At 69.8% G+C, this 54,106-nt stretch carries 53 protein-coding genes, 1 other RNA gene, 4 pseudogenes and 1 riboswitch (2 of these 59 running past the window's edge); of the genes and pseudogenes, 28 read left to right on the top strand and 30 right to left on the bottom strand.

What is annotated here, in order from left to right; genetic code table 11:
- From ACYQ0J_RS06130 to ACYQ0J_RS06115, 4 genes are all read left to right on the top strand, one after another.
- Positions 1–1,468, top strand: the 3' portion of a protein-coding gene (locus ACYQ0J_RS06130; RefSeq protein ID WP_460171288.1) for an ATP-binding protein. The gene continues 1,400 nt to the left of window position 1, outside the view; 1,468 of the gene's 2,868 nt are visible here — the last part of the coding sequence; its start codon lies beyond the left edge, outside the window; the stop codon is at positions 1,466–1,468.
- A gap of 62 nt (positions 1,469–1,530) precedes the next feature.
- The gene (locus tag ACYQ0J_RS06125) at positions 1,531–1,974 is read left to right on the top strand and encodes a hypothetical protein (protein WP_460171287.1); all 444 of its coding nucleotides are present in this window, start codon (positions 1,531–1,533) and stop codon (positions 1,972–1,974) included.
- A gap of 9 nt (positions 1,975–1,983) precedes the next feature.
- Entirely contained in the window at positions 1,984–2,433 is a 450-nt protein-coding gene (locus ACYQ0J_RS06120) for a cupin domain-containing protein (RefSeq protein WP_460171286.1), read from the top strand.
- 257 nt (positions 2,434–2,690) lie between these two features.
- Positions 2,691–5,273: a hypothetical protein gene (locus tag ACYQ0J_RS06115; RefSeq protein WP_460171285.1), complete on the top strand. Its 2,583-nt coding sequence runs from the start codon at positions 2,691–2,693 to the stop codon at positions 5,271–5,273.
- Positions 5,274–5,344: 71 nt separating this feature from the next.
- Here ACYQ0J_RS06115 and secD read toward each other — a convergent pair whose 3' ends face one another.
- The 6 genes from secD to rimP all read right to left on the bottom strand — a co-directional run bounded on the left by secD (position 5,345) and on the right by rimP (position 11,517).
- Complete coding sequence (gene secD / locus ACYQ0J_RS06110; RefSeq protein ID WP_460171284.1) at positions 5,345–7,552, bottom strand: protein translocase subunit SecD; 2,208 nt, start codon at positions 7,550–7,552, stop codon at positions 5,345–5,347.
- A 105-nt stretch (positions 7,553–7,657) separates the two neighbouring features.
- Complete coding sequence (locus ACYQ0J_RS06105; protein ID WP_460171283.1) at positions 7,658–7,948, bottom strand: hypothetical protein; 291 nt, start codon at positions 7,946–7,948, stop codon at positions 7,658–7,660.
- Between the two features lie 7 nt (positions 7,949–7,955).
- Positions 7,956–9,671, bottom strand: a complete 1,716-nt coding sequence (gene infB, locus ACYQ0J_RS06100) for a translation initiation factor IF-2 (protein WP_460171282.1) — start codon at positions 9,669–9,671, stop codon at positions 7,956–7,958.
- Positions 9,640–9,915, bottom strand: a complete 276-nt coding sequence (locus tag ACYQ0J_RS06095; protein ID WP_460171281.1) for a YlxR family protein — start codon at positions 9,913–9,915, stop codon at positions 9,640–9,642. The genes infB and ACYQ0J_RS06095 overlap by 32 nt, the downstream gene beginning before the upstream one ends.
- Positions 9,915–11,075: a transcription termination factor NusA gene (gene nusA / locus ACYQ0J_RS06090; RefSeq protein WP_460171280.1), complete on the bottom strand. Its 1,161-nt coding sequence runs from the start codon at positions 11,073–11,075 to the stop codon at positions 9,915–9,917. The genes ACYQ0J_RS06095 and nusA overlap by 1 nt, the downstream gene beginning before the upstream one ends.
- A 16-nt stretch (positions 11,076–11,091) precedes the next feature.
- Entirely contained in the window at positions 11,092–11,517 is a 426-nt protein-coding gene (gene rimP / locus ACYQ0J_RS06085) for a ribosome maturation factor RimP (protein WP_460171498.1), read from the bottom strand.
- Positions 11,518–11,681: 164 nt separating this feature from the next.
- Between rimP and ssrA the strand changes: the two genes are divergently transcribed.
- The 11 genes from ssrA to ACYQ0J_RS06030 all read left to right on the top strand — a co-directional run bounded on the left by ssrA (position 11,682) and on the right by ACYQ0J_RS06030 (position 21,576).
- Positions 11,682–12,031, top strand: a transfer-messenger RNA (tmRNA) gene (gene ssrA, locus ACYQ0J_RS06080).
- Positions 12,032–12,121: 90 nt separating this feature from the next.
- A riboswitch (FMN riboswitch) is annotated at positions 12,122–12,242 on the top strand.
- A 3-nt stretch (positions 12,243–12,245) separates the two neighbouring features.
- A complete protein-coding gene (gene ribD, locus ACYQ0J_RS06075; RefSeq protein ID WP_460171279.1) occupies positions 12,246–13,379 on the top strand; it encodes a bifunctional diaminohydroxyphosphoribosylaminopyrimidine deaminase/5-amino-6-(5-phosphoribosylamino)uracil reductase RibD in 1,134 nt (377 codons plus the stop codon).
- 1 nt (position 13,380) lies between these two features.
- A complete protein-coding gene (locus ACYQ0J_RS06070; RefSeq protein WP_460171278.1) occupies positions 13,381–13,965 on the top strand; it encodes a riboflavin synthase in 585 nt (194 codons plus the stop codon).
- Positions 13,966–15,165: a bifunctional 3,4-dihydroxy-2-butanone-4-phosphate synthase/GTP cyclohydrolase II gene (locus tag ACYQ0J_RS06065; RefSeq protein WP_460171277.1), complete on the top strand. Its 1,200-nt coding sequence runs from the start codon at positions 13,966–13,968 to the stop codon at positions 15,163–15,165. It abuts the gene before it with no gap.
- 92 nt (positions 15,166–15,257) lie between these two features.
- The gene (locus tag ACYQ0J_RS06060) at positions 15,258–17,378 is read left to right on the top strand and encodes a VWA domain-containing protein (RefSeq protein ID WP_460171276.1); all 2,121 of its coding nucleotides are present in this window, start codon (positions 15,258–15,260) and stop codon (positions 17,376–17,378) included.
- A gap of 58 nt (positions 17,379–17,436) precedes the next feature.
- Positions 17,437–17,958 (top strand): YceI family protein, encoded by a 522-nt coding sequence (locus ACYQ0J_RS06055; protein ID WP_460171497.1) that lies wholly within the window; start codon positions 17,437–17,439, stop codon positions 17,956–17,958.
- Positions 17,955–18,749 carry a cytochrome c3 family protein gene (locus ACYQ0J_RS06050; RefSeq protein WP_460171275.1) on the top strand — a complete coding sequence of 265 codons (795 nt, stop codon included), beginning with the start codon at positions 17,955–17,957 and terminating at the stop codon, positions 18,747–18,749. The genes ACYQ0J_RS06055 and ACYQ0J_RS06050 overlap by 4 nt, the downstream gene beginning before the upstream one ends.
- On the top strand, positions 18,746–19,180 hold the full coding sequence (locus ACYQ0J_RS06045; RefSeq protein WP_460171274.1) for a hypothetical protein: 435 nt from the start codon (positions 18,746–18,748) through the stop codon (positions 19,178–19,180). Before ACYQ0J_RS06050 ends, ACYQ0J_RS06045 begins: the two co-directional genes overlap by 4 nt.
- Positions 19,177–19,833, top strand: a complete 657-nt coding sequence (locus ACYQ0J_RS06040) for a response regulator transcription factor (protein WP_460171273.1) — start codon at positions 19,177–19,179, stop codon at positions 19,831–19,833. The genes ACYQ0J_RS06045 and ACYQ0J_RS06040 overlap by 4 nt, the downstream gene beginning before the upstream one ends.
- Entirely contained in the window at positions 19,830–21,047 is a 1,218-nt protein-coding gene (locus ACYQ0J_RS06035) for a HAMP domain-containing sensor histidine kinase (protein ID WP_460171272.1), read from the top strand. Before ACYQ0J_RS06040 ends, ACYQ0J_RS06035 begins: the two co-directional genes overlap by 4 nt.
- Positions 21,031–21,576 (top strand): hypothetical protein, encoded by a 546-nt coding sequence (locus ACYQ0J_RS06030; protein ID WP_460171271.1) that lies wholly within the window; start codon positions 21,031–21,033, stop codon positions 21,574–21,576. Before ACYQ0J_RS06035 ends, ACYQ0J_RS06030 begins: the two co-directional genes overlap by 17 nt.
- 59 nt (positions 21,577–21,635) lie before the next feature.
- Here the strand turns inward: ACYQ0J_RS06030 and ACYQ0J_RS06025 are convergent, their stop codons facing one another.
- From ACYQ0J_RS06025 to ACYQ0J_RS05950, 16 genes and pseudogenes are all read right to left on the bottom strand, one after another.
- A complete protein-coding gene (locus ACYQ0J_RS06025; protein ID WP_460171270.1) occupies positions 21,636–22,103 on the bottom strand; it encodes a PaaI family thioesterase in 468 nt (155 codons plus the stop codon).
- The gene (locus tag ACYQ0J_RS06020; protein ID WP_460171269.1) at positions 22,100–22,528 is read right to left on the bottom strand and encodes a cobalamin B12-binding domain-containing protein; all 429 of its coding nucleotides are present in this window, start codon (positions 22,526–22,528) and stop codon (positions 22,100–22,102) included. The genes ACYQ0J_RS06025 and ACYQ0J_RS06020 overlap by 4 nt, the downstream gene beginning before the upstream one ends.
- Position 22,529: 1 nt before the next feature.
- Complete coding sequence (locus tag ACYQ0J_RS06015; protein WP_460171268.1) at positions 22,530–22,937, bottom strand: PaaI family thioesterase; 408 nt, start codon at positions 22,935–22,937, stop codon at positions 22,530–22,532.
- A gap of 17 nt (positions 22,938–22,954) precedes the next feature.
- Positions 22,955–24,610, bottom strand: coding sequence for an acyl-CoA mutase large subunit family protein (locus tag ACYQ0J_RS06010; protein ID WP_460171267.1), 1,656 nt, complete (start codon positions 24,608–24,610; stop codon positions 22,955–22,957).
- Positions 24,611–24,681: 71 nt separating this feature from the next.
- Positions 24,682–25,548, bottom strand: coding sequence for a cation diffusion facilitator family transporter (locus ACYQ0J_RS06005; RefSeq protein WP_460171266.1), 867 nt, complete (start codon positions 25,546–25,548; stop codon positions 24,682–24,684).
- On the bottom strand, positions 25,549–27,024 hold the full coding sequence (gene lysS / locus ACYQ0J_RS06000) for a lysine--tRNA ligase (RefSeq protein ID WP_460171265.1): 1,476 nt from the start codon (positions 27,022–27,024) through the stop codon (positions 25,549–25,551). It abuts the gene before it with no gap.
- The gene (locus tag ACYQ0J_RS05995) at positions 27,021–27,491 is read right to left on the bottom strand and encodes a GreA/GreB family elongation factor (RefSeq protein WP_460171264.1); all 471 of its coding nucleotides are present in this window, start codon (positions 27,489–27,491) and stop codon (positions 27,021–27,023) included. The genes lysS and ACYQ0J_RS05995 overlap by 4 nt, the downstream gene beginning before the upstream one ends.
- 63 nt (positions 27,492–27,554) lie before the next feature.
- On the bottom strand, positions 27,555–27,917 hold the full coding sequence (locus ACYQ0J_RS05990; protein ID WP_460171263.1) for a hypothetical protein: 363 nt from the start codon (positions 27,915–27,917) through the stop codon (positions 27,555–27,557).
- Positions 27,918–27,921: 4 nt separating this feature from the next.
- Complete coding sequence (locus tag ACYQ0J_RS05985; protein WP_460171262.1) at positions 27,922–28,320, bottom strand: diacylglycerol kinase family protein; 399 nt, start codon at positions 28,318–28,320, stop codon at positions 27,922–27,924.
- Positions 28,275–28,694, bottom strand: a complete 420-nt coding sequence (gene ybeY, locus ACYQ0J_RS05980; RefSeq protein ID WP_460171261.1) for an rRNA maturation RNase YbeY — start codon at positions 28,692–28,694, stop codon at positions 28,275–28,277. Before ybeY ends, ACYQ0J_RS05985 begins: the two co-directional genes overlap by 46 nt.
- Positions 28,651–28,971: pseudogene (locus ACYQ0J_RS05975) on the bottom strand (PhoH family protein); the annotation flags it as partial. The gene ybeY and the pseudogene ACYQ0J_RS05975, both read right to left, overlap by 44 nt.
- A 279-nt stretch (positions 28,972–29,250) precedes the next feature.
- Positions 29,251–29,778: pseudogene (locus ACYQ0J_RS05970) on the bottom strand (LAGLIDADG family homing endonuclease); the annotation flags it as partial.
- A 261-nt stretch (positions 29,779–30,039) separates the two neighbouring features.
- Positions 30,040–30,735 (bottom strand): annotated as a pseudogene (locus ACYQ0J_RS05965) (PhoH family protein); the annotation flags it as partial.
- Complete coding sequence (locus tag ACYQ0J_RS05960; RefSeq protein WP_460171260.1) at positions 30,699–31,103, bottom strand: hypothetical protein; 405 nt, start codon at positions 31,101–31,103, stop codon at positions 30,699–30,701. The pseudogene ACYQ0J_RS05965 and the gene ACYQ0J_RS05960, both read right to left, overlap by 37 nt.
- Positions 31,100–32,077 (bottom strand): flotillin-like protein FloA, encoded by a 978-nt coding sequence (floA, locus tag ACYQ0J_RS05955; RefSeq protein ID WP_460171259.1) that lies wholly within the window; start codon positions 32,075–32,077, stop codon positions 31,100–31,102. The genes ACYQ0J_RS05960 and floA overlap by 4 nt, the downstream gene beginning before the upstream one ends.
- 1 nt (position 32,078) lies before the next feature.
- Complete coding sequence (locus tag ACYQ0J_RS05950; protein ID WP_460171258.1) at positions 32,079–33,347, bottom strand: NfeD family protein; 1,269 nt, start codon at positions 33,345–33,347, stop codon at positions 32,079–32,081.
- A gap of 53 nt (positions 33,348–33,400) precedes the next feature.
- On the opposite strand from ACYQ0J_RS05950, the gene aroE reads away from it, so the two are divergent.
- The 9 genes from aroE (at position 33,401) to rnr (ending at position 44,750) form a co-directional block, all read left to right on the top strand.
- Positions 33,401–34,198, top strand: a complete 798-nt coding sequence (gene aroE, locus ACYQ0J_RS05945; protein WP_460171257.1) for a shikimate dehydrogenase — start codon at positions 33,401–33,403, stop codon at positions 34,196–34,198.
- On the top strand, positions 34,195–34,770 hold the full coding sequence (locus ACYQ0J_RS05940) for an IMPACT family protein (protein WP_460171256.1): 576 nt from the start codon (positions 34,195–34,197) through the stop codon (positions 34,768–34,770). The genes aroE and ACYQ0J_RS05940 overlap by 4 nt, the downstream gene beginning before the upstream one ends.
- A 1-nt stretch (position 34,771) precedes the next feature.
- The gene (gene polA / locus ACYQ0J_RS05935; protein ID WP_460171255.1) at positions 34,772–37,273 is read left to right on the top strand and encodes a DNA polymerase I; all 2,502 of its coding nucleotides are present in this window, start codon (positions 34,772–34,774) and stop codon (positions 37,271–37,273) included.
- An 80-nt stretch (positions 37,274–37,353) separates the two neighbouring features.
- Positions 37,354–38,967 (top strand): RCC1 domain-containing protein, encoded by a 1,614-nt coding sequence (locus ACYQ0J_RS05930; protein ID WP_460171254.1) that lies wholly within the window; start codon positions 37,354–37,356, stop codon positions 38,965–38,967.
- Positions 38,968–39,263: 296 nt separating this feature from the next.
- Positions 39,264–40,577, top strand: coding sequence for a phosphoglucosamine mutase (gene glmM, locus ACYQ0J_RS05925; RefSeq protein ID WP_460171253.1), 1,314 nt, complete (start codon positions 39,264–39,266; stop codon positions 40,575–40,577).
- 9 nt (positions 40,578–40,586) lie between these two features.
- Positions 40,587–40,874, top strand: a complete 288-nt coding sequence (locus ACYQ0J_RS05920) for a ribosome-binding factor A (RefSeq protein WP_460171252.1) — start codon at positions 40,587–40,589, stop codon at positions 40,872–40,874.
- Positions 40,853–41,251: an acyl-CoA thioesterase gene (locus tag ACYQ0J_RS05915; protein ID WP_460171251.1), complete on the top strand. Its 399-nt coding sequence runs from the start codon at positions 40,853–40,855 to the stop codon at positions 41,249–41,251. Before ACYQ0J_RS05920 ends, ACYQ0J_RS05915 begins: the two co-directional genes overlap by 22 nt.
- A gap of 9 nt (positions 41,252–41,260) precedes the next feature.
- Entirely contained in the window at positions 41,261–42,505 is a 1,245-nt protein-coding gene (locus ACYQ0J_RS05910; protein ID WP_460171250.1) for an aspartate aminotransferase family protein, read from the top strand.
- Between the two features lies 1 nt (position 42,506).
- On the top strand, positions 42,507–44,750 hold the full coding sequence (rnr, locus tag ACYQ0J_RS05905) for a ribonuclease R (RefSeq protein WP_460171249.1): 2,244 nt from the start codon (positions 42,507–42,509) through the stop codon (positions 44,748–44,750).
- On the opposite strand, the gene amrB is transcribed toward rnr, so the two are convergent.
- Both amrB and ACYQ0J_RS05895 read right to left on the bottom strand, forming a co-directional pair.
- Entirely contained in the window at positions 44,747–45,868 is a 1,122-nt protein-coding gene (gene amrB / locus ACYQ0J_RS05900) for an AmmeMemoRadiSam system protein B (protein WP_460171248.1), read from the bottom strand. The two genes, rnr and amrB, sit on opposite strands and share 4 nt — an antisense overlap.
- Positions 45,843–47,120 (bottom strand): HDIG domain-containing metalloprotein, encoded by a 1,278-nt coding sequence (locus ACYQ0J_RS05895; protein WP_460171496.1) that lies wholly within the window; start codon positions 47,118–47,120, stop codon positions 45,843–45,845. Before ACYQ0J_RS05895 ends, amrB begins: the two co-directional genes overlap by 26 nt.
- On the opposite strand from ACYQ0J_RS05895, the gene coaE reads away from it, so the two are divergent.
- From coaE to ACYQ0J_RS05875, 4 genes are read left to right on the top strand one after another with little or no spacing between them, the layout of a single operon-like run.
- Entirely contained in the window at positions 47,121–47,726 is a 606-nt protein-coding gene (gene coaE / locus ACYQ0J_RS05890) for a dephospho-CoA kinase (protein WP_460171247.1), read from the top strand.
- A gap of 4 nt (positions 47,727–47,730) precedes the next feature.
- Complete coding sequence (locus ACYQ0J_RS05885) at positions 47,731–48,417, top strand: SDR family oxidoreductase (protein ID WP_460171246.1); 687 nt, start codon at positions 47,731–47,733, stop codon at positions 48,415–48,417.
- A 9-nt stretch (positions 48,418–48,426) separates the two neighbouring features.
- Positions 48,427–48,834: a SufE family protein gene (locus ACYQ0J_RS05880; RefSeq protein WP_460171245.1), complete on the top strand. Its 408-nt coding sequence runs from the start codon at positions 48,427–48,429 to the stop codon at positions 48,832–48,834.
- 3 nt (positions 48,835–48,837) lie between these two features.
- Positions 48,838–49,368 carry a glycerol-3-phosphate acyltransferase gene (locus tag ACYQ0J_RS05875; RefSeq protein WP_460171244.1) on the top strand — a complete coding sequence of 177 codons (531 nt, stop codon included), beginning with the start codon at positions 48,838–48,840 and terminating at the stop codon, positions 49,366–49,368.
- 53 nt (positions 49,369–49,421) lie between these two features.
- On the opposite strand, the gene ACYQ0J_RS05870 is transcribed toward ACYQ0J_RS05875, so the two are convergent.
- The 6 genes and pseudogenes from ACYQ0J_RS05870 to ACYQ0J_RS05845 all read right to left on the bottom strand — a co-directional run.
- Positions 49,422–50,489, bottom strand: a complete 1,068-nt coding sequence (locus ACYQ0J_RS05870) for a branched-chain amino acid ABC transporter permease (protein ID WP_460171243.1) — start codon at positions 50,487–50,489, stop codon at positions 49,422–49,424.
- Between the two features lies 1 nt (position 50,490).
- Positions 50,491–52,344 carry an AMP-binding protein gene (locus ACYQ0J_RS05865; RefSeq protein WP_460171242.1) on the bottom strand — a complete coding sequence of 618 codons (1,854 nt, stop codon included), beginning with the start codon at positions 52,342–52,344 and terminating at the stop codon, positions 50,491–50,493.
- Positions 52,345–52,350: 6 nt separating this feature from the next.
- Entirely contained in the window at positions 52,351–52,578 is a 228-nt protein-coding gene (locus tag ACYQ0J_RS05860) for an ABC transporter ATP-binding protein C-terminal domain-containing protein (protein ID WP_460171495.1), read from the bottom strand.
- Positions 52,579–52,584: 6 nt separating this feature from the next.
- A pseudogene (locus ACYQ0J_RS05855) lies at positions 52,585–53,094 on the bottom strand (ATP-binding cassette domain-containing protein); the annotation flags it as partial.
- The gene (locus ACYQ0J_RS05850; RefSeq protein WP_460171241.1) at positions 53,091–53,867 is read right to left on the bottom strand and encodes an ABC transporter ATP-binding protein; all 777 of its coding nucleotides are present in this window, start codon (positions 53,865–53,867) and stop codon (positions 53,091–53,093) included. The gene ACYQ0J_RS05850 and the pseudogene ACYQ0J_RS05855, both read right to left, overlap by 4 nt.
- On the bottom strand, positions 53,867–54,106 hold the end of the coding sequence (locus ACYQ0J_RS05845) for a branched-chain amino acid ABC transporter permease (RefSeq protein ID WP_460171240.1). 636 nt of this gene lie beyond the right edge of the window; the window shows 240 of its 876 coding nt (coding positions 637–876); its start codon lies off the right edge, out of view; it ends in the stop codon at positions 53,867–53,869. Before ACYQ0J_RS05845 ends, ACYQ0J_RS05850 begins: the two co-directional genes overlap by 1 nt.

The raw sequence follows: 54,106 nt of genomic DNA, 5'->3' as shown, positions 1-54,106 counted from the left end.
GACCCTGCGCATGCTCTGGGAATTGGGGGAGCTGCCAGAAACCCCCCAGCGCCTGCCCGTTCCGCACAAGGCGAAGGAGCTGATCGCCCGCCGCATGGCCTCCCTGTCGCCAGCGGCCTCCCGCCTGGTCCAGGTGGCGGCCGTGGCCGGCGAAGACCTGAGCTTGGAGCTAGCCGCCGCCGTCTTGCAGAGTCCCCCCTTGCAACTGGCCCAACCCTGGGCCGAGCTCGAGGCCGCCCAGATCCTGCGGGAGGGGGGCTTCGCCCATGACCTCCTGCGGGAGGTGGTACTGGAGGGCATTCCTGCTCCTGTCCAGGCCCACCTGCACCGCCAGGTGGCCCGCTGGCTCGAGGAGACCCGGGCCCACCCCGTCTGCACCGCCCAGCACTGGCTCTTGGCCGGCCAGGAGGAGAAGGCCGCCCGCGCCTGGCTGGCTGCCGGTCGGGACTACCAGGCCCGCGCCCTTTACGCCGAGGCCCTGGCCGTACTGGAGCAAGCCCTTGCCCATGCCCGGGAAAAGGCCACCCGGGCCGAGGTCCAGCTCGTGATGGCCGACATCTACCGCGAGGAGCGGCGCTACAGGGAGGCCGAGGCCCTGCTGGAGGCTCTGCTGCAAAGTTCCCTTCCCCTGAGGCTCCGGGTGGAGGCCCTGCGGACCTGTACCCACCTAGCCATCGGCGACCACCTCAGGGCGGCCAGATACGCGCAAGAGGCCTACGTCTTGGCCCAGAAGTTAGGGGATGAAGAAGTCATCCACCTGACCCTCACCGCTTACGCCGCCACCCTGTGGGGCCTGGGGCGGAGCCCCGAGGCGGTGAGGCTGCTGGAGCCCGAGCTGGCTCGCGATCTCCCCGATCCCCGCCAGCGCCTCCGCCTGCTGGCCTATCTAGGGGCAGCGTATGCCCAGCAGGGCCGCTTCACCGAGGCCTACCCCCTGCTGGAGGAGGCCCATGGCCTGGCCCAGGACCAGGACCCCTACTGGCGGGTGCTGGTGGCGGCCTTCTTGGTGGGGGCCGATGTGGAGCGGGGTGAACCCCTGGCCCACCGGGAACTGGCCGAGGCCGCGCGGAGGTTGGGGCCCTTTGACGGGGGCGAGTACCTGGCGCTGGTGCTGGCCCGGGCCTACCTGGAGGCACGCGAGCCGGAGGCCGCCTTGGGGCTTTTGGCGGAGCGCCCGGGCCAATATCTGGGCCCGGCCTACGCCTGCTTGGGCCTGGCCTACACCAGCCAGGCTCGGCTGGCCTTGGGGCAGATAGGGGCGGCACGGGAGGCCTTTCGGGAAGCCCTGGCCCTGGCCGAGGGCTTGGAAGGGGCCCCCAGGGCCCTGGCTCAGGTGGCGGTGGTGGGCTCCAAGCTGGGGGAAGAGGGGGTACAGGCCCTCCTGGAGCGGATTGCTCCCGGCACCCTGGGCCCTGCCGATCGGAGGAGCCTCCGGGAGGCCGGTCTTCCCGGCCTGGACTCCCCCTGAACCTGTCATCCTCCGGTCATCTGGGTTCTTCTAACCTTTCCTAAACCGGGCAGGGAGTACCGATGCCTGGGGAGAGGAGAGTGGCGATGCACGGCAAGGCATGGCTTGCGTGGGCGGCCCTGGCGTTGGGGTGGGTGATTCTGGCTTTGGGCCAGCAACCCGACCCGGCCAGGCTACGGCAGCTTGGGCTTCCAGAAGGCACCGTCCAGATTAGCCCCTGCGTTCCCGGCATGGGCGAACACTGGGCTAACCCCAAGGACTTACCTTTCGGGCCTATCTATGGCGTGGTGGGAGACCGGGTCATCTTTGTGGAGGTCATGATTGCCCAGAGCGATCTGGTTGCGGGTAAGTCATGGACGAACCTCCTCAGCCCCTTCCGGGGTCATCGTATAGACCACGTGGACATCGAGTTCCAACCCCATGGACACGAGGGGTACGAGATCCCCCACTACGACGTCCACGCCTACTTCGTTCCTCACGCGGAGCATCTCGCCTATTGCCCCTAAGGAGAGCCTATGCAGGCCCTTTGGTTTCTCAACACCTTGGTTCGCCTATGGGTTTCAGAAAGCAAGGGCCAGGATGGCCTTTCCGTCCTGGAGCACCAGGCCCCCTACGGGGACTCCCCACCCCTTCACATTCACCACACCGAGGATGAGGTCTTCGTCGTTCTGGATGGAGAACTCCGCCTTGTCGTGGGGGATGCCACCCGGCGTCTTCGCCCCTTTGAGGAGCTTCTTGCCCCCAAGGGGGTGCCCCACACCTACCGGGTGGAGTCACCCCAGGGGGCCCGCTGGCTCACCGTCACCGCCCACCGGGACTTCGAGCGCTTTGTGCGGGCCATGAGCCGCCCGGCGGAGCGGGAGGAACTGCCCCCGCCTTCGGGTCCGCCCACGCCCGAGGACCTGGAGCGCCTGGCGAAGATGGCCCAAGTCTACGGCATCGAATTGGCCATCTCGGGGCCCTAGCCGTTTATGCGGGTCACCCGGTATGCCTACTGGCAAGGGCTGTGTGTCCGCAAGTTCCCCCGGGCTTCGCTTCTTGATTTGACCCTAGACCTCGGCCGTGTGCCTAAGCTGGGTAGTGCGCACATCCTGCATGATCCGCTAGCGGGTGGGAGTTTCGCTTTGCGCGCAGATGAGGCCTCAAGGCTCGCAGGGGCGAGGCGGAAAACCGGGGCCATACCCTGTAGCCCTGCCCCGGTCACAGGGGGCAAAATGAATCCATGCCCTACCCGGTGCCCCCCTCGAGGCTCCTCCCCCCCCGGACCGCCAAGGAGGTGCGGCGGGTCCGCCCCTTGCGCCTGGTGGAGGAGGCTTTCCTGAGGAGCCCCGGGGTGGTTTTGGCGGCGGGGGCCGGGTACGGGAAGACCAGCCTGGCCTCGGAAGTGCCCGGGGTTTATCTGGCCCTGGCGGAGGAGGCCAAAGACCCCGCCCTCCTCCTCTGGCATCTTCTCGCCGCCTACCAGGGGCGGGCGGCGCTTCAGGAGGTGGTGGGGCTCCTGGAGGCCGGGGCCTGGCCCCGGGCCCTGGAGGCGCTCCTCCAGGCCCTGGAACCCTTGGGACCTCACTACCTGGTGCTGGACGAGGCCCACCGGGCGGAAAGCCCGGGGATGCTCCGGGTGGTCCAGGGCCTGCTCCGCCTCCCCGGGTTGCGGCTTCTCCTGCTTTCGCGGAAGGCCGCCCCCTTTGCCTTCCTTACCGTGCTTTCCGAGCGGGAGCTGGCCTTCGATCCCCAGGAGGCTTGCCTCCTGGCCAAGGCCTTGGCCCCCGAGCTCCCCGCCTTTGAGGTGGAGCGGGCCCTCTCCCTGGTGAAGGGCTGGCCCCTGGGCCTGAGGGTGGTTCTCCTGGCCATGCGCCGGGGGCTTCGGCCCGAGCTGGCCTTGGAGAGCGCAGAGGGCCTGCTCGCGTACCTGGCCTATGGCCTCCCCGGCGAACTCCTGCAGGAGGCCGCCCGGCTGGCCCTGCTGGGGGAGGTGGCGGAGGAGGAGGCCAAGGACCTTCTGCCCTACGCCGAGGCCTTGCTCTTGGAGCGAAGGGAGGGGAGGTTGGTCTTCCACCCCCTGGTTCGGAGCGCCCTCAAACCCCTTCTCCCGGAGCCCGAAGCCCGGAGCGTGCTTTCCCGGGCGGCGGAGTCCGCCCTGCAACGGGGAGAGGCGGTGCGGGCCGCGGGCTTTCTCCTGGAAGCGGGAAGGTTGGGGCATGCGGCCGACCTGCTCCTGCAGGAGGGGTTTGGTTGGCTGGAGCGGGGCCTCACCTACACCGTGCTCCGCCTTCTCGCCCACCTGCCCGCGGGGATACGCCAAGGGAGGAAAGGCCTCCTCCTCTTGGAGGCCGAGGCCTTGCGCCAGGCGGGGCGCTATCAGGAGGCGGAGGCCGCTTACCAAAAGGCCTTGGCCCTGGGGGAGGAGCGGGCTTACCTGGGCCTGGTGCGGCTCTTCCTGGACACCGTGGAGCCCGCCCGGGCCCGGCCTTACCTGGAAGAGGCCCTCAGGCGGTTTCCCGAGGCGGCCAAGCCCCTTCTGGCGGAGAACCTGCTCAACGAGGGCCGGGTGGAGGCGGCGGCGGACCTCGGGCTGGCCGGGCCCAGGCTCCTCCTGCGCCAGGGGAGGCCGGTGGAGGCCCTGGCCCTGTTGCGGGGGGCCAGGGACCCCGGTCTGCACCGCCCGCCCCAGAACCACCGGGAGGGAAGCCTCCTCAGGGCCCTCCTGGAGTGTGTGGCGGGGGATGCGGAGGAGGGCCTTAGGTGGGCGGAGCGGGGCCGGTTTGAGGCGGAAGCCCTGGGGAGCCCCTTCGGCCTGAGCCTGGCCGAGGCCCGGCGGGGGCATGCTCTCCTGGCCTTGGGCCGCCTCGAGGAAGCCCGGGCCGCATACCGGGCCGCTTTGGCCCTGGCCGAGGGGGGACCCGCCCGGCTCGGGGTGGAGGCCCTGGGGGGACTGGCCGCCTTGGGGGAGGAGGGGGCCTTTGCCGAGATGGTCCGGCTTTCCCGGGCGGCGGGGGACCTGTGGGTGGAGGGGTTCATGACCCTGGTGGTGGCCCTGGCGCGCCTGCGGCAGGGGGAGGTGTTTGCCTTACCCGCCCTGGAGCTGCTGGACCCCTTTTTGCGGGAGGTGGCCAGGGCCTATCCCTTTACCGATGGTTGGGAGCCCCTCCTGGCGCGCTACCCCTTCTTGGCGGGGCGCACCCTCTTCGCCCCGCCCCTGCACCGGGTGCGCCGGGCGCTTTGGCGCCTGGGCCATCTGCCCCTCCCCTACCATCCCGGGGTGCGGCTGGAGATCCGCGCCCTGGGGGGGTTTGAGGTCCGGGTGGAGGGCCGGGCGGTGCGCTTCCGCCGGGAGAAGAGCCGTTTGCTCCTGGCCCTCTTGAGTGCGGGGGAGTGGGAAAAGGGGGACCTCCTGGAGGCCTTGGAGGTCTCCCCGGGGGAGTTTCGCGTGCTGTGGTGGGAGGTGGTGCGCGCCCTGGAGCCGGGCCGTCCCAGGGGGGTGGCCCCCTACTTCCTCCGCACCCGCCCCTACGGGCTTAACCGGGAGGCTCCCGAGCTCTACCTGGACCTGTGGGACCCCAAAGCCCCCGTGGCGCCCCCCTACCAGGGCCTGGACCACCCCCTTTTGGACGAGCGGTCCCGGGCCTGGCTGGAGGAACGGCGGCGCGCCCTCCTCCTTAGCCCCCACCCCGGGGACTGGCTCGCCGCCCTGCGCCTGGACCCCTTGGACGAGGAAGCCCTCCTCCGCCTTCAGGGCACGCCCGCCTACGAGGAGGGGCTACGCCTGCGCCAGCGGGCCTTGGCGGAGCTTGGGCTGGAAGGGTAGGCGGGGGTGCCGCCCTCGGGTAGGCAAACGCCCCGGGTCTCCCGTAGACCCGGGGCGGAAGGCCAAGCGGCTTAGGCCGCTTTTTGGCCTGGCCGCTTGCGGAGCTCTTTCCAGAAGACCACCAGGGCGCTCACCACGTAGATGGAGCTGTAGGTGCCCACGAAGATCCCCACGAAGATGGCCAGGGAGAAGTCCCGAAGGACGCTTCCTCCCAGGAAGAGCAGGGCGATGATGGGTAGCAAGGTGGTGAGGCTCGTCATCACCGTGCGGGAGAGGGTCTGGTTGATGGAGCGGTTCACGAGCTCCGGGTAGGGAACGCCCCTCAGAAGCTTCTGGTTCTCCCGGATGCGGTCGGAGACCACGATGGAGTCGTTGATGGAGTAGCCCACGATGGTGAGGAGAGCGGCGATGGTGGGGATGGAGAACTCCAGGCCTAAAAGGCTATACATCCCCGCCACGATGGATACGTCGTGGGCCACCGCGATGACGTTGGCCACCCCGAAGGTCCAGTCAAAGCGGAAGGCCACGTAGATGAGGATGAGGCCCAGGCCCACCAGCACCGCCATCAGCGCATTCCGGCGCAGCTCCGAACCGATGGCGGGGCCCACCGTCTCCGAGGTGAGCACGGAGGCCTTGAGTTCCGAGGTGAAGAGCCGTTCCAGCTCCAGGCGCCTGGCGTCGGGAAGGGGGGGTAGCTTGAGGGCAAACTCCCGGAAGTCGGCGGTGGGGGCCTGCACCTGGGTGATGACCGCCTCCTTGGCGGGGAAGCCCTTTTGCTCCAGGAAGTGCCTCAGGGTGTCCACCCCTACCTCGGGGGCGGTGCGCAGGGTGTAGGCGGTGCCCCCGGTGAAGTCTATGGAGTAGTTGAAGCCCTTGGTGAAGACCACCCCCGCGGCCGCCACCGCCAGGAGCAGGGAGGCCAGGGTCACGTAGCGGGCGGGGCCCATGAAGTTTACCCGGGGGTCCACCAGCCACATGGGCGGGCGCACCTCCCTACGCTCTCCCAGGCGCTCCAGGAGGTAGCGGCTGAAGACCAGGTTGGAGAAGACGCTGGCCACCACGCCGATGGCCAGGATCACGGCAAAGCCCCGCACCGGGCCCGTGGCGTACTGGTACAGGGCCGCGGCCGCCAGGAGGTGGGCGACGTTCACGTCCAGGATGGTGAGGGTGGAGTGCTTGAACCCCTCGGGGATGGCCTGGCGGAAGCGCTTGCCCGCCCTGAGCTCCTCCTTGATGCGCTCAAAGGAGAGGACGTTGCCGTCCACCGCCGCCCCCAGGGTGAGGACGAGCCCCGCGATGCCCGGCAGGGTCAGGGTGGCCCCGAGGCCGGAAAGGAGCCCCAGGATGAGCACCGAGGTGTAGACGAGGCCCAGGGAGGCCACCAGGCCCAGGCTCGCCCCGTAGTAGGCGAAGATGAGGAGGAAGATGGCCAAGGTGCCGATGAGGGCCGAGCGGATCCCCGCCTGGATGGCGTCCTGGCCCAGGGTGGGCCCGATGGCGCGGATCTCCGCCACCTCCAGGGAGACGGGCAAGGCCCCGGAGCGGAGGACCAGGGCGATTTCGCTGGCTTCCTCGAGGCCCGAAAGTCCCTCGATCACCGCCTGTCCCCCCGTGATGGCCTGGCGGATGACGGGGGCGGTGTAGACCTTGCCGTCCAAGACGATGGCCAGTTGTTTGCCCACGTTGGCCCGGGTGACCTCCTTAAACTTCTTGGCCCCTCCCGGGGTGAAGGTCAGGGCCACCTGGGGGCGGCCGAACTGGTCAAAGACCGCCCGGGCGTCCGCCAGGTCCGCGCCCGTGAGGAGGGGAGGGCCCAGGTCCTCGGGCTTGATGAGGTCCTTTTCCAGGTCCTCCCGCTTCAGGCGGGGGTTTTCCCGGAGGGCCTGGTTGATCTGGGCCACGGTGGTGCCCGTGGCCCCTTCCTTGAGGATGCGGAACTCCAGCACCGCCCGCTGGCCGATGAGCTTGAGGGCGCGGTCCTGGTCGGCTTGGGACAGGCCGGGAAGCTCCACCACCAGGCGCTTCTGCCCCTGCACCTGGATGAGGGGCTCGGCCACGCCCAGGGCGTTGATGCGGTTTTCCAGCACGGTGCGGGCCTTTTCCAGGTCGTCGGGGGTGGGGTTTTCCACCGCGGCCTCCAGCACGATGCGAAGACCCCCCTTCAGGTCCAGGCCCAGCTTCACCTTGGGCTCCTGGGGCGCCCAGGGCTTCCAGACGAGGAGGAGGGCCAAGAGGAAAAGGCCCAGCAGGAGAAGACCGGTCAAGGGTTTTCGGTTCATAGGGTTTCCTTTCGTGCGGTTCAGAAGTCCTTGGGCCGGGGAAGGCTGCCTCTGCCCCTCCCCCGCGCCCCCTTCCCACCCGGGCGCGGGGTGCGGGGGAGGAGGCTAGCCCCCGTCTAACTGGAGGCGCAGGTAGAGGAGGTAAAGCCCCGGCCTTGCCGGGGGGCCGGCGGGCCGGGGGGCCCTCTCCTCCCGGGGGTACCCGGGCAGGGCCCGGGGGGGCTTGGGCGGGGTCCAGAGGAGGGGGGAGGAACCCCCGCTCCCCCGGTCCTCCTTGAGGGCCAGGACCGGGCCCTTGGCCAAAAGGCCTGCCCCCTCCTCCGCCCTTGGGGCGGGTAGGGCCACGCCCTGGAGGACCAGGGCTATGGCGGCCCAGAGGGGAAGGAGGCGCCCCATGCCTGCCTCAGGCGGGGATCTCCACCATCTGGAAGGCCTCTATGATGTCGCCCTCTTGGAAGTCGTCGAAGCCCTCGAGGCCCACCCCGCACTCGTAGCCTTGGGCCACCTCCCGCACGTCCTCCTTGAAGCGCTTGAGGCTGGCCATCCTGCCCTTCCAGATCTCCTGGCCCCGGCGGAGCACCCGCACCTCCGCGTTGCGGACGATCCTTCCCTGGGTCACCATGCACCCGGCCACCTGCTTGCCCCCGGGCAGGCGGAAGATGGCCCGCACCTCGGCCCGCCCCAGGACCTCCTCCTTGTACTGGGGTTCCTTCTGCCCCTTGACCATGGCCCGCACCTCGTCGATGAGGTCGTAGATGATGCGGAAGGTCTTGAGGAGCACCCCCTTCTCCTCCGCCTTCTTCTTCACCGAGCCCGCAGGGCTCACCCCGAAGGCCAGGATGGCGGCGTTCGCCGTCTGGGCCAGGAGCACGTCGGACTCGGTGGGGGCCCCCACTTGGGCGAGGAGGACGTTGATCTTCACGTCTTCCGTGCCCTCCTTGGCCAGGATGTGCTGGATGGCTTCCAAGGAGCCCTGGGTGTCCGCCCGCAGGATGAGGTTGACCTCCTTCTTCCCCTCCTCCTGCATGGCCCGGAGGAGGTCGGCCATGGTTCTGGGCCGGCGCTCCCGCTCCGCCTCCTCCTTGGCCTTGCGCTCCTCCCTCCTTTCCTCGGCGATCTCCTTGGCGGCCTCGATGTCCGGCACCCACTCCACCACGTCCCCGGCGTGGGGAAGCTCCTGGAAGCCCAGCACCTGCACGGCGCTCCCCGGGCCCGCCTCCTTGCGCTGGTGGCCGTCCGCGTCCATCATGGCCCGGATGCGCCCGTACACCTCCCCGGCCACCACGTAGTCCCCCACGTGAAAGGTCCCCTCCTGGACCAGCATGTTGGCGATGATCCCCGCCTGCTTGTCCAGCTTGGACTCCAGGATCACCCCCTTGGGCTCGGCGTTGGGGTCCGCCCGGTAGTCCTCCAGTTCGGCCAGGAGGAGGATCATCTCCAGAAGCTCCTGCACCCCCTGGCCCGTCTTGGCGCTGATGGGCACCACGATGGCCTCCCCCCCGTACTCCTCGGGCACGAAACCCCGCTCCATGAGCTGGCGTTTGACCCGATCGGGGTCCGCCTGGGGCAGGTCCATCTTGTTGAGGGCGAAGACCACCTTGGCCCCCGCGGCCTTGGCGTGGGCGATGGCCTCGTCGGTCTGGGGCATGATGCCGTCGTCGGCGGCGATGACGATCACGGCGATGTCCGCCACCCTGGCCCCCCGCTGCCTTATGGTGGTGAAGGCCTCATGCCCCGGGGTGTCGATGAAGACCACCGCGCCCTGGGGGGTCTTCACCTCAAAGGCCCCCACGTGCTGGGTGATGCCCCCCGCCTCCTTCTCCGCGATGCGGCTCTTGCGCAGGTAGTCCAGGAGGGTGGTCTTCCCGTGGTCCACGTGGCCCATGATGACCACCACGGGCGGACGCCGGGGCAGGGCCTTCCTGCGCTCCTCCTCCGCCAGCTTTTCCTGCAACCCCCGCTGTTCCTTCACCAGCTCCCGCACCGCCTCCGCGTCCTCCTCGCTGAGGGTGGAGGCGTGGGACTTGTAGGCCACCCCCATCTGGTCCAGGAGCTCTAGAAGCTCGTCGTTTTCCATGCCCAGCTCTTTAGCCAGCTGGTAGATGCGTATTTTGGCCATCCGTACCTCCTAAGAGCGCCGCCAGGGCTTGGGCAAGGGCCCCCGAGCGGGCGCCAGCGAAGCGCCGGAGCTTTTTTTCCTGCCAGCACTCCGGGTTGTCGGGGCAGACGTAGGCGCCCCTTCCGGGAAGCTTGCCCGTGGGATCTATCTGAAACCCATCCGATGTGAGTAGGATGCGGAGGAGTTCTCCCTTGGGCCGCCTTTTGCGGCAGGCCACGCACATGCGGATGGGAACGTGCCGCATCACCCGAGATCCTTGAAGAGCTTCTCAAACTCCTCCTTGGCCCGGGAGGAGGCCTCCGACTCCTCCTGGGCCGCCTTGCGAATGGCCTCGTCCAGGTCGGAGATCTCCGCCTCCTCAAAGTGGATGTCGTAGCCCGTGAGCTTGGAGGCCAGGCGCACGTTCTGCCCCCCGGTGCCGATGGCCAGGGAGTGCTGGTCCTTGGTGACCTTGACCCGAGCCTTCTTGCCCTCCGCGTCCAGCTCAATGGAGCCCACCTGGGCGGGGGAGAGGGCGTTTCTTATGAACTCCTTGGGGTCCTTGGACCAGAGGATGATGTCCACCTTCTCCCGGCCCAGCTCGGCGGAGACCGCCTGGATGCGCTGGCCCTTGTGGCCGATGCAGGCCCCGATGGGATCCACGTTGGGGTTGTGGCTGGTGACCGCCACCTTGCTGCGCTTTCCCGGTTCCCGGGCGATGGCCTTGATCTCCACGATGCCCTCGGCGATCTCCGGCACCTCTTGCTTCAGGAGGTGCTCCAGGAGCTTCTCGTGGGCCCGGCTCACGATCAGGGAAGGCCCCTTGGCGGAACGGTCCACCTTCTTCAGGAAGACCTTGAGGCGTTGGCCGGGGTAGTAGCGTTCCGTGGGGATCTGCTCGCTCCTCGGCAGGTAGGCCTCGCCGCGGCCCAGCTCCACGAAGACGTTGCCCCGGTTGTCCACCCGGGTCACCACGCCCGTGAGCACCTGGCCTTCCTTGTCCTTGTACTCGTTGAAGATGCGGTTGCGCTCCGACTCCTTGAGGCGCTGGGTGAGGATCTGGCGCAGGTCCTGGATGGCCATGCGGGAAAGGCCCTCGGGGTCGATGGGGAACTCCATCTCGTCCCCCACCTGGACCTCGGGGTCGTACTGGAGGGCCTCGGAGAGGGCGATCTCCTTGTCGGGGTCCTCCACCTTCTCCACCACCCGGCGGACCTCCACCATCTCTATGCGGCCCGTCTGGGGGTCAATGTAGACGTCCACCTCCGGGCCCTTGCCCGCGTCCACCTCCTCCTTCTTGTACCCCTTTTGTCTTTTAATGTAGGCCTTGCGCAGGGCCTCCTTGAAGGCCTCCAGGACCTCCTCGGTGGTGACCCCCCGTTCCAGGGCCAGCTGCTGCATGGCGTCTATGAATTCCCGGTTCATGGTTCCCCTTTCCCTCCTACCTGGGCTCCTCGGGCCATTCGGCGAGGTTGGCGCGGAAGGTGCCCAGGGCCAGGCGCCTCTCCTCCGGGCCCACCTGGAACACCACCTCGTCCCCTTCCACCCGGAGGATGCGCCCCACGAACCCCCCGGGTCCCGGCACCTTGGCCAGAAGGCCTTGGAAGCGCTCAAAGTGGCGGCGGGTGAAGAGGGGGCGCTTGGGACCGGGGGACTCCACCAGGAGGCGGTAGCTTCCCGGAATGGGGTCTTCCCGGTCCAAGACGGCCTCAATGGCCCGGCTGGCCCGCTCCAGGTCGGCCACGGTGATGGGCCTTTCGTCCTTGCGTTCCAGCCGCACCAAGACCTCCCCGGGGCCTTCCTTGACCTCCAGGACCTCGAGGTCCAAAGGCCCCACCGCTTCCTCCACCAGCCGCCAAAGCTCCACGGGCACCTCCTCGCCTCCCTTCACAAAGGAAGGGTGGGCTTACACCCACCCCCCTCCCTTGGGAGCACTGGCCCTAGTCTACACCCAAGGCCCCCTTGACTACAACCCCTTTAGCCTAGTACACTCAAGGTTGCCGGTCCCATCCCGGCCCGATCCATATCCATGGGGGTGAACGGTCTCGACGGGGGTCGCCGAGGGCAGGCTGGCGCGCCGGGGTGCGGGTGGCCCCGGAAAAACCCGCAAACCCACAAAGGCCAACAAGCCTGCTTACGCCCTCGCGGCTTAATGACCGCGACCTCGCCCGGAAGCCCTGCCGGGGGCTCGTCGGCGCGGGGACACTAAACCCGGCTAGCTGTGGGCGACGCCCCGTGGTCCGCAGCGAAGCGTAACGGGGCTCGCCCCTGGCCGCCCGTCCGCGGGCCAAGCCAGGGGGACACCGAAAACGCGGACTACGCGCGTAGAAGGCCGCCGTAGGGACTCTCGGACGGGGGTTCAACTCCCCCCACCTCCACCAGAAGCGGGCGCCCCCTGGGGCGCCTTTCCTTTTGGCGCGCCCGGACATTCCTCCCCCCGGGACCTGGTAAAGTGGACTTGGTGCCTTGGGCACCTCCTTCGGGGCGGGGTGGAAGTCCCCACCGGCGGTGAAAGCCCGCGAAGCCCCTTTGGGGCCCGACCCGGTGGAACTCCGGGGCCGACGGTGAAAGTCCGGATGGGAGAAGGGGGGCCGTTTGCGAGCCTTAGACGAACGCTTTCTTCGCCGAGCCTTGCAACTGGCGGAAAGGGCCCGGGGCCACACCAGCCCCAACCCCTTGGTAGGGGCGGTATTGGTCAAGGGGGGCCGCGTCCTGGGGGAGGGGTACCACCCCAGGGCAGGGGAGCCCCACGCGGAGGTTTTGGCCCTGAGGGCGGCCGGGGAGGAGGCCCGGGGGGCCACCGCCTACGTGACCCTCGAGCCCTGCGACCACCATGGCCGCACCCCTCCCTGCTCCCTGGCCCTCCTAGAGGCGGGGGTGGCCCGGGTGGTGGTGGCGGCCCGGGACCCAAACCCCGTGGCCCAGGGCGGGCTGGAGCGGCTTAAGGCGGCGGGGGTGGCGGTGGAGGCGGGGCTTTTGGAGAAGGAGGCCCGGGAGCAGAACGAGGCCTTCTTCACCGCCTTGCGGAAGGGCCTCCCCTTCGTCCTCCTCAAGGCCGCCCTCACCCTGGACGGCAAGGTGGCGGCCGCCTCGGGGGATGCCCGCTGGGTCTCCTCGGCGGCGAGCCGCCGCCTGGCCCACGCTTACCGCCAGTGGCTTCCCGCGGTGGTGGTGGGGGTGGGCACCGTCCTTCAGGACGACCCCGCCCTCACGGTGCGGGACCCCGACTTCCGCCCCTTCCCCCTCATGCTGGAGCCCCCGCCCCTGAGGGACCCGGTGAAGGTGGTCCTGGACACGGAGGCCCGCACCCCCCCCACGGCCCGGCTCTTCCGGCCCGGCCCCCGGGGGGAGCCCGCCCGGGTCTACCTCTTGGCGGGGGAGGGGGCGCCCAAGGGGCGGCTTGCCGCCTTGGAGCGGGCGGGGGCCAGGGTGGTGGAGCTTCCCCGGGAAGGGGGGAGGGTGAGCCTGGAGGCGGCCCTGGGCTTCCTCTGGGAGGAGGGCCTGGACGGCGTGCTCCTGGAAGGGGGGCCGAGGCTTGCCGGGGCCTTCCTGGCCCGGGGGTTGGTGGACAAGGTGGCCCTCTTCCTGGCCCCAAAGCTTGCGGGGGAGGGGCGCGGGCTCTTGGAGGGCTTCGCGGTGGAGCGCATGGCGGAGGCCCTCCGCCTCCGCCTGGAGCGGAGGGAGTGGTTGGACGAGGACCTTTGGCTGGAAGGCTATTTGGAGGGCTAGGGTGTTCACGGGAATCGTGGAGGAAACCGGCGAGATCGTGAAGGTGGAGGAGGGTCCTTTCTTGCGCGTCCGCATCGCCGCCAAGGAGGTGCTGGCGGACCTCGAGGTGGGGGACTCGGTGGCCGTGGACGGGGCCTGCCTCACCGCGGTGGCGGTGGATGGGCAGGGGTTTTGGGTGGAGCTGGCCCGGGAGACCCTGGCCCGCACCGCCCCCACCTGGCGGGTGGGGCACCGGGCCAACCTGGAAAGGGCCCTGAGGGTGGGGGACCGCCTGGGGGGGCACTTCGTCACCGGGCACGTGGACGGGGTGGCGGAGCTTGTGGCCGTGGAGGAGGCCCCGGGGGCCAGGAACTACTTCTTCCGTCCGCCCCCAGGCTACGCCCGCTACATCGCCGAGAAGGGGAGCGTGGCCTTGAACGGGGTCTCCCTCACGGTGGCGGGGCTAAGGGGGGAGGTCTTCTTCGTCACCCTCATCCCCCATACCCTGAGGGTCACCAACCTGGGGAACCTGCGCCCCGGGGACGGGGTGAACCTGGAGGTGGACCTGATCGCCCGCTACCTGGAGCGGCTTCTCAAGGGGGAGTGAATGGAGGGGCTTGCCAGCGTCAAGGAACTTCTGGAGGAGCTTAGGGCGGGGCGCCCCGTGATCCTGGTGGACGACGAGGACCGGGAGAACGAGGGGGACCTCATCATGGCCGCGGAGCACGTGACCCCGGAGTGGGTGAACTTCATGCTCCGGGAGTGCCGGGGCCTCCTCTGCGTGGCCCTGCCCGAGGAGCGGGCCCAGGCCTTGGACCTCCCCCTCATGGTGGAGAGGAACCAGGACCCCCAGGGCACCCGCTTCACGGTGAGCGTGGACGCCAAGGGCACCACCACGGGGATCTCCGCCTTTGAGCGGGCGGCCACCATAAGGCTTCTCGCCGACCCCGAGGCGGGCCCAGGCGACTTCCGCCGCCCCGGGCACGTCTTCCCCCTGGTGGCCCGGCCCGGGGGGGTCTTGCGGCGGGCGGGGCACACCGAGGCCACCGTGGACCTCTTGCGCCTGGCGGGCCTCACCCCGGTGGGAAGCCTCATTGAGATCCTCAAGGAGGACGGCACCATGGCCCGCCTCCCGGACCTCCTGGCCTTCGCGGCAAGGCACGGCCTCAAGGTGGGCACCATCGCCGACCTCATCCGCTACCGCCTGGAGAAGGGGGACCTCTACGTCAGGCGGGAGGCGGAGGCCCTTCTCCCCACCCGGTACGGGGAGTTCCGCATCCTGGGCTTTCGGGATGCCCTCACGGGGGAGGAGCACGCCGCCTTGGTCATGGGGAGCTGGGACCCCGAGGAGCCCGTCTTGGTGCGCATGCACTCCGAGTGCCTCACCGGGGACGCCCTCCACTCCTTGCGGTGCGACTGCGGCTTCCAGCGGGACCTGGCCCTGCAAAAGATCGCCCAGGAGGGGAAGGGGGTCTTGGTCTACCTGAGGCAGGAGGGGCGGGGGATTGGCCTCATCAACAAGATCCGCGCCTACCACCTGCAGGACCAGGGCCTGGACACGGTGGAGGCCAACCTGGCCCTGGGCTTTCCCCCGGACCTCCGGGACTACGGGGTGGGGGCCCAGATCCTCTACGACCTGGGGGTGCGGAAGATGCGCCTTCTCACCAACAACCCCCGGAAGGTGAAGGCCCTTTCCGGCTTTGGCATAGAGATCGTGGAGCGTGTCCCCCTTAGGGCCGGGGACAACCCCCATAACGAGCGCTACCTCCAGGCCAAGAAGGAGAAGCTGGGCCACTGGATGGACTGACCCTACCCCAGCCGGCTTGCGCCGGCCTGGGGGCCCCGGCAAAAGGGCGTGAGCGCCCCCGCCGGGGCCGGAGGCCCGGGTAGCATGGGGCCATGCTCCGCCTCCTGCGGGGAGCGGTGCTCCTCCTCTTGGTCCTGGCCTTTTTGGATCCCAAGGGGTCCTTGCCGGGCCGGGTGGTCTACCTCCTGGACTTCTCCCCCTCGGCGCGGGAGGGGGTCTTCGCCCTGGCGGAGAAACTTCCCCCGGGGGCCCTTTACGTGGCCTTCGCCGAGCGGGCGGTGCGGGTGCCCTCCCCCTCGGCGCGGAGGCTGGACCTGGGGGAGGGCACGGACCTGCGGGCGGCCTTCGCCGAGGCGGCCAGGCTGAAGCCCAGCCGGGTGGTCCTGGTTTCCGACGGCCTCTTCCTTCCCCACCCTCCCCCTTTTCCCCTGGACGCGGTGTACGTGCCCCCGAGGGCCCACGTGGAGGTGCGCCTGGTGCCCCCGCCTTACCCCCTCTTCGGCGAGACCGTGGGGGTGGGGGTGGTCCTCGAGGCCCCCACCCCCACGGAGGCCCGCCTGAGGGTGGAAGGGCCTGGGGGCACCCTGGAGCGGTCCCTGCGGGTGGCCGGGAGGAAGGGCCTCACCTATACCTTTCCCCTCACCGGGGAGGCGGAGGTGCGGGCGGTGGCCGAGGGGCCTTGGGGCCGGAGCGAGGCCGGGGTGCGGCTTTTCCCCGCCGACCGGGTGAGGGCCCTGGTCTTCGGGGACCCGGCCCTGGCCCGCTACCTGGAGGCCCAGGGGTTCCAGGTGGGGGAGGGCCCCTTCCGGCTTCCCCTGGAGGCCGACCTGGTGGTGGTGGGGGTGGGGGTTTTGGACCTCCCCGAGGGGGCACCCGAGGCCCTGAGGGGCTTCCTCCGCCAAGGAGGGGGCCTCCTCTTCACCGCCACCCCCAAGGGCCTCTTCTTCGGGGGATGGGACCGGGTCTTGCCGGAGGACCTTCCCCTGAAGCCCTTGGGCCGGAAGGGAGCGGCCTTGGTCCTGCTCTTGGACGTGTCCGGGAGCATGGAGGGGGAGAAGCTGGCCATGGCGGTGGCGGGGGCCCTGGAACTGGTCCGTTCCGCCGCCCCCGAGGACTACCTGGGGGTGGTCCTCTTCTCCTCCGCCCACCGGGTGCTCTTCCCCCCCAGGCCTATGACGGCGCAGGCCAAGAAGGAGGCGGAAAGCCTCCTCCTCTCCGTGCGGGCAGGGGGTGGGACGGTGCTTTCCGGCGCCTTCCGCGAGGCGGTGCGCCTCCTTGAGGGGGTGCCCGTGGAGCGGAAGGGCGTCCTGGTCCTCACGGACGGGCTCATCGCCGACCCCCAGGAGCCCCTCCTCGCCCTGGCGGGGGCCTCGGGCCTGGAGGTGAGCGCCGTGGCCCTGGGCCCGGACGCGGACCGGGCCTTCCTGGAGGCCCTGGCCCAGAGGGGCGGGGGGCGCTTCTACCAGGCGGCAACCCCCGGGGAGCTTCCCCGCCTCTTCCTCAGGGAGGGACAGGCGGTCTTCCAGGGGGAGGCCCTGGAGGGGCGTTTCCCCGTGCGGGCGGTGGCCCACCCCCTCACCGAGGGCTTCGCCTTTCCTCCCCTCGCCGTCCTCCTCCCGGCCCAGGCCGAGCCCTGGGCGGAGGTGCTCTTAGAGAGCGGGGAGAGGGTGGTCCTGGCGGTGGGGGAGCGGGGGGAGGGGAGGGTGGCGGCCTTGGCCACGGACCTCTCCCGCTCCTGGCGGGCCTGGGAGGGGGCGGCCCCCTTTCTCGGGGGGCTTGCCCGCTACCTCGCGGGGGCCCGGCAGGGCCTGGCCCTCCACGCCTACCCCGAGGGCGAAGGGGTGCGGGCGGTGGTCCTGGGGAGGCTGGAAGGCCCCCGGGTCCTTTCCGGGGGCAAGGAGATCCTGCCGGTGCCCACGGGCCCCCTGCGGCACGAGGTCTTCCTGGAGGAGGAGGGGGTGCTCCTGGACGGGAGGCGCCGCATCCCCTTAAAGCCCCCCCTTCCCGGGGAGTGGACGCCGCGGGACGGGAGGGCGGTCCTGGAGGCCCTGGCGGGGGCGAGCGGGGGGAGGCTCCTTGCCCCGGGCGAGCTCCCCGCCGTGGCCCCCCGCCCCCTTCCCCTGCGGCCTTACCTCTTGGGGCTGGCCCTTTTCCTCTTCCTCCTGGAGCGCTTTCTGGAGGCGTGGGGAGCGAGGGGCAAGCCGGGCCCCTAGCCGCCTGGGCTTCTTACGGGGCGTTTACGGGGGCAGGGCAGCCTGGGGGCGGGAGGTGATGGCGGTGCGTGCGCGAACCCTTGCCGTGGCGGTGGCCCTGGGCTTGGCCTGGGGCGCGGGGTACCAGGTGTCGGGGGAGGTCCGGTACGAGGCCCGGGCCCCCCTGGGGGCCTTCGGGGGCACCAACCCCACCCTGAGGGGCCGGGTGGACTTCGACCCCTCCCTGGGCCGCCTCGAGGGCCGGGTGTGCCTGGACCTGGCCGCCTGGGACTCCAAGGAGCCCTTGCGGGACCGGCACACCCGGGAGATGTTCCAGGTGGAGCGGTTTCCCGAGGCCTGTTTGACGCTGAGGGGTTACGATGCCGCCAAGGGCCTGGTCCTGGGGGAACTGGAGCTTCACGGGGTGCGCCGCGCGGTGAGCGTGCCGGTCAGCTACCGGCTGGAAGGCCAGCGGCTGGCTTTCACGGGAGAGCTAGAGGTGCGCCTCGGCGACTTCGGCCTGAAGGCCCCCAGCTTCATGGGCATGCGGGTGCAGGACCGGGTGGTGGTGCGGGTGCAAGGCCAGGGGGTGGCCCCGTGAGGGGGGTGTTCTTCCTCCTCCTCCTGGCCGTGGCCCTGGCCTCGGGGGGGGAGCGCTACCTCTTCGTCCGCTACAATGCGGAAAAGGGCCAGCTCCTGCTCTCCGACGGGACCCCCCTGCCCCCCGGGCTCAGGGCGGTGCCGGGGCAGTACCTGGAGGTGGAGAGGGGGGCCCTTAAGCCCAAGGCGGCGTGGCAACCCCCCCAGGACCTGGTGCGGGCCTTTGCCCCCAGGGACGCCGGCCGGGTGGTCTTCAGCCACGAGCGGCACTTCGCCGCCCTAGGGGCCAAGGGGGCCACCTGCCAGACCTGCCACGAGGTCCTGGACGAGAACCGCACCTGGCGGAGCCTGGCCCCAAGCAAGGCCCTGGAGCCCCACGGGCCCCGTTCTTTGGGGCGGTTCTGCGCCACCTGCCACGACGGCAGGACGCGGGCCTCGGCCATCCCGGCAAGCCGCCCCCCGGTGGACGTCCCGGTCTTCAGCGCCCTGGGGCGGCCGGGGGATCCCACCTGTGCCCAGTGCCATGCCCCCCGGGACCACGGAAGGGACTTCACCCCCTTCCACGGGGAGGTGGCCGAGAGGGGGAGCAGGCGGTGCGCCCTTTGCCACCGCGGCGCCCAGTCCGTAACCCCCCAGGAGCTCGCCCAGGTGCGGGCCTTCCAGGCGGCCCAGCTCGCCCTCATCCGCAACCCGGAGGACGAGGGGGCCTTCAACCGGGTGCTTCCCAACAACTTCTGCGCCTACTGCCACGGCCTGGACGGGAAGGTCTGGGGGGAAGGGGGTGGGCGGTGAAGGCGTGGGTGCGCAGGCGGTTGCCCGACCTGGTGGGCCTCTTCGGCCTGGGAGGGCTTTTCCTCACGGGGGTGGAGCTCCTCCTCATGGGCCACACCGAGGGGGTCCAGCTCCTGGCTCCCCTTGCCGCCTTCGCCGGGGCCCTTCTGGGGGGCTTTGGTTTGGTCCTAAGGAGGTGGAGCCCGGCCTTTGCCCTGGCCCTCGCCCTTTTGTCCCCTGTGGGCCTTTTCGGGCTTCTTCAGCACCTGGAGGGGGGCCTCGAGGCCGAAGCCCCCGCGGTCTACCGCTGGGTGGACGCGGAAGAGGGATGGGAGGAGAAGGGGGCTGGGAAAGAGGGGGAAGGGGAAAAGGCCCCGCCGCCCCTCGCCCCCCTTTCCCTCTCCGGCCTGGCCCTGATGGCCGCTTTAGGCCTCTACACTAGGGAGACATGAGGGTGCTGGTGGTGGAGGACGAGCCGGGGCTTTTGGAGCCCATCCTGGCCTACCTGCGCCGGGAGCGCCTCGAGGCCGTGGGGGCCAGGAGCCTCGCCGAGGCCTACCGGCTCCTGGAGGAGGGGGAGCCGGAGGTGGTGGTGGTGGACGTGAGGCTGCCCGAGGGGGAGGATGCCGGGTTCCGCTTCGCCGAGGGGTTGCGGGGCGCGGGCTACCGGGGGGGCATCCTCTTCCTCACCGCCCGGGATGCCCTGGAGGACCGCATCCACGGCCTGGACCTGGGCGGGGACGACTACCTGGTCAAGCCCTTCCACCTGGAGGAGCTCCTGGCCCGGGTGCGGGCCCTCTTCCGGCGGGAGGCCTCCTTCAAGGGCCGGGCCTTGGAGCGGGGTCCCTTGGTAGTGGACTTCGCGGCCCGGAGGGTGTTCTTCCGGGGGCAGGAGGTGGCGCTTTCCCCCAAGGAGTTCGCCCTCCTGGAGCTTCTCGCCCTCCATCCGGAAAAGGCCTTCCCCAAGGAGGAGCTTCTGGCCCGGGTCTTCCCCGACGCGGAGTCGGAGGCGGTCTTGAGGGTGTACGTGCAACGGCTTAGGCAGAAGCTCGCCCCCTGGGTGGTGGAGCGGGTGCCCGGGGGGTACCGTCTGGGGGCCCCGTGAGCCTGCGCCGGCGGCTGGCCTTGGCCCTCCTCCTCCTGGCCTCCCTGGTGGGGGCCCTCGAGGCCCTGGCGGGGTACTGGTCCTTCCGCAACCTGGTGGAGCGGGACATCCAGGGGGACCTGGTGGAGGTGACGGAGAGGGTGCGGCGAGCCCTGGAGCTCACCCCCTCGGGCCCCCGCCTGGCCCGGGGGGATATCTTCGGGACGCACTACGTGTTTGGCTTCCGGCTCTTAGAGGGAGGGGAGGCCGTGCTGGAAGGGGGGTTTTCCCCCAGGGAAGGGGAGGCCTGGCGCACCCAGCGGACGGCCTGGCAGGGGTACACCCTGGAGGTGAGCCTCCGGGTGGAGGAGTACCGCAGGGCCCTGGCCACCTTCCTCCGGGCGGCCTTGCTTCCCCTCCTTCCCCTCCTGGGCCTGGCGGGCTTCCTGGGGCTTCTCCTGGCGGACCGCCTCACCCGTCCCCTGGCGGCCTTGGGCCAGGCCCTGGACCACCTCTCCCGCCTGCGCTTCCCCAAGCCCCTCCCCGAGCCCGGCGAGGGGGAGCTGGCCCGGGTGGTGCGGGCCTTCAACCGGATGGCGCGGTCCGTGCAGATGGCCTTGGAGCGGGAGCGGGCCTTCACCCGCCACGCCTCCCACGAACTCCGCACCCCCTTGGCGGTGCTCCAGGCCCAGGTGGAGGCCTTGCAAGGGGAACACCTTTCCCCGGCCCAGGCCCTACCGGAGATGGGGCGGGCCCTGGCCCGCATGCGGGCCACCCTCTCCGGCCTTCTGGAGCTGGCCCGGTTGGAGGGGAGCGACCTCTCCCCCGTGGAGCTAGGGGCCTTCCTCCGCGCCCGGCTTCCCGAGCAGGTGCGCCTTCTCGCCGCGGGGCCCGCCTGGGTCCTGGCCCATGAGGGCCTCCTGGAACGGGTGTTGGCGAACCTCTTGGAAAACGCCGAGCGGCACGGGAAGCCCCCCGTGGAGGTGGGCCTGGAGGTGGGGGAGAAGGAGGTGCGCCTCTCCGTGCGGGACCACGGCCCCGGAGCCCCTCCCGGCCTTCTCGCCCGGCTGGGCGAGCCCTTCGTGACGGGTCCTGCGGGGGGGACGGGGCTCGGCCTGGCCCTGGTGCGGCAGGTGGCCGCCTGGCTTGGGGGGAGGGTGGAGGTGGAAAACGCCCTCCCGGGCCTAAGGGTGGCCCTGGTGCTCCCGAGGTGGCGGGATGTGGACGCGGCGTAAGGTTCTCGCCTCCCTCCTCGGCCTCCTGGGGGCGGCCTGGGCGGACGAGGACGAGGGGAAGGGGAAAGAGAAGGAGGAGCGGAAGGGCCGGGAGGGGGAGAAGGGGAAGGCCAAGGCCCCCGTCTACGGCCTGCTGGAGGGGGTGGAGGGGAATGCCCTGTGGGTGGCGGGGCGGCGCCTCGAGGGGACCGGGGAGCTGGTGCCCTTCCTGGCCCCAGGCATGGTGGTGGGGGTGGAGGAGGGCCGGGTGCGGGTGGTGGAGCCCCGGGGCTTCGCCTACTTCCAGGGGCCGGGCGGGTGGGTGGGTCTGGCGGAAAAAGGGGTGCGCTCCTGGTGGGTGGGGGGGCGGTTGTGGAAGGCCCTGAAGGGAAGCCCGGAGGAAGCCCTGGTGGTGGCCCGCTGGGAACGGGGCCAGTGGCAGGACCTGCCCGCATCCCTGCGGCTGCCACCGGCCCCTAGGGAGGGATGGTGGCGCCTGGCCTGGGGGGGCGGAGGGTGGAGGTTTGCGGGGTTTCTGGGGGAGGAGTGAGGCGGGGAGTGGAAACGCGCCGGGAAGCTGGCCCGGCGTGGCCGCTCAGGTTAGGGGGGTTAGGGCCGGCCGAAGCCCTCGGCGATCTGGACCAGGACGGCTTCCCCCCGGACCGTGAGGGCTCCCTCGGCGTAGAGCTCGGTGTCCACCACCACCTTCTTGCCCCCCACCTCCCGCGCCCGCCCCACCAGGACCAGCTCCGGGCCCAGGGGCGTGGGCTTCAGGTAGTCCACCTTGAGGCTGGCCGTGACGAAGCGCAAAGGGGTGGTTTCCAAATCCAGCCCCTCCGCCTCCGCCTTGGCCGCGGCGGCGGTGGCGGTGGAGTGGCAGTCCACCAAGGAGGCCAAAAGCCCTCCGTAGACGAAGCCGGGGATGGCCGTGTGGTGCGGGCTTGGGGTGAAGGCGGTGCGGCTTTCCCGGCGCTCCCGGTCCCAGTAGGTTTTCAGGTGGAGGCCCATGGGGTTCAGGTAGCCGCAGCCGTAGCAGTGGGCCCACTCCGGGGGGTAATAGAGCTGGATGGCTTTCATACAAGCCCCTGGGCCCGCCACCGTTCGGGCACCGCCTTCTTCAGGAAGTCCACGATGTCCTGGGTGCTGGTTCCCGGGCCGAAGACCGCCGCCACCCCGAGCTCCTTAAGCTTGGGCACGTCCTCGTCGGGGATGATGCCCCCGCCGAAGAGGAGGATGTCGGAGGCCCCTTGCGCCTCCAGAAGCCGCTTCACCTCGCGGAAGTAGTGCATGTGGGCCCCGGAGAGGATGGAAAGCCCTATGGCGTCCACGTCCTCCTGGATGGCGGCGGAAACGATCATCTCCGGGGTCTGCCTTAGCCCCGTGTAGATGACCTCCATCCCCGCGTCCCTGAGGGCCCGGGCCACCACCTTGGCCCCTCGGTCGTGTCCGTCCAGGCCCGGCTTGGCGATGAGGACCCGTATCCGCCTGTCCACGTCTGCCATTCTACCCCTCCCTTTCCACGCTCCTCACGATGGCCAGGGTCACCGTGGCCTTGGCCACCAGGCGGTCCGTGTGCACCTCGGACTCCACCACGCTAAGGGTGCGCCCTCCCCGCAACACCTGGGCCCGGCACCGAAGGCGTTCCCCCTGGGCTGGCCGGAGCAGGTTGAGCTTGAACTCCACGGTGAGGACGGCTTCCCCCAGGGCCACCAGGGTGGTGGCCGCCGCCCCTGCGGTGTGGTCGGCCAAGGTGGCCTGCACCCCGGCGTGGACGAAGCCGTCCTGCTGCAGGTGGACCGGGCCCACGGGCATTTCCGTGAGGCACCACCCCTCTCCGGCTTCCACGAGCCTAACCCCCAGGTGGTTCACAAAAGGCGCCGTGAACACCCGTGAAAGCTCTTCCCAGTTCATGGGCGTGGTGGGGCTCCTTAGACGTAGGCCGGCTCCTGGTAGGTGCCGTAGACCTCCCGGAGGACGTCCATCATCTCCCCCAGGGTGCAGTAGGCCAGGGCGCACTCCACGAAGTGGGGCATGGTGTTCTGGCCCTCCACCGCGGCCCGCCTAAGGCCCTTTAGGGCCTCCTCCACCCGCTTGGGGTCCCGCTCCCGGCGCACCCGGGCGAGGCGCTCCGCCTGGACCCTCTCCACCTCGGGGTCCACCAGCTGAATGGGCACCTTCAAGGGAACCTCGTCGGTGAAGGCGTTCACCCCCACGATGATGCGTTCCTTCCGCTCCACCTCCTGCTGGTAGCGGTAGCTGGCCTCGGCCAGCTCCCGGAGGAAGTACCCTTCCTCAATGGCCCGCACCACGCCCCCCATGCGGCGGATCTCCTGGATGATCTCCATGGCCTGGTGCTCCATCTCGTCGGTGAGCCACTCCACGTAGTAGCTCCCCGCCAGGGGGTCTATGGTGTGGGTGACCCCGCTCTCGTAGGCGATGATCTGCTGGGTGCGTAGCGCGATGGTGGCGGACTCCTCCGTGGGCAGGGCCAGGGCCTCGTCGTAGGCGTCGGTGTGGAGGCTGTTGGTGCCGCCGAGGACCGCCGCCAGGGCCTGAATGGCCACCCGGGCGATGTTGTTGAGGGGCTGCTGGGCGGTGAGGGAAACCCCGGCGGTCTGGGCGTGGGTGCGGAGCATCCAGCTCTGCGGGTTCTTGGCCCCGTAGCGGTGGCGCATCTCCTTGGCCCAGATGCGCCTGGCCGCGCGGAACTTGGCGATCTCCTCAAAGAAGTCGTTGTGGACGTCAAAGAAGAAGCTGATCCGGGGGGCGAACTCGTCGATGTCCAGGCCCCGCTCCAGGGCGGCCTCCACGTAGGCAAACCCGTCCGCCAGGGTCCAGGCCAGCTCCTGCACCGCCGTGGAGCCCGCCTCGCGGATGTGGTAGCCCGAGACGGAGATGAAGTTCCACTTGGGCACGTTCTTGGGCCCCCACTCGAAGGTGTCGATGACCAGCTTCACGCTGGGCTCCGGGGGGAAGATGAACTCCTTTTGGGCGATGAACTCCTTGAGGATGTCGTTTTGGATGGTGCCCCCGAGCTTCTTCCAGTCGTAGCCCTTCTTCTTGGCCACCGCCAGGTACATGGCCCAGATGGCGTTGGCGGGGCTGTTGATGGTCATGGAGGTGGTGACCTCCTCCAGGTTGATGCCCTCGAAGAGGACCTCCATGTCGGCGAGGCTAGAGACGGCCACCCCGCACTTCCCCACCTCCCCCTTGCTCAGGGGGTGGTCGGAGTCGTAGCCCATGAGGGTGGGGAGGTCGAAGGCCACGGAGAGGCCGGTCTGGCCCGCCTTTAGGAGCTTCTTGAAGCGCTCGTTGGTCTGCTCTGCGGTGCCGAACCCCGCGAACATCCGCATGGTCCAGAGCTTGGACCGGTACATGGAGCCGTAGACCCCCCGGGTGTAGGGGTACTCGCCCGGGAAGCCCCGCTTCTCCTCGTACTCCGGGTCCAGGACCCCGATGTCCTCGGGGGTGTAAAGGGGTTCGGGGGCGATGTCAGAGAGGGTACGGTGGGCCACGGGCCTCTCGGGCATCTTCTCCAGGCTCTTCTGGTACGTTTCTCTGAGCCAGTCGTGCTTCTTGCGCATGCGCCCTCCCTTTGCCCCACAGTCTACGCTTTTTTGCGCCTGAGGAAAAGAGCGTTAGGCCGGGGGGCGTCTTAGCGTTGGCGCTCGCTCTCCGGCTCCACGTGGATGGTCACGGCCAGGCCGGGGAACTCCTCCATTAGCCGCTTCTCCAGCTCGTCGCAGAGGCGGTGGGCCTCCATCACGCTCATGGTGCCCGGCACCACCAGGTGAAACTCCAGGAAGGCCCGGGGGCCCGCCTTCCGGGTCTTGAGGTCGTGGACCTCGAGGGCCCGCCCCTGGAGCGCCCGGGCCAGGATGGCCTGGATCCGGGCTACCTCATGAGGCGGAAGCCCCTCGTCCATGAGCCCCCCCACGGAGTGGCGCACCACGCGGAAGCCCATGAAGAGGATGTTCCCCGCCACCACGAGGGCGAGGAGGGGGTCCAGCACCCAAAGCCCCGTACCCCAGGCCAGGCCCACCCCCAGGAGGACCCCCACCGAGGTGAGCACGTCCGAGAGCACGTGGTAGCCGTCGGCGGTGAGGGCGGGGGAGCGCAGGCGCCGCCCTTGGCGGAGGAGGTGGAAGGCCAGGAGGGCGTTGAGGAGGGAGGCCAGAAGGCTCACCAGAAGCCCTGGGCCCAGGTCCGAGAGGGGCTTGGGGCTGAGGAGGCGGGGGACGGCCTCCTTGGCGATCAGGAGGGCGGCCAGCACCACCAGGACCCCTTCCAGCACCGCGGAGAAGTACTCCGCCTTGGTGTGGCCGAAGGGGTGGGTCTCGTCCGGGGGGCGCTGGGCGAAGCGGATGGCGAGCAGGGCCATGAGGGCCCCGGCCACGTTCACCGTGGACTCCAGGGCATCGGAGAGCAGGGCCACGGACCCCGTGAGCCCGTAGGCCAGGGCCTTGAGCCCCAGGACCAGGAAGGCCACCAAGAGGCTCAGGCGGGCCGCCCGCTCGGCCACCTACACCCCTTCTTCCACGGGTTCCCGCCGGGGCTTGAGGAGGGGGAAGAGGAGGACATCCCTTAGGGAAGGCTGGTCCGTGAGGATCATGGCCAGGCGGTCCAGGCCGAGGCCAAGCCCCGCCGCCGGGGGCATGCCGTACTCCAGGGCCAGGAGGAAGTCCTCGTCGGGCTCGGGGGCCTCCTCGTCCCCCTCTTTGCGCCGCCTCGCCTGCTCCAGGAAGCGCTCCCGTTGGTCCAGGGGGTCGTTGAGTTCGGAGTAGGCGGGGGCGAGCTCCATCCCGGCGGCGTAGAGGTCCCAGCGCTCCGTGAGGCCCGGCTTTTCCCGGTGCCTTTTGGCCAAGGGGCTGATGGCCAGGGGGAAGTCGAAGACGAAGGTGGGGTCTTGCAGGTGGGGCTCCACGTAGATCCCGAAGAGCTTGTCCAGAAGCTTGTAGCTTGGCACGTGGGCGAGCTCGGGGTGGTGGGCGTCGGCCCAGAGGCGGAGCCGCTCCAGGTCCAGGGGATCAAAGGGGAGGCCCGCCTTCTCCTTCAGGGCCTCCACGAAGGAGATGCGCCGAAAAGGTGGGGTGAAGTCCAGGAGGCGCCCTTGGTAGGGCACCTGGTGGCCGCCAAAGAGGTGCAGAACCAGGCCCGAAAGGAGCTCCTCCACCAGGGAGGCCATGTCCTCGTAGTCCGCGTAGGCCCAGTAGGCCTCCAGCATGGTGAACTCGGGGTTGTGGTTGTGGTCTATCCCCTCGTTGCGGAAGTTGCGGCCGATCTCAAAGACCTTCTCAAACCCCCCCACCAGGAGGCGCTTCAGGTAAAGCTCCAGGGAGATGCGCAGGAAGAACTCGTGGTCCAGGGCGTTGTGGTAGGTCTTGAAGGGCCTGGCCTCCGCCCCACCCGTGGTGGGCTGGAGGATCGGGGTTTCCACCTCCAAAAAGCCCTTCTCCTCGAAGAAGCGGCGGACGTAGCGCACCATGGCGGTGCGCCTGCGGAAGATCTCCCGCACCTCAGGGTTGACGATGAGGTCCAGGTAGCGCTGGCGGTAGCGGACCTCCTTGTCCCGGATCCCGTGCCACTTGTCGGGCAAGGGGTGGAGGCTCTTCACCAAGGGGGTCCAGGAGAGGACCTTGACCGTGACCTCCCCCGTCTTGGTGGTGAAAGGCGTTCCCTTGACCCCCAGGATGTCCCCCACGTCCAGCTTCTTCAAAAGCTCGTAGCGGGGGGTGAGGTCCTTTTGGAAGTAGAGCTGGATCTTTCCGGTCTCGTCCAGGAGGTGGGCGAAGGTCACCTTGCCCATGCGCCGGAGGGCCACCAGGCGGCCGGCCAGGGCCACCTCCTCGGGCCACTCCGTCTCCGGGGGAGCGCCCACCCGGGCCGCCAGGACCTGGGCGGCGCTGTGGGTCTTGGGGTAGCGGTACGGGTAAGGCGCAAACCCCGCCTCCACCAGGGCTTCCAGGTTCAGCAGGCGTTGCCGGGTCTGCTCGTTCATGCGCGGACCGCCACCACCCGGAACTCCTTCTTCCCCCGGGGCGTGTCCAGGGCCAGCACGTCCCCCACCCGGTGGCCCAGGAGGGCCTTGCCCATGGGGGAGGCGTCGGAGATCTTCATGGGGGTTTCCAGGACGCTGGCCTCGGCGGGGGCGACCACCTGGACCGAGAGGCGCTCCCCGGTCACGGGGTCTTCCAGCTCCACCACCGAGCCCAGGCCGATGACCTCCGAGGTCGCCTCCTCTATGATCACCGCCCGGGAGAGCACGTCCTCGAGGCTGTCAATCCTGGCCTCGATGCGGGCCTTCTCCTGCTTGGCCGCCTCCAGCCCCGAGTCGTCGTAGTCGTCGGAGGACTCCATGAGCTCCTGCAGGATCTGGGTGGCCTGTTGCAGGCGCTCCCGCTCCTGCTCTAGTTGCTTCATGAGCCGCTCGTAGCCGGCCTTGGTTAGCTTCACCTCGCGCGCCATAGCTCACCTCGTAAGTCGCGGAGGCCGGCCAAAGCCGACCTCCTTGGCCCAAGGGCCTCCTTCTCAGGTGAGTATACCCCGAAGGAGGATTTCCCTCAAACGCTCGGGTTCCGCGTGGCTGGCGCAGGAGCCGGTGTCCAGGCAGAGCACCAGGTAGCGCAGGTGGTCCGCCCTTCCCCCCACCGGATGCCGGAAGAAACCCAAGGCGCTTCCCGAAAGGTGGCGGCGGCAGGCCTCGCACACCTGGGGGGCGGAGGTGGTGCCGGGAAGGGGCTCCAGCACCAGGCGAAGCTCAGGCGGCCCCTTCTCCAGGATCACCACCCGGCCTTCCTCATCGCGAAAGTAAAGGATTTCCCCGATGGGGAGGAGATCAGGGGAGGTGCCTGGAAAAAGCTCCAGGATCAACTCCCTTTCTTCGTAGTCCATGGCCTTAGCTTAGCCCAAGGCGGGCCAGGAGGGGGGGGAGGAAGAGGTGGAGGCCCAGGAGGAGGGCGAAGAGGCTGGCGAGGAGCACCGCGGCCGCCGCGGTGTCCTTGGCCCGCTTGGCCAGGGGGTGGTAGACGGGGCTTGCCAGGTCGGTGAGGGCCTCGAGGGCGGTGTTGATAAGCTCCAGGGAGAGGACCAGGGCGGTGAGGAGCAGGATGGGGGCCAGGTCCACCCCGAGCCACAGGGCGAGCCCCACCGCCAAAACCCCCAGGAGAACCTCTATGCGGAAGTTCCGCTGGACCCGCCAGGCGTAGAGGAGCCCCTCCCAGGCGAAGGCGAAGGAGCGCAGAACCCCCTTTAGAGGGCGAGGATCCTCTCTTGGACGCGGCGGAACCCCTCCCAATCCTCCTCCTTTTGGTGATCGTGGCCCAAAAGGTGCCAGAGGCCGTGGGCGGCCAGGACCACAACCTCCTCCTCCAGGGAGGCCCCCCGGGCCTCGGCCTGCCTCCCGGCGGTGTCCAGGCTGATCCAGATGTCCCCCAGGTGCGGGGGCACGAAGGGGTCCCCGGGTTCGTAGTGGGGGAAGGAGAGGACGTCGGTGGCCGCATCCTCCCCCCACCACTCCCGCTTGAGGGCGCGGAGGCGGCGGTCCCCGGTGAGGATCACCGTGACCGCCTTGTCCCCCACCCCGAGCTCCTCCATGAGCCCCTGGAGGGCCCGGCGGAGCCTCGGCCTAAGCCCCCTCGGGGGCCTTTTGTTGGCCACGATCTCCACCACGCTCGGCCTCCTCGTAGGCCTTGATGATGCGGGCCACCAGGGGGTGGCGCACCACGTCGGACTCCTTGAAGTAGACAAAGGCGATGCCCTCAATGCCCTTGAGGATGCGGGTGGCCTCCACGAGGCCCGACTTCTGCTGCTTGGGGAGGTCAATCTGGGTCACGTCCCCGGTGATGACCACCTTGGAGGAGAAGCCCATGCGGGTGAGGAACATCTTCATCTGCTCCGGGGTGGTGTTCTGGGCCTCGTCCAGGATGATGAAGGCGTCGTTGAGGGTGTTGTGGGTAAGGATGAAGTCCTCGGTCACGTAGAGGCCGTCGGGGCTGGCCACCGTGATGCACACCGCCTCCGCTTCCCCGGTGGGCTCAATGGCCTCCACGAACCGCATGGGACGTATTCCCCCGGCTTGGGCGTAGATCGCCGCCTTCCGTGCCGAGCGGAAAGGGGAAAGGCCTGGGGGCAGGCGGATTTCCAAGACGTGGCTGTCGGCCCGGCAGGGTGCGGTCCGGCCCCGGGCCAAGCCTGGGCGCAGGCGGCGTTGCGGCCGCACCCGGTGGTACACCACGCCGCCCAAGGAGCGGACTAGGAAGGCCACGTCCTGGGCCAGGCGGGGGGAGGAGGTGGCGAACTGGACCCGCGCCTTCCGTCCCGGCTGCGCGTGAACGCTGCCGTCGGCGTCCAAAAGTCCTTGGAGGACGGCCAGTCGCACGTCCCATGCGTTCCAAAGGTAGGCTTCCGGCACGAAGCGCTCGCGGGAGCGTGTTCCCCAGAGGCCTAGAGCCCGAAGGGCGGCGCTTACCGGGTTGCGGTTTTCCCCTCCCTCGAGGCCCAGGGTCAAGGTGGGGTCCACGCTACCCTTGGGGACCACCCTCACCCCCTGGAGCCGGGCGGCGAGGGCTTCTTGCAGCTCGGGGTCGCCGGTGGAGAGGCTCGGCGTGGCGCTGCCCGTAAGGCACCCATCCCCCAGGAGGAGTCCCAAAGCGTAGGGGTCCAAGGGAACGGGGCGCCGGGGAAACTCCGCGGGGGCCTGGAGTAGGGGGATCTCGTAGCGGTGCTGGTGGTGCAGGCGGAGGCTATCCCGCATCTCCTCGGTGGTAACCAGGCGGGGAGGGCGCTTTCGCTTCCGGTCCCAGGGGGTGAGGACGGCCCAAAGGTGGTCGGCCGTGGCCCGGGTTTCCACGCCGTCCTTAAAGCGGACCCGGTAGATGGGCTTGACTCCTTGGGGGTGGACGGCCACCACCATCACCGGTACGCCGTAGGCGCCCACCACCCAGTCCCCCGGCTTAAGGCTCCCGATGGGACGGAAGCCTTCGGGGGTGAGCACCGGCGTGTCCACCGGCTGGGCCCTGCCCCGCATGAAGGCCAAAGGCGCCACCTCAATGATCCCCGACTGCAGGTACTGCTCAAAACGCTCGGCGTCAATCATGTCAAAGAGGGCGTCGTAGAGGGGCCGGAGGTAGGGGTCCACCTTGGCCTGGATGTCCCCCGGGAGGAAGCCCAACTTCTCCCCCGCCTCCACCGCTGGCCGGGTGAGGACGATGCGCTTCACCTTCCTGGCCCGGAGGTGGCTCACCGCCATGGCCACCGCCAGGTAGGTCTTGCCGGTGCCCGCAGGCCCTACCCCGAAGGTGATGTCGTGCTTGGCGATGGCCTCCACGTACCGCCTCTGCCCCGGGGTCTTGGGGCGGAGGCGGCCGGGGAGCGCAAGCTCGGTCTCCGGGATGGTGGCCTGGTAGAGGCCTTCCCCCTCCAGGGCCAGGGCCACCGCCTGCTCCAGGGTGGGCTCGTCCAGCTCGGCCCCCTGGCGGAGGAGGGCGAGGAGGTCGCGCACGGCCCGTTCCGCCACCCCCACCGCCTCCTGGTCCCCGGATAGCTCCACCTGCTCCCCCCGCACCACCAGCCTCAGCCGGTCGCCGAAGGCCTCCTTCAGGAGGGCGCGGAGCTTCTTCAGGTTGCGGTCCGCCTGGCCCAGGAAGGCCAGGGTTTCCTCGGGGTGGAGCGGGATCACCAGCCTTTGGGCTTCTTCAGGATCTCGTGCCATATCACCCCTTTAAGGATGCTCTCGCGGTCGGCGCGCACCAGGCGCTTGCGGGGCCTTTTCCTCGCTGCCTCCTCCTGGGCCTCCTCCCGGAAGCGTACCTCCAGGGGGGCCCGCTCGGGGCTTGGCGCCCGTTCCAGGCTCTCCCCTTCCCGTTGGATAGGGGGGGCGGGAAGGGAGGATGGGGGGGGTTTGGGCCTGGGCTTGGGCCGGGCCTTGGGTTTGGGCTTGGGGAGGGGCTCCGGTACGGGCAGGTCCTCGGGGAAGCCCGGGGGCGTTTGGGGCTGGCCCCGGCGCAGGAGCCCCTGCAGGGCGGGGATGACGATGAAGAAGAGGAGGAAGAGGAGGCCCAAAAGGTCGTCCAGGCTCATTCTTCCCCTTCGGGCTTGGCCGCCCGGCTGATGGACTCCCGCATGTCGGTATCCGCCTCTATGTTCTTCAGGCGGTAGTAGTCCATGACCCCGAGGTTCCCCTGCCGCAGGGCCTCGGCCAGGGCCAGGGGCACCTGGGCCTGGGCTTCCACCAGCTTGGCCCGCATGGCCTCCACCAGGGCGCGGTTCTCCTGCTCGGCGGCCACGGCCATGGCCCTGCGCTCCTCGGCCTTGGCCTGGGCGATCTTCTTGTCGGCCTCCGCCTGGTCAATCTGGAGCTGGGCGCCGATGTTCTTGCCCACGTCCACGTCGGCGATGTCCACGGAGAGGATCTCAAAGGCGGTGCCCGCGTCCAAGCCCTTTTCCAGCACGGTCTTGGAGATGCGGTCGGGGTTTTCCAGGACCTCCTTGTGGGAGTTGGCGCTGCCGATGGTGGTGACGATGCCCTCCCCCACCCGGGCGATGATGGTCTCCTCCCCCGCCCCGCCCACCAGGCGGTCAATGTTGGCCCGCACCGTGACCCGGGCGGTGGCCAAAAGCTGGATCCCGTCCTTGGCCACGGCGGCCACCATGGGGGTCTGGATCACCTTGGGGTTCACGGAAACCCGCACCGCCTCCAAGACGTCCCGGCCCGCCAGGTCTATGGCCGCCGCCCGGTCAAAGGTAAGCCGGATCCCCGCCTTGTCGGCGGCGATGAGGGCGTCCACCACCCGGTCCACGTTGCCCCCCGCCAGGTAGTGGGCCTCGAGGCGGTCCAGCCTCACGTCCAGCCCCGCCTTGGTGGCCTTGATGAGGGGGTAGATGATCTTGGCCGGGGGGACGCGCCTCAGGCGCATGGCCACCAGGGTGAGGAGGGGAACCCTCACCCCGGCTGCCCAGGCGGAGATCCAAAGCCCCACCGGGATAAAGCTGAAGAACAGGAAAACCAGGACGAGAACGATAAAGGCCAGAAAGAGCACGCCGAGTCCTTCCATCTCACGCCTCCACAGGTTCCACCACCACCGTGGGCCCCCGGACCTCCACCACCCGGATGGCGGTGCCCTTGGGAATGAAGCCCCGGTTGGCTACCACGTCCACGCGCTTGGCGCCGAAGCGGGCCACCCCTCCCGGCCTGAGGTCCGTGAGGGCGGTGCCCACCATGCCCACCTCCACCTCCTCCGGGGTGGCGTGGGCCTCGATGGCGCTTTCCAACACCAGGGCCCGGGCGGGCCTCGTCCTCGGCAGGTAGCGGAAGACCAGGAGGAGGCCCAGGCCCAGGGCGATCACGGCGATGGCGATCACCATGAGGGCGTTCTCCCCGAAGGTGAAGTAGACCGAGGCCAGGATGCTCCCCACCCCCAAGGCCCCGGCCACGCCGAAGCCGGGGAAGAGGAAGGCCTCGGCCAATAGGAGCCCCACCCCGAGGAAGAAGAGGAGGAGTTCAAAGGCCCCGGAAAGGCCCGCTAGCCACCCCCCGGCGAAGTAGAGGGCCAGGAAGAGGAGGCCCAAGGCCCCCATGGCCCCGAAGCCCGGGGTGAAGAGCTCCAGGAGGAGGAGGAGAAGCCCCAAGGCGAGGAGGAGCCCGGCCACGGCGGAGCTCGTGAGGAAGCGGGCCACCTGGACCCGGGGGCCGGGCTCGAGGCGGGTGGTCTCCGGGGCGAAGCCCGCCTGCCGCAGGGCCTCGGGCAGGCTTCCCGCCCTGAAGTCTGCCACCTTCAGCTCCACCGCCTTGTCGGCGGAGAGGGTCAAGGGCTCCCCCTTGGCGGAAAGCCCCGGGACCTCAATGCCCGGGTCCACCATGGCCTCGGCCAGCTCCACGGGCCGCCCCCGGGCCTCGGCCACGGCCCGGAACTTCCCCTTGAGGGCGGAGATCACCTTCTGGTCCGCGGCCTCGGGCTTTTGCAGGGGCAGGGCCACCACGGGGAGGGCGGCCCCGATTTCCGAGCCCGGGAGCATGGCGATCTGGCGGCAGGAGAGGGCGATCAGGGCCCCGGCGGAGAAGGCGTTTTGCACCACGGCCAGGGTGGGCAGGGGAGTCTGGAGGATGCGGTCGGAGATGCGGATGGCCGCGTCCACCCGCCCCCCGGGGGTGTCGATGAGGAAGGCCACGCCGCTTGCCCCCTCCCGCTCCGCCCGGGCCAGGGACTGCTCCACGAAGACGGCCAGGGCGGGGTCGATCTCGCCCTGGATGGGGATGAGGTAGGTCTTCCCCAAGGCCAGGGCCGAAAGGAGCAAAAGGGAAAGGAGCCTCTTCACCGCCTTCATTCTATACGGCCTAGCCCGGAGGGAATGCCCCGGGTCCCGGTATCCTGGGGAGGATGGTGCGCCTTGCCGTGCTGGGTCACCCCGTGGCCCACTCCCTTTCCCCAGCCATGCACCGCTTCGCCCTGGAAAGCCTGGGCCTTGGGGGAAGCTACGAGGCTTTGGATACCCCTCTAGAGGCCCTTCCCGAACGCCTGGGGGAGGTGCGCCGGGCCTACCGGGGGGCCAACCTCACCATTCCCCTCAAGGAGGCTGCCCTGGGGCTTCTGGACTGGGTTTCCCCCGAGGCCAGGGCCATCGGGGCGGTGAACACGGTGCTCAGCGTGGAGGGAGGCCTCTTCGGCTTCAACACCGATGCCCCCGGGTTCCTGGCGGCCCTAAAGGCGGGGGGCATCCCCTTGCGGGGTCCCGCCCTGGTCCTGGGGGCGGGAGGGGCGGGCAGGGCCGTGGCCTGGGCCCTCCGGGAAGCGGGCCTCGAGGTCTGGGTCTGGAACCGGACGGGGGAAAGGGCCCTGGCCTTGGCGGCGGAGTTCGGCCTGAAAGCGGTTCCCCTGGAACGGGCGAAGGAGGCCCGGCTTCTCGTGAACGCCACCAGCGTGGGGCTCGGTGACCCCGGGGCCACCCCCTTGCCGCCGGAACTCCTCCCCGAGGAGGGGGCGGCGGTGGATTTGGTCTACCGCCCCCTCTGGACCCGGTTCTTGCGGGAGGCCAAGGCCAGGGGCCTGAAGGTGCAGACGGGCCTCCCTATGCTCGCCTGGCAGGGGGCTTTGGCCTTCCGCATCTGGACGGGCCTCCTCCCGGACCCCTTGGGCATGGAGGAGGCGGCCCGCCGGGCCTTGGGGGGGGAAGGGTGAGCCTTACCCTGGCGGACAAGGTGGAGTACGAGGAGGAGATCCAGAAAAGCCGCTTCATCGCCAAGGCGGCCCCCGTGGCCTCGGAGGAAGAGGCCCTGGCGTTTCTCGCTGCCAACCGGGAGCCAGAGGCCACCCACAACTGCTACGCTTACAAGATCGGCCTCCTCTACCGCTTCTTTGACGACGGGGAGCCTTCGGGCACCGCGGGCAGGCCCATCCTCCACGCCATAGAGGCCCAGGGCCTGGACCGGGTGGCGGTGCTGGTGGTGCGCTACTTTGGGGGAGTCAAGCTGGGGGCCGGGGGGCTCGCGCGGGCCTACGGAGGGGTGGCGGCGGAGGCCCTGAGGCGGGCGCCCAAGGTCCCCTTGGTGGAACGGGTGCGGCTCGTCTTCTCGGTGCCCTTCGCCGAGGTGGGCCGGGTTTACGCCCTCCTGGAGGCCCGCGCCCTAAGGGCCGAGGAGGCCTACACCCCGGAGGGGGTGCGCTTCGCCCTCCTCCTCCCTAGCCCCGAGCGGGAAGGCTTCCTAAAGGCCCTCCTGGACGCCACCCGGGGACAGGCGGCCCTGGAGTAGCATGGAGGCGATGCGATCCCTCTTTGAACCCCAAGGCCGGGTCCTCCTGGTGGACGGCCACCACCTGGCCTACCGCGCCTTCTTCGCCCTGAAGGCCCTCACCACGAGCCGGGGCGAACCGGTGCAGGCGGTCTACGGCTTCGCCAAGAGCCTTCTCAAGGCCCTTAAGGAGGACGGGGACGTGGTGGTGGTGGTCTTTGACGCCAAGGCCCCCTCCTTCCGCCACGAGGCCTACGAGGCCTACAAGGCGGGCAGGGCCCCCACCCCGGAGGACTTTCCCCGGCAGCTCGCCCTCATCAAGGAGCTGGTGGACCTCCTGGGGCTTGCCCGCCTCGAGGTCCCCGGCTACGAGGCGGACGACGTCCTCGCCACCCTGGCGAAGAAGGCGGAAAAGGAGGGGTATGAGGTGCGTATCCTCACCGCCGACCGCGACCTCTACCAGCTCCTTTCCCAGAGGATTTCCGTCCTCCACCCCGAGGGCCACCTCATCACCCCGGAGTGGCTCTGGGAGAAGTACGGCTTGAGGCCGGAGCAGTGGGTGGACTTCCGCGCCCTGGTGGGCGACCCTTCCGATAACCTTCCCGGGGTGAGGGGGATCGGGGAGAAGACCGCCCTTAGGCTCCTCAAGGAGTGGGGAAGCCTGGAAAACCTCCTCCAGAACCTGGACCGGGTGAAGCCGGAAAGCGCCCGGGAGAAGATCAAAGCCCACCTGGAAGACCTCAGGCTTTCCCTGGAGCTCTCCCGGGTGCGCGCCGGCCTCCCCCTGGAGGTGGACTTCCAAAGGCGCAAGGAGCCCGACTGGGAGGGGCTTCGGGCCTTCCTGGAGCGGCTGGAGTTCGGAAGCCTCCTCCACGAGTTCGGCCTCCTGGAAGCCCCCGCCCCCCTGGAGGAGGCGCCCTGGCCCCCGCCGGAAGGGGCCTTCGTGGGCTTCGTCCTCTCCCGCCCCGAGCCCATGTGGGCGGAGCTTAAAGCCCTTGCCGCTTGCAAGGAAGGCCAGGTGCACCGGGCACAAGACCCCTTGGCGGGGCTAAGGGAGCTCAAGGAGATCCCAGGCCTCCTCGCCAAGGACCTCGCCGTTTTGGCCCTCCGGGAGGGGCTGGACCTCGCGCCCTCGGACGACCCTATGCTCCTCGCCTACCTCCTGGACCCCTCCAACACCACCCCCGAGGGGGTGGCGCGGCGCTACGGGGGGGAGTGGACGGAAGACGCCGCCCTACGGGCCCTTCTCGCCGAGCGGCTTCAGCAAAACCTCCTGGAGCGCCTCCAGGGGGAGGAGAAGCTCCTTTGGCTCTACCAGGAGGTGGAAAGGCCCCTCTCCCGGGTCCTGGCCCACATGGAGGCCACCGGGGTCCGGCTGGACGTGGCCTACCTGAAGGCCCTTTCCCTGGAGCTTGAGGGGGAGGTCCGGCGCCTCGAGGAGGAGGTCTTTCGTCTCGCGGGCCATCCCTTTAACCTGAACTCCAGGGACCAGCTGGAAAGGGTCCTCTTTGACGAGTTGAGGCTCCCCGCCATCGGCAAGACGGAGAAGACCGGCAAGCGCTCCACCAGCGCTGCCGTCCTCGAGGCCCTCCGCGAGGCCCACCCCATCGTGGAGAAGATCCTGGAGTACCGGGAGCTCACCAAGCTCAAGAGCACCTACGTAGACCCCCTCCCAAGCCTCGTCCACCCGAGGACGGGCCGCCTCCACACCCGCTTCAACCAGACGGCCACGGCCACGGGAAGGCTTAGCAGCTCCGACCCCAACCTGCAGAACATCCCCATCCGCACCCCTTTGGGCCAGAGGATCCGCCGGGCCTTCGTGGCCGAGGAGGGGTGGGTGCTGGTGGCCCTGGACTATAGCCAGATAGAGCTACGGGTCCTCGCCCACCTTTCCGGGGACGAGAACCTCATACGGGTCTTTAGGGAGGGCCAGGACATCCACACCGAGACCGCAAGCTGGATGTTTGCCGTGCCCAAGGAGGCCGTAAACCCCCTGATGCGCCGGGCGGCCAAGACGGTGAACTTCGGCGTCCTCTACGGCATGTCTGCCCACAGGCTCTCCCAGGAGCTGGCGATCCCCTACGAGGAGGCGGTGGCCTTCATTGAGCGCTACTTCCAGAGCTTCCCCAAGGTGCGGGCCTGGATAGAGAAGACCCTGGAGGAGGGGAGGAAGCGGGGCTACGTGGAGACCCTCTTCGGCAGGAGGCGCTACGTGCCCGACCTCAACGCCCGGGTGAAAAGCGTCAGGGAGGCCGCCGAGCGCATGGCCTTCAACATGCCCGTCCAGGGCACCGCGGCCGACCTCATGAAGCTCGCCATGGTGAAGCTTTTCCCCCGCCTGCGGGAGATGGGGGCCCGCATGCTCCTCCAGGTCCACGATGAGCTCCTTCTGGAGGCCCCCAAGGACCGGGCCGAGGAGGTGGCCGCCCTGGCCAAGGAGGTCATGGAGGAGGCCTACCCCCTCGCCGCGCCCCTGGAGGTGGAGGTGGGGATGGGGGAGGACTGGCTTTCCGCCAAGGGGTAGAGGTTATCCCTCAGGCGGCTTGAGGCCTGGTTCATTTTTCTCTCATTTTGCCTGCTTATCCTCCTTTCAAGGAGGAGCCTATGAAGAAACGTTTCTGGATCAGCCTCTTGGTGGGTGCCCTGGGCGTTTTGGCCCACGCCCAGGCCACTCCGCCCCGAGGGGCGGTGGTGGAGGTGGTGGCCCCGCAGATCAACGCCAAGGTGCGGGTGCCGGGGTGCGTGCGGGACACGCAGGGCCGCGTGGTGTGCGCCGTGGTCTTTGAGAGCCTGGCCCAGACCAACCAGACGGTCACCGTCCTGCAGAGCACCGTCCAGGCCCTGGCCCCGGACGGGGCCCTGTACCCAGGCCGCCTCACCGTGGAGGGGGGCACGGCGGACGACACCAAGGCTACCTTCGGCTTCCCCACGGGCGCCCGGGTGAACGGCACCCTGGTCTTCGCCGGGGTGCCCCCCGAGGTGCGGGTCTTCCCCCTCCTCACCTTCGGGGGGCTCAGCTTCCGGGGGATCCCCATCACCGGGGGGGCGGCCCAGGCCGCCCCCGCCCCCAGGCCTGCCCCCACCCAGGACACTTGGGCGGACTGGGAGAGGCGCCTGAGCATTTCAACCTACCACGTCCTCTACGTGGCCAAGGACGGCACCGTCTGGGCCTGGGGGCGGAACGACTCCGGCCAGCTCGGCCTCGGCAGGACCTCGGAGGCGGAGCTCAAGCCCGTGAAGGTCCCGGGGCTCACGGACGTGGTGGCGGTGGCGGCGGGCACGTCCCACTCTCTGGCCCTGAGGCGGGACGGGACGGTGTGGGCCTGGGGCAAGAACGACGATGGCCAGATCGGGATCAGCCCCAACCCCCTGGTGCCCCACCCTGTGCGGGGCCTCACGGACGTGGTGGACATCCGGGCTGGTTGGCGTACTAGCTACGCTCTCAGGCGGGACGGCACCGTCTGGGCCTGGGGATGGGGGGGCTTCGGTTTGCTTGGCAACGGGGAGTTCAGGGACCAGCCCCTCCCCGTGCAGGTGCAGGGGCTCACGGGGGTCAAGGCCTTCCCCTCGGGGGTCCTCGGGATTAATGTGGCCGGGGTCCTGAGGGAGGACGGCACCGTCTGGGTGTGGGGGAACAACACCCACGGCCTCTTGGGCAACGGCAAGGACTGCTGGAATTGGGAATATGCTTGGGACTATGGACACGGCCAGCCCGTCCCTGTGCCCGTGGAGGGGCTCAAGGGGGTGGTCCAGCTGGCCGTGGGTGGGAGCCATTTCGTGGCCCTCCTGGGCACCGGGGAGGTGGTGGCCTGGGGGCTTAGCCGCCACGGCCAGGCGGGCGTGTTCAACAACTACTGCGCCCCCCTCACCAAGGTGGCGGGCCTCAAGGACGTGGTGCGGGTCCAGGCGGGGAACCTCAACAGCTCCGCCCTCACCCGGGACGGGACCCTCTGGGCCTGGGGTGCCCACACCAGCTGGGACGGCAGCGCGAACTACGGCATGCTGGGCATCGGCCCCATGGACCGGAACTGGGACCGGCCCGTGCCCCCCATTGGCATGGACGGGGTGGTCTTCTGGAAGCACTGGCACACCTTCATCGCCGTGAAGCGGGACGGGACGGTGTGGGCCTGGGGGCGGAACGACTACGGGCAGGTGGGGGACGGCACCCGGGAGAACCGGCACGCCCCGGTCCAGATCAAGCTTCCTGACAGCCCCTAGGCTCCCGCCTGCCACCCTGGTTTCGCCACATAGGGAGTCCTGGCCAGGGCTGTGGGAAAGCCCTTCTGGGGCCCCCGCCGAGGCGAAGGCCTCGGCGGGGTACTTACGGGAAGGCCAGGAGGTGGGCCCAGAAGGGCCCACCGGCCCTTTCCGCCGGGGGCGTGGGAGAGGGCTGAGAGAGCGTTTGCTCAGCGCGGTGAGCATTTTTGCTCAGCGCCCTGAGTAGGGTCAGGGGCGACCACGGGCAGGTCAAGCCCCCCATGTGCCCCGGGTGGCCCTGAGGTATAGTCCTCCCCATGAGGCGCTACTTCGGCACCGACGGGGTGCGAGGGGAGGCGGGCAAACCCCCCCTCACCCCGGAGTTCGTCCTAAGGCTCGGCCAGGCGGCGGGGGCCTACTTCCGGGCCCAGGAGGCTAGGCCCGTGGTGCTCCTCGCCAAGGACACCCGGGAGTCCTCGGACCTGCTGGAGGCCGCCTTGGCGGCGGGGCTTTTGAGCCAGGGGGTGCGGGTGGAGCACCTCGGGGTCCTCCCCACCCCGGGGGTCGCCCACCTCACCAAGGCCCTCAAGGCCACGGCGGGGGCGGTGATCTCGGCGAGCCATAACCCCTACCAGGACAACGGCATCAAGTTCTTCGGGCCCGCGGGGGAAAAGCTCCCCGACGAGGCCGAGGAGGAGATAGAGCGCCTTCTCCTGGAGGACCACCCCACCCGGGGCATCGGCACCGTGGGGGACTTCCGGGAAGCGGAGAGGATGTACCTGGACTTCCTCCTCGCCCACGCCCCGGACCTCACGGGGCTCAAGGTGGGCCTGGACCTGGCCCACGGGGCCACCTACCGCCTCGGGCCCAAGCTCTTCCAGAAGGCGGGGGCCGAGGTCATGGCCTTCTTCAACACCCCGGACGGCAGGAACATCAACCGGGCCTGCGGCTCCACCCACCCCGAGGCCCTAGCCCGCTTCGTGGTGGAGCTTGGGCTGGACCTGGGAATCGCCTTTGATGGGGACGGGGACCGGGTGCAGCTCATAGACCGCAAGGGGCGCCTCTTCCACGGGGACCACGTCCTCTACCTCGCCGCCTTGGCCTTTGGGGAAAAGGGGGTGGTGGGGACGGTGATGAGCAACATGGGCCTGGAGGTGGCCCTGAAGGAGAGGGGCCTCGCCTTCCACCGGGCGGCGGTGGGGGACCGGTACGTCCTGGAGAAGCTTAAGGAGACGGGCCTCGCTCTGGGGGGGGAGCCCTCGGGGCACGTGATCTTCCTCCGCCACCACACCACGGGGGACGGCCTCCTCACCGCCCTCCTCACCCTGAGGGCCCTAAAGGCCCTGGGCGGGGACCTTTCCGACTGGTACGAGGCCCTGCCCATGTATCCCCAGGTCCTCCTGAACGTGCGGGTTTCCGACAAGGAAAAGGTGATGGCCCATCCCAGGCTCCGCGAGGCCCTGGCCGAGGCCGAGAGGCGGCTGGGAGGCCGGGGCCGGGTGAACGTCCGCCCTTCGGGGACCGAGCCCCTCGTCCGGGTGATGGTGGAGGCGGAGGAGGGGGCGGAGGAGGTGGCCCGGGGGCTTGTCGAGGTGGTGGCCTCCCTAGACCGGGGGCAGGGGCCGGGGTAGGATGGGGACGTGAGCTACGGGAGGGCCCACCTGGAGGAAAGGCTCCTTCGGGCCCTGGCCGAGGCCGTGGGAGAGCTTGAGGACCCGAGGCTCTTCCTCCTCACCGTGGAGGCGGTGCGCCTCTCCCCGGATGGGGGGGTGCTTTCCGTCTACGTGGAGGCCTTTGGGGAGGAGGAGAGGGCCTTGGCGGCCCTGCGCCATGCGCAAAGGAGGCTTCTTGCCGCCCTGGCCAAGAGGGTGCGCCTGCGCCGCCTGCCCAGGTTGGAGTTCTTGCCGTGGAGAGCGTCACCCGCATAAAGGTCCGCTACGCCGAGACCGACCAGATGGGGGTGGTCCACCACTCGGTCTACGCCGTCTACCTGGAGGCCGCCCGGGTGGACTTCCTGGAGAGGGCCGGGCTCCCCTACCACCTCGTGGAGGCGAGGGGGGTGTTCTTCCCGGTGGTGGAGCTCGGCCTCACCTTCCGCGCCCCGGCCCGCTTCGGGGAGGAGGTGGAGGTCAAAACCCGCCTCGCCGAGCTCTCCTCCCGGGCCCTCCTCTTCCGCTACCGGGTGGAGCGGGAGGGGGTCCTCCTCGCCGAGGGCTTCACCCGCCACCTCTGCCAGGTGGGGGGAAGGGCAGCCCGCATCCCGGAGGACATCCACCGGGCCTTGAGCGTGCTACAATTAAAGTAGCATTGGGGCATGGACTTGGACGCCTTTACCCTCTTTGAGCGGCATATCAACCCAGGCCTTGCTGGACTCCTTCGCTTCACCGGGCTGGACCGGGTGGAGGCCCACGCGGAAGGCCCCTACGTGTGGGACACCACGGGCAAGCGCTACCTGGACTTCCTGGGCCTCTACGGCACCCTGAACCTGGGCCACCGCCACCCCAAGGTGGTGGAGGCGGTGAAGCGCCAGCTTGACCGCATGCCCATGTCCGTGCGGGTGCTGGTCTCCGAGCCCACGGCCCGCCTTGCGGCGAGGCTTGCCGAGATCACCCCGGAGGGCTTAGAGATGGTCTTCTTCGGCAACTCCGGGGCCGAGGCGGTGGAGGCGGCCATCAAGCTGGCCCGGGCCTACACCGGAAAGCCGGGGATCATCACCACCCAGGGGGGGTTCCACGGGAAGACCATGGGGGCGCTTTCCCTCACCCCCAAGCCCGAGTACCAGGACCCCGCAAGACCCCTCCTCCCCGGGGTCAAGGTGGTGCCCTACGGGGACCTAGAGGCCCTGGAGGCCGCCATGGACGAGGCCACGGCCGCGGTCATCGTGGAGCCCATCCAGGGGGAGGGGGGCATCCGGGTGCCCCCCGAGGGGTACCTGAGGGGGGTGCGGGAGCTCACCAAGAGGCGGGGCGTCCTCATGATCGCCGACGAGGTGCAGACGGGCCTCGGCCGCACGGGGAAGCTCTTCGGGGTGGACTGGGAGGGGGTTTCCCCGGACCTCATGACCCTGGCCAAGGCCTTGGGGGGCGGGGTGATGCCCATCGGGGCCTGCGTGGGCCGGCGGGAGGTCTTTGAGGTCTTCAAGGGAAACCCCCTCTTCCACTCCTCCACCTTCGGGGGCAACCCCCTGGCGGCGGCGGCGGCCCTGGCGGCCATCCAGGTCACCCTGGAGGAGAACCTGCCGGAAAGGGCCCTGGAGCTCGGCGGCTACCTGATGGAGGGGCTGAAGGCCCTGAAGCAGGCCTTCCCCCACCTCATGGAGGACGTGCGGGGGCGGGGGCTTATGCTGGGCGTGGAGTTCGCCGATGCCGACATCGGCGCCCTGGTGGTGGCGGAGCTGGCGGAAAGGGGCGTCATCACCGCCTTCGGCCTGAACAACCCCAAGGTGGTGCGCCTCGAGCCCCCCCTCATCATCGGCAAGGAGCACGTGGACGAGGCCCTCGCCGCCTTCTCGGAGGCCCTGGAGGCCACGGAAAAGGCCCTCGAGGGCCTGCTGGGATAGAATGCAGGAAACGCTGCTGGAGTTTTTCAAAAAGACCGGGAAGCCCCACAGGCTAGAGGAGATCCTTCACCGCTTTGGCCTTTCCAAGAGGGAGGCCAAGGGCTACCTGGGGGCCCTGGTCCGGGAAGGCCTCCTGGAGAAAAAGGGAAGCCACTACTTCCTCCCCCAACGGGTCCAGGGCCCCATCAGCCTCCACCGGGACGGGTACGGCTTCGTCCGCCTCCCCGAGGGGGACCTCTTCATCCCCCCGGGCTACACCCGGGACGCTTGGCCGGGTGACCTGGTGGAGGCCCGCCTCATGCCTCCGGGCCGGGACGGGAGGGCCTGGGGGGTGGTGGAGCGCATCTTAAAGCGGGCCCGGGAGCGGGTGGTGGGAAGGCTGGACTTCCGCAAGGGGTACGCCGTCCTCCTCCCCGACGAGCCCGGGTTGCCCGAGCTCAGGCTTCTTCCCGAGGGGCTGGAGGGCCTAAAGCGGGGAAGCCGCCTCGTGGTGAAGGTCCACTACGGGAAGCGTCCCTTTGGGGAGTTTTTGGCCTACCTAGGGGAAGGGGACGCCCCCGAGACGGAGACGGAGGCGGTCATCGCCAAGTATGGCCTCCGCGCCCACTTCCCGGAGGAGGTGCTAAAGGAGGCGGAGGCCATCCCCCTGGAGATCCCCGAGGCCGAGCTCAGGAGGCGGGAGGACTTCCGGGGCCTCAGGGTCTTCACCGTGGACGGGGTGGACGCCAAGGACTTTGACGACGCCATCCACGTGGAGCGCCTTCCCGGGGGATACCGGGTAGGGGTCCACATCGCCGACGTTTCCCACTACGTGAGGGAGGGGAGCCTCCTGGACCAGGAGGCCTTCCTCCGGGGGACCAGCGTCTACCTGCCGGGGAGGGTGCTCCCCATGCTCCCCGAGAGGCTCTCCAACGGGGTCTGCTCCCTCAAGCCCCTGGAGGACCGCCTCGTCCTCTCCGTCCTGGTGGACCTCAGCGAGGACCTGGAGGTCAAGCGGGTGCGCTTCGCCGAAGGGGTCATAAGGAGCGTGGCCCGCACCACCTACACCGAGGTGGAGGCCTTCGCCGAGGGGTTTGGCCTTCCCGAGGAGCACGCCTTTCTGGCCGAGGACCTGAGGCTCCTCCTGGACCTCACCCAAAGGCTGCGGCAGAAGCGCCTGGCGGCAGGCTCCTTGGACTTCAACTTCCCCGAGGTGAAGGTGGAGGTGGAAGAGGGCACCCTGCGCCTCATCCCTCAGGAGGAGCCCAGGGCGCGAAGCCTCATTGAGGAGCTCATGCTCCTGGCCAACCAGATGGTGGCGGCGTACCTGGTGCGGCGGGGCCTCCCCGGGCTCTTCCGGGTGCACGAGGAGCCCCTGGAAACGGCCTACGCCAAGCTCAGGCAGGCCCTGGCCCGCCTCGGGTACACCCTCCCCGAGAAGCTCTCCCCCAAGGCCTTGCAAAGGGTGCTCCTGGAGGCCAAGGGCCGCCCCGAGGAGCCGGTGGTGGCGGGCCTGGTGCTCCGCTCCTTGCGGCTTGCCCGCTACGCGGCGGAGAACCTGGGGCACTTCGGCCTGGCCATGGAGCACTACCTGCACTTCACGAGCCCCATCCGCCGCTACCCGGACCTGGTGGTCCACCGGGTGCTCAAGGCGGCCCTAAGGCGCACCCTCACCCCGGCCCGGAAGGCCCGCTGGCAGGAGACCTTTCCCCAGGTGGCCGAGCACGCCTCGGAGATGGAGCGGAAGGCGGAGGCTGCGGAAAGGGAGCTCACCAAGTACTACATGGCCAAGTGGGCGGAGCTTTACCTGGGCCACCGCTTCCTGGGCAAGGTGACGGGGGTGGCGAGCTTCGGGGCCTTCGTCACCCTGCCTAACGGGGTGGAGGGCCTGGTGCGCCTCGAGGCCCTGGGACCCTTCACCTACAGCGAGGAGGCCATGGCCCTCCTCGGCCCCAAGGGGAAGAGGATTCGCCTGGGGGACGAGATGGAGGTGGTGATCGCCGCCGCCAACCCCAGGCTCAGGCAGGTGGACCTGGTGCCCTACGCGGAAGCCCAAGGGGAAGGGAAGACCCCAGGCAAGAGGAAGAAGGAAAAGGAGGAGGATATGCGCAAGGTGGTAGGACCCCCTAGGGAACGAGGCCGGGACGACCGGCCCGAGCGGGCCACGGTGCACACCGTCTACTTCGGGGAATGGTCCCCCAAGGAAGGAAAGCCCGAGGGGCACCGCCCGGCCCAGACCCGCCCCAAGCGGCGCAGGCGGCGCTAAGGCCCGCCGAAGACCAGGGTGGCCGCCCCCACCGCGCTTAAGGTGGGGGCTTCCAGGTCCAGGCGGTAGGCCAGGACCTGGCCCTCCCTTCCCGCCAGGAGGGGGGTGAGGCTGGCCACCACCTCCACCGCGTCCACGCGGGTGGGGTTGGCCCCCAGGTGGCGGAGGGCGCCCTCGGGCTCCCCCCGGGCCAACCGCTCCAGGAAGCCCAGGTCCCGCCTCCTCGCCTCCTGGGCCAAGGGGCGGGAGAGGGGGGCATCGCCAAAGCGGGGCCCCACGTGGGAGAGGTCCACCGCCAGGACCAGGAGGCCGGGGAAGTCCCCCTGCACCACCTTCAGGGCCTCGCCTAGCTCCGGGGTTCTCCTCCCCACCAGGAGGGGGAGCACCTTGGCCTTTGGGAAGGCCCCCTTGAGGAAGAGGAGGGGGAGTTCCAGGCTGTGCTCCTCCCGGAAGGCCAGGGGGGTGTTGAAGAGCTCAAAGGGGAGGAGGGCGTCCAGGGCCTGGAGGGCGGGGAGGTCCGGCAGGGCGGGGCCGAAGGGGGTGTGGAAGGGCACGGGAAGCGCCGCGGCCCCCTCCTTTAGGGGCCGGTGGGCCACCCCCACCAGGTAGACGCGCTCGGGCTCAGGGGTCCTCTCCAAGGCGGCCAGGGCGGCCCCGTAGACCTCGGGGACGCGGGAGGGCTCCAGGTGGGGCAGGAGGAGGGCCTCCCCACCCCTGGCCTCCCCGTAGAAGCTGGCCCGGAAAGCCTCCAGGAAGGCCCGGGCCTCCTTTTCCCCTTCCGGGTAGGATAGCCCCGCCAGGCGCATGGGCCGCTCCTTCTTGAGCTTCGCCTCCTCCTCCTTGAGCCTCGCCTCCACCTCTTCCGTGAGGAGAAGGCCCGCCTCCTCCAGGGCCTTGGCCAGCTCCTCTAGCTCCTTCCTGGGCACCAGGACCCCGTGGCGCTTGAACACCTCCTCCTGCATCTCCTCCAGGGTCCTTCCCTCCAGGAGGGAGAGGAGGAAGAGCCCCCCTTCCGTGAGGGCCAGGGGCTTCTCGTACACCCCGTAGGGGTCGGAGACCAGGAAGCCCCCCGCCACGGGGGTGATCTGGGGCTCACGGATCCGGTAGCGGCCTTCCATGCTCCCCCCAATATAGGAGAAAGGCCCGGGCCTCCTCCGGGGTCTTCACCTGGCCCGAGGCCTGGGCCTCGAGGAGGGCCTTAAGCGCCCTCCCCACCTCGGGGCCCGGGTCCAGGCCCAAGAGGGCCATCACCGCTTCGCCCGAGAGGAGGGGTCTTTCCGGGAGGGGCTCCCTCAGGGCCTCCTGGTAGCGCCCGAGCACCGCCCAGGCCTCGGCTTCCACGCCCCTTGTGGCCAGGCGGTCCGCGGCCATGAGGTAGGGGAGGGCGGGGAGGAGGTCCTGGCGGCGGAGGAAGAAGCGGCGAAGCGCCCCCCTCTCCTCCGGGGGGCGGTCCATGTGGCGGCGCACCAGGGCCGAGGCCTTCTCCACGGTCTCCCGGGGAAACCGGAGCCAGAAGAGGCCCGCCTTGGCGATCTCCGCCCCCACCTCCGCGTGGCCCAGGAAGCGGAACCGCCCCACCTCGGGGTCGAAGCGGCGGGTAAGGGGCTTGCCCGCGTCGTGGTAGAGGGCGGCCAGGCGGGCCTCGAGGGGGGCCTCGGGCCAGAGCCAGAGGAGGTGGAAGACCACGCTCAGGGTGTGCTCCCAGGCCGGGAGGTGGTGCACCCCCCCTTGGTGGAGGCCCACGAGGGGAAGGAGCTCCGGCAGGTAGACCCCGAGGAGCCCGGTGGCCTCCAGGAGGCGGAGGCCGAAGGCGGCCCTGGGGGAGAGGAGGAGCTTGGTGAACTCCTCCTTGACCCGTTCCCTGGCGGGGAGGGCCTCGGGGTGGGCCTGGAGGAACTGGGCGTGGCGGTAAAGGGCCTCCCGGGTCCCCTGGGGAAGCCCGAAGCCCAAGGCGGCGGCGAGGCGCACCCCCCGGAGGCTCCGGAGGTGGTCTTGGTAGAGGTTTTCCTCCCGCACGGGGACGAGGAGGCGCCGCCTCAGGTCCTCCCCCGCCCCGGGAAGCCCGAAGACCTTCCCCCGCACCCAGGCGAGGGCGTTCACGCGGTAGTCCCGCCGGAGGAGGTCCGCCTCCAGGCTTTCCCCCAAGGGGGTGAAGTCCAGGGTGAGGGGGCCCGCCACCAGGCGGAAGTGGCCCCTCCTGGGGTCCAGGGAAAAGAGGGTGCCCCCGTAGTGGCCTTGGGCCTCGAGGGCCGCCCCCTCCGGGTCCAGGGCGGCGTAGTCCAGGTCCTTAGGCCCTTTCCCCAGGAGGAGGTCCCGCACCGCCCCGCCCACGGGGAAGGCCCCTTTGGGGGTATAAAAGGGGAAGTCCATATGGCGGATAAGGCGGAGCACCCCATCATTATCGGCCTCACCGGGAACATCGGGAGCGGCAAAAGCACCGTGTCGGCCCTCCTTCGGGGCATGGGCTACCCCGTGCTGGACGCGGACGCCTTGGCGGAAAGGGCCCGGGAGGCGAAGAAGCCCGAGCTCAAACGCCTCTTCCCCGAGGCCTTCCGGGGGGAGGAGCTGGACCGGAGGGCCTTGGCGGCCCTGGTCTTCGCCGACCCCGAGCGCCTACGGGCCCTGGAGGCCCTGATCCACCCCGAGGTGGAGCGGCTTTTGCGGGAGGAGCTCGCCCGTCTGGAGGCGCCCCTGGTCTTCCTGGAAATCCCCCTCCTCTTGGAAAAGGGCTGGGAGAAGCGCCTCCACGGGGTGGTCCTGGTGGTGGCCCCCCTGGAGGAAAGGGTGAAGCGGGTCATGGCCCGCTCCGGGCTATCCCGGGAGGAGGTCCTGGCCCGGGAGCGGGCCCAGATGCCCGAGGAGGAGAAGCTCAGGCGCGCCACCTGGGTGGTGGCCAACACGGGAAGCCTGGAGGCGCTTAGGGAGAAGGTGGAGGCCCTGCTTGGGGAGATCCGGGCCCGGTATGGGCTATCCTGAGCCCATGCGCGCCGTGCTCATCTCGGGGGCGAGCCGGGGCATCGGGGAGGCCACGGCCCGCCTCCTCCACGGAAGGGGCTACGGGGTGGGGCTTCTGGCCCGGGACGGGGCCAGGCTTTCCGCCTTGGCCCAGGAGCTCGGGGAAGGGGCCCTCCCCCTCCCCGGGGACGTGCGCCGGGCGGGGGACTGGGAACGGGCCGTGGCCCAGATGGAAAGGGCCTTCGGCGGGCTTTTCGCCCTGGTCAACAACGCGGGCATCGGCCTCATGAAACCCGTGGCCGAGCTCACGGAGGCGGAGGTGCGGGAGGTCTTGGAGGTGAACCTCCTCGGGCCCTTCCTGGGGCTCAAGGCCGCCCTGCCCCTCCTGGAGCGCGCCCGCGGGGTGATGGTGAACGTGGGGAGCCTGGCGGGGAAAAACCCCTTCAAGGGCGGGGCCGCCTACAACGCCAGCAAGTTCGGCCTCCTGGGCCTCATGGGGGCGGCCATGCTGGAGCTGCGGGAGGCGGGCATCCGGGTGGTCAACCTCCTGCCGGGCTCCGTGGACACGGGCTTCGCCGGAAACACCCCGGGGGCCGCCTGGAAGCTCGCCCCCGAGGACGTGGCCCAGGCGGTCCTCTTCGCCCTGGAGATGCCGGAAAGGGCCCTGGTGAGCGAGATGGAGCTCCGCCCCACCCGGCCTCCCAGGGGCTAGACTTAGGGCATGGGACTGCCCCAGCGCCTGGAGGAGGCCCTGGGCCTCCTTCGCTCCCTCCCCCGGGAGCTCAAGGCCCAGGTTCTCTTGGATTACGCCAAGAAGGTATCCTCCCCGCCCCCGGGAGTGGAGCTGGAGCGGGTGCACGAGTGCCAAACCCCCTTCTTCCTCAAGGCGGAGGTGGAGGAGGGCAGGGTGCGCCTCCACTTCTTCGTGCCCGACGAGGCCCCCACGGTGAAGGCCTTTGCCGGCCTCCTGAAGGAGGGCCTCGAGGGGGAACCCCCGGAGGCCGTCCTGGCGGTGCCCCCCACCTTCTACCGGGGGGCGGGGCTTGAGGACCTCCTCACCCCTTTGCGCCTGCGGGGCCTCGAGGCCGCCCTCCTCCGCCTCCAGGAGCAGGTGCGAAGGGCCCTCTAGCCCGTGCTCCTGGCCCTTCTCCTCGGCTACCTCCTGGGAAGCCTCCCCATCGCCTTCTGGTTTGGCGCCCTAAGGGGGAGGGATCTCCTGCGGGAGGGCTCCGGCCACCCCGGGGCCCTGAACGCCTACCGGGTTTTGGGGCCGGTGCCGGGCCTCATGGTCCTCTTCCTGGACGCCTTCAAGGGGGCCTTGGCCGTGGCCCTGGGCGAGGGGGTGGCGGGGGACCCTTTGGGAGGGCTTGTGGGGGGGGTGGGGGCGGTGTGGGGGCAGGCCTTCTCCCCCTGGCTCCTCTTCCGGGGGGGTACGGCCCTAGCCACGGGGTCGGGGGTGCTCCTGGCCGTGGACCCGCGGCTTCTCCTGGCCGCCCTCGCCCTCTTTGGCCTCCTCGCCCTCCTTTCCCGCAGGCCGAAGCGGGCGGTCTTGGCGGTGGCCTTGGCCCTCCCACTCCTTGCCGCGGCCCTGGAGGGCACGGGGGCCCACCTCCTCTTCGCCTTGGGGGTAGGCCTCCCCCTGGCCCTCCGCTCGGGCCGCTAGGGCCTTGCCGCTTGGCCTCTTTCCCGGCCGGCTTGGGCCAGCAGGGGGTGGTGTCAGTAAGGAAGGGGCCAGGTGCGGAAGTAATTGCGCACCCGCCCCCAGAGCCCCACCAGGCCCAGGGGCTCCAGGATGAGGAAGAGGAGGATCAGGAGGCCGAAGACCACGTTGCGCCAGGCGGCCAGGGTGGCCGCGTACTGGGGCCCCAGGGCCCCCACGAAGCTGTTGAGCACCTCCGGGATCAGGAGGACGAAGAAGGCCCCCAAAACGGCCCCGAGCACCGTCCCCGCCCCGCCCACGATCACCATGGCCAGGTACTGGACGCTCACGGTGAAGGGGAAGTACTCCGGGGTCACCGCCTTGTAGAGCTGGGCCAAAAGCCCCCCGGCCACCCCGGCGTAGAAGGCGGAGAGGGCGAAGGCGAGGAGCTTCACCCGGGTGAGGTCCACCCCGGCCACCCGGGCGGAGAGGTCGTTGTCCCGCACCGCCATGAAGGCCCTCCCGGCGCGGGTCATGAGGAGGCGCTTGGCGTAGAGGAAGAGGGGCAGGGCGAAGAGGAGGACCAGGTACCAAAGCTTCTCCGGGGTGTCCAGGCTTAAGCCCAGGACCTCAGGGGGAGGGAGGGTCCGGCCCCGGATCCCCCCGGTCACCGCCTCCCAGTTCTTGAAGACGTAGTCCGCCAGGAACTGGAAGGCCAGGGTGGCGATGGCCAGGTACACCCCCTTGATGCGCAAGGAGGGGAGGGCCAGCACCATCCCCAAGAGGGCGGCGACCCCCCCGCCCAAGAGGATGCCCAAGGGGACCAGGGGCCCGAAGAGGTGGCTTGCCGCATAGGCCCCCACCCCCATGAAGGCCGCGTGGCCCAGGGAGATCTGCCCCGCCCCCCCCACCAGGAGGTGGAGGCCCAGGGCGGAGAGGGCCCCGATGGCCACCAGGGTGGCCACGTACATGGGGTAAGGCCCGAGGAGGAGGGGCAGGAGGAGCAGGAGGGCCAGGAAAGCCCCCAGGGCCACCCGGCCCAAGGGGGTGCTGGCGTAGGCCTCGTCCTCCCGGTAGGTCTCCCGCACCGCCCGGGCAAACCGGCGGCTAAAGGCGTCGGTGAGGCGCTTGGAGAGGGCGTACATCCTAAACCTCCTGCACCTCCAAGGTGGCCTGGAGCCGGCCTTCCCCTTCCAGGTAGCGGATGGGCAGGCTCACCTCCACCCGGCCCCCTTCCCCGTAGAGGGCCTGGATGACCGGGCCGTAGCGGGCCTCCACCACCTGACGGCGCACCTTCCGGGTGCGGGTGATCTCCTCGTCGTCCGGGTGGAGCTCCTTGGGCAGGATGGCGAAGCGTTGGATCCTCAGCTTCTCGGGCAGGGTCTTGTTCACCATGCGGATCTCCTCGGCGATGAGGGCCCGGACCTCGGGGCGCTCGGTGAGGGAGAGGTAGGTGGTGAAGGGGATGCCCCGCCGCCTCGCCCAGTTCTGCACGTTCTCGGGGTCCAGCTCAACGAGGGCGCTCACGAAGGGCTTGCCGTGGCCCAGGACCACGGCCTCCCGGATGTAGGGGGAGTACTTGAGGCGGTTTTCCAGGAACTGGGGGGCGAAGCGGGTCCCGTCCTCTAGGGCCCCCACCTCCTTGACCCGGCCCAGGATCACCAGGTGCCCCCGCTCGTCAAAGAACCCCGCGTCCCCGGTGCGAAAGAAGCCGTCCGGGGCGAAGCTCTCCGCCGTGGCCTCCTCCTGGCGGAAGTAGCCCTGGAAGACCTGGGGCCCCCGCACCTGGATCTCCCCCTCCTCGCTGAGGCGCACCTCCGTGTGGGGAAGCGGGGGGCCCACGGTCTCCGGGGGGGCGTCCCCCGTGGCGTGGGCGGTGGTGGCGGCGGCGGTCTCCGACTGGCCGTAGACCTGGCGGATGTCCAGACCCAGGGCGCGGAAGAAGGTGAAGACCTCGTGGCCCAGGGGGGCCCCGCCCGTGACGGCGATGCGGCAGGCGGCAAGCCCGAGCCTCGCCCTTAGGGGCCGGGCGATGAGGGGGTAGAAGAGGGCCCGCTTGAGGTTGAGCCAAAGCCCCACCCTTTCCCCGCGGAACTCCCGGCTTGCCCCTTCCCAAAGGGCCCCCATTCCCACCCGGTAGAAGAAGGCCTTGAGGAGATCGGCGTCGGCCATGCGGCTTTGGATGAGGCTCGCCATGTCCTCCCAGAGCCTGGGGGGGGCCAGGAAGAAGTCGGGCTGCACCTCCTTGAGGTCCTCCTTAAGCGTGGTGGGGTCCTCGGGGAAGTGGACGGTGGAGCCCTCCACCAGGCTCTGCACCACGGTGAGCATCTGCTCCCCGATCCAGGGGAGGGGCAAGTAGCTGAAGACCCAGGCCCCCCGTTGGAAGCCCAGGGCCTGGCGCAGGGCCTCGTGGCCTGCCAGGAGGTTTTGGTGGGAGAGCATGGCGAGCTTGCTCCGCCCCGTGGTGCCGGAGGTGGGGGCGAGGAGGGCGGTCTCCTGGGGGCGGCGCCCCTTTAGGGCCTCTTCCCCCACCTTGGGGTCCCCGAAGGCCTGGCTGAAGCGGCGCACCTTGCCCTGGAAATGGCGGGTCATGCCCGCCTCCTCCCAAACCAGGACGAAGTCCAGGAGGTGGAGGTAGGGGTAGACCTTGTCCAGCTGCTCCTCGTCGGCCACCACCATGCCCCTCGCCCCGGTGAACTCCAGGAAGTAGCCCACCTCCTCGGGCATGGCGTCGGGGTAGATGCCCATGGGCAGGGCCCCCAGGGCCTGGGCGGCGAGCTCCGCCTCCACCCACTCCGGGGCGTTGTGGCCCAGGATGGCGAGCACCTCCCCCTCCCGGAGCCCCAGGGCGGCGAGGCCGCCCGCCAGGCTCAGGGTCCTATGCCAGAGGTCTTCCCACGAGGTCTTCTGCCACACCCCAAGCCGCTTGACCCGTAGCGCGGGGGCCTTGGGCCTTTCCCGGGCGTGGCGGTACAGGTGGTCGAGGAGGGTGCCTTCCATCTCCCTTCACCCTTGGCCCAGGTAGGCTTCCACCACCTTGGGGTCCCGGCGCACCTCCGCAGGGGGGCCATAGTACAGCACCTCCCCGTAGGAGAGGACCAGGACCCGCTCCGAGAGCTCCAAGACCGCCCGGAGGTCGTGCTCCACCCAAAGGAGGGTGGTGCCCCACTCCTCCCGGGCGTCCAGGAGGAAGCGGGCCAGGTCCTGCTTTTCCTCCAGGGAAAGCCCGGCCATGGGCTCGTCCAGGAGGAGGAGCCTGGGCCTGCCCGCCAGGGCTCTCGCCACCTCCACCCGCTTTTGCAAGCCGTAAGGGAGCATCCCCGCGGGGGCGTGGCGGAAGGGGGAGAGGTGGAGGTAGTCCAGGACCTCCTCCGCCCAGGCCCTTAGGCGCCACTCCCTCTCCGCCCGGGGCAGGGCCAGGGGATAGGCGGGAAGGGCCAGCTCCGCCCCCAGCTTGACGTTGTCCAGGACGCTCATCCCCCGGAAGATCTCGAGCCCTTGGAAGGTGCGCCCCAGGCCCATCCGGGCCCTTTCCTGGGGGCTTTTCCCCTTGAGGTCTTGCCCCAGGAAGCGCACGCTTCCCCTATCGGGCTCGTAGACGCCGGAGAGGACGTTGAGAAGCGTGGTCTTGCCCGCGCCGTTTGGGCCGATCACCGCGAAGAACTCCCCCTCCGCCACGGAAAACTCCACCCCCGCGAGGGCCTTTACCCCCTTGAAGGAGAGGTGGAGGTTTTGGACTTCGAGGATCACACCCACCGCTTCCTCCTCCGGTACCGCCGGGCCTGGCGGAACCCCACCTCCTCCTTGCCCAGGTAGAACTCCATCACGTCCTGGTCCTCCTGGGCCGTGCGGGCATCCCCGTCAAACACCACCCGGCCCCGCTCCAGGACGTAGACCCTATCCACGATGGAGAGGGCCGCCCTGGCGTTCTGCTCCACGAGGAGGAGGGAGAGCCCCTTTTCCCGCCTTAGGGTATCCAGGGTGCGCATCACCTCCTCCACCAGCTTGGGGGCGAGGCCTAGGGAGGGCTCGTCCACCACCAGGATCTTCGGCCTCGTGAGGAGGGCCATGCCCAAAAGGAGCATCTGCTGCTCGCCCCCTGAGAGGTAGCCCGCCTGCTCGTGGCGCCGCTCGTAGAGGCGGGGAAAGCGGGCGAAGACCTCCTCCATCCCCTCCTTGAGCTCCCTGGGGGAAAGGCGGTGCCCCGCCGCCACCAGGTTCTCCACCGGGGTGAGGTAGCGGAAGAGGGGCCTGCCCTCCAGGACAGCGGTGAGGCCCATCCGGGAGATCCCCACCGGGTCCAGGTGGGTGGCCTCCTGGCCCAGGAGCCGCACCTTCCCGTCCAGGACCCGCCCCTCAAACTTGGGCAATAGCCCCGCCACCGCCCGCACCAGGGAGCTTTTGCCCGCCCCGTTCGGGCCCAGGAGGGCCACCGCCTCCCCTTCCTGCACCTCCAGGGACACCCCGTCCAGGGCCAGGATCACCCCCCGGTAGACCACCTTCAGGTTCTCCACGGAAAGCATCACACCCTCTCGATCTGGCGCTCCCCGAAGAGGCCGTAGGGCCGGAGCAGGACCACGAGGAGCACCACCACGAAGGGCAGGGCCTCGGTGAGGCCGGGGAGGTGAGCTTCCAGGTAGCGCTGGGAGAGGGCCTCGAGGGCCCCCAGCAGGAACCCGGCCACCAGGGCCCCGCCCACAGAGTCCAGCCCCCCCAGGATGGCCACGGGGAAGACCTTGAGGCCAAAGTAGACCAGGTTGTA

The organism is Thermus sp. FJN-A, assembly GCF_054655095.1.
The sequence above is the reverse complement of the archived record's forward strand: the minus strand, read 5'-3'. Positions and strand labels throughout refer to the sequence as shown.

What these genes read in the sequence shown, in the direction of transcription:
- ACYQ0J_RS06125 (WP_460171287.1), top strand. Translation starts at nt 1,531, where the DNA reads ATGCCTGGGGAGAGGAGAGTGGCGATGCACGGCAAGGCATGGCTTGCG.
- ACYQ0J_RS06120 (WP_460171286.1), top strand. Translation starts at nt 1,984, where the DNA reads ATGCAGGCCCTTTGGTTTCTCAACACCTTGGTTCGCCTATGGGTTTCA.
- ACYQ0J_RS06115 (WP_460171285.1), top strand. Translation starts at nt 2,691, where the DNA reads ATGCCCTACCCGGTGCCCCCCTCGAGGCTCCTCCCCCCCCGGACCGCC.
- secD (WP_460171284.1), bottom strand. Translation starts at nt 7,552, where the DNA reads ATGAACCGAAAACCCTTGACCGGTCTTCTCCTGCTGGGCCTTTTCCTC.
- ACYQ0J_RS06105 (WP_460171283.1), bottom strand. Translation starts at nt 7,948, where the DNA reads ATGGGGCGCCTCCTTCCCCTCTGGGCCGCCATAGCCCTGGTCCTCCAG.
- infB (WP_460171282.1), bottom strand. Translation starts at nt 9,671, where the DNA reads ATGGCCAAAATACGCATCTACCAGCTGGCTAAAGAGCTGGGCATGGAA.
- ACYQ0J_RS06095 (WP_460171281.1), bottom strand. Translation starts at nt 9,915, where the DNA reads ATGCGGCACGTTCCCATCCGCATGTGCGTGGCCTGCCGCAAAAGGCGG.
- nusA (WP_460171280.1), bottom strand. Translation starts at nt 11,075, where the DNA reads ATGAACCGGGAATTCATAGACGCCATGCAGCAGCTGGCCCTGGAACGG.
- ACYQ0J_RS06065 (WP_460171277.1), top strand. Translation starts at nt 13,966, where the DNA reads ATGGAGGGGCTTGCCAGCGTCAAGGAACTTCTGGAGGAGCTTAGGGCG.
- ACYQ0J_RS06060 (WP_460171276.1), top strand. Translation starts at nt 15,258, where the DNA reads ATGCTCCGCCTCCTGCGGGGAGCGGTGCTCCTCCTCTTGGTCCTGGCC.
- ACYQ0J_RS06055 (WP_460171497.1), top strand. Translation starts at nt 17,437, where the DNA reads ATGGCGGTGCGTGCGCGAACCCTTGCCGTGGCGGTGGCCCTGGGCTTG.
- ACYQ0J_RS06040 (WP_460171273.1), top strand. Translation starts at nt 19,177, where the DNA reads ATGAGGGTGCTGGTGGTGGAGGACGAGCCGGGGCTTTTGGAGCCCATC.
- ACYQ0J_RS06030 (WP_460171271.1), top strand. Translation starts at nt 21,031, where the DNA reads ATGTGGACGCGGCGTAAGGTTCTCGCCTCCCTCCTCGGCCTCCTGGGG.
- ACYQ0J_RS06025 (WP_460171270.1), bottom strand. Translation starts at nt 22,103, where the DNA reads ATGAAAGCCATCCAGCTCTATTACCCCCCGGAGTGGGCCCACTGCTAC.
- ACYQ0J_RS06020 (WP_460171269.1), bottom strand. Translation starts at nt 22,528, where the DNA reads ATGGCAGACGTGGACAGGCGGATACGGGTCCTCATCGCCAAGCCGGGC.
- ACYQ0J_RS06015 (WP_460171268.1), bottom strand. Translation starts at nt 22,937, where the DNA reads ATGAACTGGGAAGAGCTTTCACGGGTGTTCACGGCGCCTTTTGTGAAC.
- ACYQ0J_RS06010 (WP_460171267.1), bottom strand. Translation starts at nt 24,610, where the DNA reads ATGCGCAAGAAGCACGACTGGCTCAGAGAAACGTACCAGAAGAGCCTG.
- lysS (WP_460171265.1), bottom strand. Translation starts at nt 27,024, where the DNA reads ATGAACGAGCAGACCCGGCAACGCCTGCTGAACCTGGAAGCCCTGGTG.
- ACYQ0J_RS05995 (WP_460171264.1), bottom strand. Translation starts at nt 27,491, where the DNA reads ATGGCGCGCGAGGTGAAGCTAACCAAGGCCGGCTACGAGCGGCTCATG.
- ACYQ0J_RS05990 (WP_460171263.1), bottom strand. Translation starts at nt 27,917, where the DNA reads ATGGACTACGAAGAAAGGGAGTTGATCCTGGAGCTTTTTCCAGGCACC.
- ACYQ0J_RS05960 (WP_460171260.1), bottom strand. Translation starts at nt 31,103, where the DNA reads ATGAGCCTGGACGACCTTTTGGGCCTCCTCTTCCTCCTCTTCTTCATC.
- floA (WP_460171259.1), bottom strand. Translation starts at nt 32,077, where the DNA reads ATGGAAGGACTCGGCGTGCTCTTTCTGGCCTTTATCGTTCTCGTCCTG.
- ACYQ0J_RS05950 (WP_460171258.1), bottom strand. Translation starts at nt 33,347, where the DNA reads ATGAAGGCGGTGAAGAGGCTCCTTTCCCTTTTGCTCCTTTCGGCCCTG.
- aroE (WP_460171257.1), top strand. Translation starts at nt 33,401, where the DNA reads ATGGTGCGCCTTGCCGTGCTGGGTCACCCCGTGGCCCACTCCCTTTCC.
- polA (WP_460171255.1), top strand. Translation starts at nt 34,772, where the DNA reads ATGGAGGCGATGCGATCCCTCTTTGAACCCCAAGGCCGGGTCCTCCTG.
- ACYQ0J_RS05930 (WP_460171254.1), top strand. Translation starts at nt 37,354, where the DNA reads ATGAAGAAACGTTTCTGGATCAGCCTCTTGGTGGGTGCCCTGGGCGTT.
- glmM (WP_460171253.1), top strand. Translation starts at nt 39,264, where the DNA reads ATGAGGCGCTACTTCGGCACCGACGGGGTGCGAGGGGAGGCGGGCAAA.
- ACYQ0J_RS05910 (WP_460171250.1), top strand. Translation starts at nt 41,261, where the DNA reads ATGGACTTGGACGCCTTTACCCTCTTTGAGCGGCATATCAACCCAGGC.
- rnr (WP_460171249.1), top strand. Translation starts at nt 42,507, where the DNA reads ATGCAGGAAACGCTGCTGGAGTTTTTCAAAAAGACCGGGAAGCCCCAC.
- amrB (WP_460171248.1), bottom strand. Translation starts at nt 45,868, where the DNA reads ATGGAAGGCCGCTACCGGATCCGTGAGCCCCAGATCACCCCCGTGGCG.
- ACYQ0J_RS05895 (WP_460171496.1), bottom strand. Translation starts at nt 47,120, where the DNA reads ATGGACTTCCCCTTTTATACCCCCAAAGGGGCCTTCCCCGTGGGCGGG.
- coaE (WP_460171247.1), top strand. Translation starts at nt 47,121, where the DNA reads ATGGCGGATAAGGCGGAGCACCCCATCATTATCGGCCTCACCGGGAAC.
- ACYQ0J_RS05885 (WP_460171246.1), top strand. Translation starts at nt 47,731, where the DNA reads ATGCGCGCCGTGCTCATCTCGGGGGCGAGCCGGGGCATCGGGGAGGCC.
- ACYQ0J_RS05880 (WP_460171245.1), top strand. Translation starts at nt 48,427, where the DNA reads ATGGGACTGCCCCAGCGCCTGGAGGAGGCCCTGGGCCTCCTTCGCTCC.
- ACYQ0J_RS05870 (WP_460171243.1), bottom strand. Translation starts at nt 50,489, where the DNA reads ATGTACGCCCTCTCCAAGCGCCTCACCGACGCCTTTAGCCGCCGGTTT.
- ACYQ0J_RS05865 (WP_460171242.1), bottom strand. Translation starts at nt 52,344, where the DNA reads ATGGAAGGCACCCTCCTCGACCACCTGTACCGCCACGCCCGGGAAAGG.
- ACYQ0J_RS05860 (WP_460171495.1), bottom strand. Translation starts at nt 52,578, where the DNA reads ATGGCCGGGCTTTCCCTGGAGGAAAAGCAGGACCTGGCCCGCTTCCTC.
- ACYQ0J_RS05850 (WP_460171241.1), bottom strand. Translation starts at nt 53,867, where the DNA reads ATGCTTTCCGTGGAGAACCTGAAGGTGGTCTACCGGGGGGTGATCCTG.